This window comes from uncultured Nostoc sp., from assembly GCF_937863485.1.
Classification (GTDB): Bacteria; Cyanobacteriota; Cyanobacteriia; order Cyanobacteriales; family Nostocaceae; genus Nostoc.
The window spans coordinates 1-42,189 of record NZ_CALMFY010000204.1 but is presented as its reverse complement, the minus strand read 5'-3'; the positions used below and the strand labels follow the sequence as shown (position 1 = coordinate 42,189).

Annotated in this window: 35 protein-coding genes and 4 pseudogenes; 20 read left to right on the top strand and 19 right to left on the bottom strand. The window is 40.9% G+C overall.

All coding sequences use genetic code 11. From position 1 onward, the window contains the following. Positions 1 to 14: 14 nt before the first annotated feature. A complete protein-coding gene (gene lipA, locus Q0541_RS27905; protein ID WP_298918927.1) occupies positions 15 to 935 on the bottom strand; it encodes a lipoyl synthase in 921 nt (306 codons plus the stop codon). 351 nt (positions 936 to 1,286) lie between these two features. Between lipA and Q0541_RS27900 the strand changes: the two genes are divergently transcribed. From Q0541_RS27900 to Q0541_RS27885, 4 genes are all read left to right on the top strand, one after another. Continuing rightward, positions 1,287 to 1,988, top strand: coding sequence for a response regulator (locus Q0541_RS27900; protein WP_298918935.1), 702 nt, complete (start codon positions 1,287 to 1,289; stop codon positions 1,986 to 1,988). A gap of 1,076 nt (positions 1,989 to 3,064) precedes the next feature. After that, the gene (locus Q0541_RS27895; protein WP_298918924.1) at positions 3,065 to 4,360 is read left to right on the top strand and encodes a response regulator; all 1,296 of its coding nucleotides are present in this window, start codon (positions 3,065 to 3,067) and stop codon (positions 4,358 to 4,360) included. Positions 4,361 to 4,402: 42 nt separating this feature from the next. Further along, complete coding sequence (locus tag Q0541_RS27890; RefSeq protein WP_298918921.1) at positions 4,403 to 5,554, top strand: FIST N-terminal domain-containing protein; 1,152 nt, start codon at positions 4,403 to 4,405, stop codon at positions 5,552 to 5,554. Positions 5,555 to 5,560: 6 nt separating this feature from the next. Further along, positions 5,561 to 6,604: an ATP-binding protein gene (locus Q0541_RS27885; RefSeq protein ID WP_298918917.1), complete on the top strand. Its 1,044-nt coding sequence runs from the start codon at positions 5,561 to 5,563 to the stop codon at positions 6,602 to 6,604. Between the two features lie 540 nt (positions 6,605 to 7,144). Here the strand turns inward: Q0541_RS27885 and Q0541_RS27880 are convergent. Further along, entirely contained in the window at positions 7,145 to 8,548 is a 1,404-nt protein-coding gene (locus Q0541_RS27880) for an oligosaccharide flippase family protein (protein ID WP_298918933.1), read from the bottom strand. Between the two features lie 1,658 nt (positions 8,549 to 10,206). Between Q0541_RS27880 and Q0541_RS27875 the strand changes: the two are divergent. Then, a pseudogene (locus Q0541_RS27875) lies at positions 10,207 to 10,391 on the top strand (transposase); the annotation flags it as partial. 316 nt (positions 10,392 to 10,707) lie between these two features. Here the strand turns inward: Q0541_RS27875 and Q0541_RS27870 are convergent. Continuing rightward, positions 10,708 to 11,379: pseudogene (locus Q0541_RS27870) on the bottom strand (IS1 family transposase). 154 nt (positions 11,380 to 11,533) lie between these two features. Between Q0541_RS27870 and Q0541_RS27865 the strand changes: the two are divergent. After that, on the top strand, positions 11,534 to 12,397 hold the full coding sequence (locus tag Q0541_RS27865) for a glycosyltransferase family 2 protein (protein WP_298918914.1): 864 nt from the start codon (positions 11,534 to 11,536) through the stop codon (positions 12,395 to 12,397). 149 nt (positions 12,398 to 12,546) lie between these two features. On the opposite strand, the gene Q0541_RS27860 is transcribed toward Q0541_RS27865, so the two are convergent. From Q0541_RS27860 to Q0541_RS27830, 7 genes are all read right to left on the bottom strand, one after another. After that, positions 12,547 to 14,151: an NAD(P)H-quinone oxidoreductase subunit N gene (locus Q0541_RS27860; RefSeq protein ID WP_298918911.1), complete on the bottom strand. Its 1,605-nt coding sequence runs from the start codon at positions 14,149 to 14,151 to the stop codon at positions 12,547 to 12,549. Positions 14,152 to 14,479: 328 nt separating this feature from the next. After that, positions 14,480 to 14,752, bottom strand: a complete 273-nt coding sequence (locus Q0541_RS27855) for a hypothetical protein (RefSeq protein ID WP_298918908.1) — start codon at positions 14,750 to 14,752, stop codon at positions 14,480 to 14,482. Positions 14,753 to 14,833: 81 nt separating this feature from the next. Then, complete coding sequence (locus Q0541_RS27850) at positions 14,834 to 15,892, bottom strand: hypothetical protein (RefSeq protein WP_298918905.1); 1,059 nt, start codon at positions 15,890 to 15,892, stop codon at positions 14,834 to 14,836. Between the two features lie 71 nt (positions 15,893 to 15,963). Next, entirely contained in the window at positions 15,964 to 16,935 is a 972-nt protein-coding gene (locus tag Q0541_RS27845; protein WP_298918902.1) for a GTP-binding protein, read from the bottom strand. Positions 16,936 to 17,323: 388 nt separating this feature from the next. After that, on the bottom strand, positions 17,324 to 18,154 hold the full coding sequence (locus tag Q0541_RS27840; protein WP_298918899.1) for a hypothetical protein: 831 nt from the start codon (positions 18,152 to 18,154) through the stop codon (positions 17,324 to 17,326). Between the two features lie 260 nt (positions 18,155 to 18,414). Continuing rightward, complete coding sequence (locus Q0541_RS27835; protein ID WP_298918895.1) at positions 18,415 to 19,326, bottom strand: alpha/beta hydrolase; 912 nt, start codon at positions 19,324 to 19,326, stop codon at positions 18,415 to 18,417. 152 nt (positions 19,327 to 19,478) lie between these two features. Continuing rightward, positions 19,479 to 19,919 carry a SufE family protein gene (locus Q0541_RS27830; protein ID WP_298918892.1) on the bottom strand — a complete coding sequence of 147 codons (441 nt, stop codon included), beginning with the start codon at positions 19,917 to 19,919 and terminating at the stop codon, positions 19,479 to 19,481. Positions 19,920 to 19,933: 14 nt separating this feature from the next. Between Q0541_RS27830 and Q0541_RS27825 the strand changes: the two genes are divergently transcribed. Beyond that, positions 19,934 to 20,110, top strand: coding sequence for a hypothetical protein (locus Q0541_RS27825; protein WP_298918889.1), 177 nt, complete (start codon positions 19,934 to 19,936; stop codon positions 20,108 to 20,110). Positions 20,111 to 20,372: 262 nt separating this feature from the next. On the opposite strand, the gene Q0541_RS27820 is transcribed toward Q0541_RS27825, so the two are convergent. The 3 genes from Q0541_RS27820 to prfC form a co-directional block, all read right to left on the bottom strand. Further along, on the bottom strand, positions 20,373 to 20,888 hold the full coding sequence (locus Q0541_RS27820; RefSeq protein ID WP_298918886.1) for an RNA-binding protein: 516 nt from the start codon (positions 20,886 to 20,888) through the stop codon (positions 20,373 to 20,375). Positions 20,889 to 21,521: 633 nt separating this feature from the next. Beyond that, positions 21,522 to 23,786: a M48 family metalloprotease gene (locus Q0541_RS27815; protein ID WP_298918882.1), complete on the bottom strand. Its 2,265-nt coding sequence runs from the start codon at positions 23,784 to 23,786 to the stop codon at positions 21,522 to 21,524. A 372-nt stretch (positions 23,787 to 24,158) separates the two neighbouring features. Further along, complete coding sequence (gene prfC, locus Q0541_RS27810; protein ID WP_298918879.1) at positions 24,159 to 25,808, bottom strand: peptide chain release factor 3; 1,650 nt, start codon at positions 25,806 to 25,808, stop codon at positions 24,159 to 24,161. 124 nt (positions 25,809 to 25,932) lie between these two features. On the opposite strand from prfC, the gene Q0541_RS27805 reads away from it, so the two are divergent. The 3 genes from Q0541_RS27805 to Q0541_RS27795 all read left to right on the top strand — a co-directional run bounded on the left by Q0541_RS27805 (position 25,933) and on the right by Q0541_RS27795 (position 28,398). Next, positions 25,933 to 26,292, top strand: a complete 360-nt coding sequence (locus Q0541_RS27805) for a DUF4870 domain-containing protein (RefSeq protein WP_298918876.1) — start codon at positions 25,933 to 25,935, stop codon at positions 26,290 to 26,292. 371 nt (positions 26,293 to 26,663) lie between these two features. Further along, on the top strand, positions 26,664 to 27,644 hold the full coding sequence (gene hemB / locus Q0541_RS27800) for a porphobilinogen synthase (RefSeq protein ID WP_273763867.1): 981 nt from the start codon (positions 26,664 to 26,666) through the stop codon (positions 27,642 to 27,644). 400 nt (positions 27,645 to 28,044) lie between these two features. Continuing rightward, positions 28,045 to 28,398: a putative toxin-antitoxin system toxin component, PIN family gene (locus Q0541_RS27795; protein ID WP_298918871.1), complete on the top strand. Its 354-nt coding sequence runs from the start codon at positions 28,045 to 28,047 to the stop codon at positions 28,396 to 28,398. Between the two features lie 21 nt (positions 28,399 to 28,419). Here Q0541_RS27795 and Q0541_RS27790 read toward each other — a convergent pair. Next, positions 28,420 to 29,750: pseudogene (locus Q0541_RS27790) on the bottom strand (IS701 family transposase). A 314-nt stretch (positions 29,751 to 30,064) separates the two neighbouring features. Between Q0541_RS27790 and Q0541_RS27785 the strand changes: the two are divergent. Together Q0541_RS27785 and Q0541_RS27780 are read left to right on the top strand one after the other, a co-directional pair. After that, a pseudogene (locus Q0541_RS27785) lies at positions 30,065 to 30,163 on the top strand (ABC transporter ATP-binding protein); the annotation flags it as partial. A 40-nt stretch (positions 30,164 to 30,203) separates the two neighbouring features. Next, positions 30,204 to 30,917, top strand: coding sequence for a Uma2 family endonuclease (locus Q0541_RS27780; RefSeq protein WP_298918868.1), 714 nt, complete (start codon positions 30,204 to 30,206; stop codon positions 30,915 to 30,917). A gap of 14 nt (positions 30,918 to 30,931) precedes the next feature. Here the strand turns inward: Q0541_RS27780 and Q0541_RS27775 are convergent, their stop codons facing one another. The 3 genes from Q0541_RS27775 to glpX all read right to left on the bottom strand — a co-directional run bounded on the left by Q0541_RS27775 (position 30,932) and on the right by glpX (position 34,158). Beyond that, positions 30,932 to 31,492 (bottom strand): metalloregulator ArsR/SmtB family transcription factor, encoded by a 561-nt coding sequence (locus Q0541_RS27775; RefSeq protein ID WP_298918865.1) that lies wholly within the window; start codon positions 31,490 to 31,492, stop codon positions 30,932 to 30,934. A gap of 101 nt (positions 31,493 to 31,593) precedes the next feature. Beyond that, positions 31,594 to 32,880, bottom strand: coding sequence for a glutamyl-tRNA reductase (locus Q0541_RS27770; protein ID WP_298918862.1), 1,287 nt, complete (start codon positions 32,878 to 32,880; stop codon positions 31,594 to 31,596). Positions 32,881 to 33,120: 240 nt separating this feature from the next. Beyond that, the gene (gene glpX / locus Q0541_RS27765) at positions 33,121 to 34,158 is read right to left on the bottom strand and encodes a class II fructose-bisphosphatase (protein ID WP_298918859.1); all 1,038 of its coding nucleotides are present in this window, start codon (positions 34,156 to 34,158) and stop codon (positions 33,121 to 33,123) included. A 353-nt stretch (positions 34,159 to 34,511) separates the two neighbouring features. Here glpX and Q0541_RS27760 point away from each other — a divergent pair, with 353 nt between their 5' ends. From Q0541_RS27760 to grxD, 7 genes are all read left to right on the top strand, one after another. After that, positions 34,512 to 35,084, top strand: coding sequence for a DUF981 family protein (locus Q0541_RS27760; RefSeq protein ID WP_298918856.1), 573 nt, complete (start codon positions 34,512 to 34,514; stop codon positions 35,082 to 35,084). A 56-nt stretch (positions 35,085 to 35,140) separates the two neighbouring features. Next, positions 35,141 to 35,455, top strand: coding sequence for a glutaredoxin 3 (gene grxC / locus Q0541_RS27755; protein WP_298918853.1), 315 nt, complete (start codon positions 35,141 to 35,143; stop codon positions 35,453 to 35,455). Positions 35,456 to 35,619: 164 nt separating this feature from the next. Further along, positions 35,620 to 36,117: a tRNA adenosine(34) deaminase TadA gene (gene tadA / locus Q0541_RS27750; protein ID WP_298918850.1), complete on the top strand. Its 498-nt coding sequence runs from the start codon at positions 35,620 to 35,622 to the stop codon at positions 36,115 to 36,117. Positions 36,118 to 36,219: 102 nt separating this feature from the next. Next, on the top strand, positions 36,220 to 36,975 hold the full coding sequence (locus tag Q0541_RS27745) for a 1-acyl-sn-glycerol-3-phosphate acyltransferase (RefSeq protein WP_298918847.1): 756 nt from the start codon (positions 36,220 to 36,222) through the stop codon (positions 36,973 to 36,975). Positions 36,976 to 37,816: 841 nt separating this feature from the next. Continuing rightward, a complete protein-coding gene (locus tag Q0541_RS27740; protein ID WP_298918844.1) occupies positions 37,817 to 38,425 on the top strand; it encodes a hypothetical protein in 609 nt (202 codons plus the stop codon). 237 nt (positions 38,426 to 38,662) lie between these two features. Beyond that, entirely contained in the window at positions 38,663 to 38,920 is a 258-nt protein-coding gene (locus Q0541_RS27735) for a BolA family protein (RefSeq protein WP_298918841.1), read from the top strand. A gap of 89 nt (positions 38,921 to 39,009) precedes the next feature. Then, complete coding sequence (gene grxD / locus Q0541_RS27730; RefSeq protein ID WP_298918833.1) at positions 39,010 to 39,333, top strand: Grx4 family monothiol glutaredoxin; 324 nt, start codon at positions 39,010 to 39,012, stop codon at positions 39,331 to 39,333. Positions 39,334 to 39,679: 346 nt separating this feature from the next. On the opposite strand, the gene Q0541_RS27725 is transcribed toward grxD, so the two are convergent. Further along, positions 39,680 to 39,928, bottom strand: coding sequence for a DUF6761 family protein (locus Q0541_RS27725; protein WP_298918830.1), 249 nt, complete (start codon positions 39,926 to 39,928; stop codon positions 39,680 to 39,682). Positions 39,929 to 40,509: 581 nt separating this feature from the next. Here Q0541_RS27725 and Q0541_RS27720 point away from each other — a divergent pair. Then, the gene (locus Q0541_RS27720; protein WP_298918827.1) at positions 40,510 to 41,283 is read left to right on the top strand and encodes a response regulator transcription factor; all 774 of its coding nucleotides are present in this window, start codon (positions 40,510 to 40,512) and stop codon (positions 41,281 to 41,283) included. Between the two features lie 86 nt (positions 41,284 to 41,369). Here the strand turns inward: Q0541_RS27720 and Q0541_RS27715 are convergent, their stop codons facing one another. Further along, positions 41,370 to 42,143: an ATP-binding cassette domain-containing protein gene (locus Q0541_RS27715; RefSeq protein WP_298918930.1), complete on the bottom strand. Its 774-nt coding sequence runs from the start codon at positions 42,141 to 42,143 to the stop codon at positions 41,370 to 41,372. Positions 42,144 to 42,189: the final 46 nt, after the last annotated feature.

The window sequence follows — 42,189 nt, the reverse complement described above, 5'->3', positions numbered from 1 at the left end:
CCCCTGCTTCATCCCTACTCCCCACTCCCTACTCCCTCCTCTCCAGCATGATAGGAACTGCGAACCAGAGGCCCAGACCGAACGTGGTTGAATCCCATTTCCCATGCTAATCTGCCGAGTTGATCAAATTCCTCTGGAGTCCAATATTTTTGGACTGGCAGATGTTCTAGAGAAGGACGCATATACTGCCCAATAGTCAAGCGATCGCACCCCACAGCCCTTAGATCAGCCATTGCTTCGACGACTTCATCAGTAGTTTCTCCGTGTCCCAGCATCAAACCTGATTTGGTGGGAATTGTCGGATCAATTTCTTTGACCACAGCCAGTACCAAAAGCGAGCGATCGTACTTGGCTCCCCGGCGCACTGGCCCAGTTAACCGTTGCACTGTCTCGATATTGTGATTGAAACAAGCTGGTTTGGCTTTTACAATCATGGCTATCCGCTGGCGTTGACCTGACTCCCCAACACCAGCACCACCCCAAAAATCTGGGGTCAGCACTTCAATTTGAGTCTCTGGGTTCAACTGGCGGATAGTCGCCATCGTCTTCACAAAGTGGACTGCGCCCTGATCGGGCAAGTCATCACGCGCTACAGAAGTCAGCACCACATAACGCAATCCCAAAAGCTGCACCGCCTGTGCTACCTTTTGGGGTTCCTCTAAATCAACAGGCATTGGTGCATGACCTTTATCTACTTGACAAAAAGCACAAGAGCGTGTACATATAGGCCCCATTAGTAAGAAAGTTGCAGTTTTTTGGGCATAGCACTCTCCCCGGTTGGGACAGCGTCCTTCTTCACAAATCGTGTGAATTTGGCGCTGCTTAATAATGCGTTGTACGGTAGAGATTTCACTAGCTTTGCCAATAGGGCGACGTAACCAGCTAGGCATTGCCGTAATTTCAGACTTTAGTTCGGCTTGTTGTGACGAAATCATAGACATCCAAGCAAGATGCGGATATAGAGTAGTGGTTTGTCAATTAACAAATTGATAGATAAGAATAGACGCAGGGAGCAGGAGAGGCGGGAATGCTCTTAACGAAGTCACCGTGCCTCCATGTCCTCATGTCCCTTATGCCCTAGATCAAAGCTAAAGCCTTAAATATCACCATGACACAAATTGAAAACAGCGCAAGCAAAAGTTTTGCAAAACACCTCTAGCAATGTCATTTATACCGAAATATACTATCCCCCAATTCATAGAAATTTTGTATATAGTGGGAGAATTCTCAAGGACAATCGGCAAGGCCGCTATTTACACTTAAAGTTTCTGTTAGAGCAAACAGTCGTGGCAAGCAACAAGATTTTAGTTATCGATGACACTACAGTTGTCAGGGTAAAAGTACGAGAAATGTTGCCTCCGGGCAATTTTGAGGTATTGGAAGCAAAAGACGGTTTGGAAGGACTAAATTTCATCCTTCAGGAAAAACTCAGCCTGATTATGCTGGATTTCCTGTTGCCTAAAATGAGTGGCTGGGAGGTATTCCAGAAAGTTCAAGCCGATCCGGAGTTAAGGAAAATTCCTTTGGTGATCATGTCTGGTCGCAAGGAAGAGGTGACCGAGAAAATCACAGAACCTTTTGAATATTTTGAATTTCTAGGTAAGCCTTTTGATCAGAAGCAACTAATTAGTGCGATTAAGTTAGCTATGACCAAGGCGAAACAGCCACGCCCAGAACTAGTCCCAGTAGCAGCAAAAATTGCTGTAAAAAATGGCACAAATGCAACTTCTGGTGTCACCAATGGTACGGTAGCAGCCCCTAGCGTCGTAAATACTGCGATGCCTACGGCGGCAAGCAACGCAACTCCTACTGCTGCAAATACTGCGATGCCTACGGCGGCAAGCAACGCAACTCCTAGCGCTGGAGGAGTCTCTGACACAGAAATTAATGCGTTGAACGAGAAAATTGTCAAAATGCAAGCAGAAATTGATGGTTTGAAGAAACAGCTAACTCAGGTTGTGACTTTTATTAAACAAAAAATCAAGTAGCATTTGTGCTCGTTATTATTATCACAGCCAAAATACACCGTCTCTAATAACGGGTGTCCCATTAAAAGCGGGTAAAAATGGTTAGTTCAAAAACACTTATCTTGAGAAATCATGGTTGACAACAAAATTCAAAAACAGGGAAAAGATAATTAGTACACTGTGGCGGAAGTTTGACTACCTTTAACAAGGGGCAAAATCCCTTGTTAAGCTCCAAGTATTGTTAATTGAGATAATAGGTGGATTTACGCCATATTGTACTAGCAATTATCTGCGCCTCTATAAATTTTGAATTTTGAATTCCCCGTTTATGCAGCGTCTTCGCAGGAGAAGAGGTTGACAGTTTAGCAAAGACAGTTCTAAACCCACTAAACCTGCCGCAGTTTGCTCTTAAGCTAAGGAGAACGGCAGGCTTTTTTGTTGTTTAGTCTTTTGCATCCAAAATTTGCATCAAAACTTGATAGCTAGTCCACAGATCGAAAGCAGCAAAAGCAAATATTTATCAGATAAATTTAGTAGTAATAGTTCATTTCAATCCCGCGTTTTTAAACATAGGTCACTGTAGCAGAATTGCCTGTTGTCCTTTCCCTTTGAACTACTTGTGGTTAAACTTTTTTAGAAAAATAACCGAAATTATCCGGAATTATAATTTGTTTTGAAAAATAGTTATGGTTGTATGAACTCATAATAAATACTCTTGATTAACTGAAAAAGTTAACTTGTGTCATCAACAATATTATTCTGGAATAGCACTACTTTTATAAAAAGACAAGGGTAATAATCACTAATATCAGAGCGATCGCCTTCATGAAAGAGGATCTTGAACTTCGATGAAAGCGCAGATTGCTGGTTAATTTCCACCCTGTAGCGATCGCCTCCGTGGTTGCATAGGGCAATTTAGTGTGAGAATGTTGCTGTTATCAGAGTTTTTGGGAACTATAGGATTGTCAGACTAGAAATTTATCAATCAGTCTGCCAATAAAATAGAGGTGACTTAGCTGCGATCGCAGGGTGAATAGTGAACAAGTAACAAGGAGTTAAATTAATTTCAATACATGAATTATAAGAGAGTTATAAAAATGCCGAATGTACCAGAAGATAGTTTAATTTTAGTGGTAGATGATACTACTACTAATTTAGAAATGGTCTTTGAGATATTGACTTATGTAGGCTTTGAAGTTGCTACAGAGATGGATGGGAAAAGAGCACTTAAAAAGGCTGAATCTATGCAACCTGATTTGATTTTATTAGATGTGATGATGCCGGGAATAGATGGATTTGAAACCTGTAAAAAGTTGAAACAAAATTCAGCAACTTGTGATATTCCAGTAATTTTTATGACAGCCAATTCTGATACAGATAGTAAGGTAACGGGTCTAAGTATCGGGGCAGTTGATTACATTACAAAACCCTTTCATGAAGAAGAGTTATTAGCTAGAATTAAAACCCATCTTCAATTACGAAATCTTACAAAAACTTTAGAAAAACGAGTTGCAGAAAGGACAGCAGCGTTGTCTAGGGCATTAAAAGACCTACAAGAGTCTCAACTTCAGCTTGTACAGACGGAAAAAATGTCTGCCCTTGGTCAATTAGTAGCAGGAGTTGCTCATGAAATTAATAATCCCGTTGGTTTCATTCATGGCAATCTCAGACACGCTTCAGTATATTTCCAAGACATGATTAACCTCATTGATCTCTATCAGCTGCACTATCCGAATCCGGTTCCAGAAATTCAAGAGGAAATTGCAGCAATAGATTTGAAGTACATGCTTTCTGATCTACCTAATTTAATTTCCTCAATGAAAGAGGGTGTTCAGCGTATTCGCAACATTAGTACTAGTCTGAGAACCTTTTCTCGAGCAGATAGCGATCGCAAAGTTTCTTGCAACATTCATGATGGCATAGACAGCACAATCATGATCCTCAAATACCGCTTAAAAGCATCTAAGGATCGACCCGATATTCAAGTAATTAAAGATTACGATAATTTGCCAGAATTAGAATGCTTTCTCGGACAACTAAATCAGGTATTTATGAATTTGTTAGCTAATGCTATTGATGCTTTAGAGGAGTCTAATGTAGGACGCACCTATATTGAAATTGAAGCAAATCCCAACCAAGTTTTGATTCAGACTACCCTCAATGAAAACAAAAATCATATTTTGATTCGCATTAAAGATAATGGCATGGGAATGTCTGCTGATGTCCAGCAAAAAATATTTGACCATTTATTCACCACCAAGCCTGTGGGTCAAGGTACAGGATTAGGATTATCAATTGCCCGTCAAATTGTTGTCGAAAAACATGGAGGAACTATAGAGGTAAATTCAGCAATAGGACAAGGTTCAGAGTTTATTATCAAGCTTCCCCTTTAAGAATCATAGCAAATCACGTTCATCAATATAATAGATAAACTTATGTTCAAAGCAATAGTAGGTCACAGTAACGATCCAGATTCTCTATCAGCAGTTGAAGAAGTTCTTCAGCAATGTACCAATTTTCTTGCAGGAAATATACCAAAAGCTGGGATTATTTTTGCTGCAATTGACTTTGAACATTCCCTCATTTTGCAGCAAATTCATCAGGCTTTTCCGGGGATTGAGTTGATTGGTGGAACAACAGATGGAGAAATTTCTTCCGTCTTAGAGTTTCAGCAGGACTCAATCACCTTAATGTTATTTTGCTCAGACGAAGTTGAAATTCATGCAGGAGTTGGACGCAAAGTTTCAGGTGATCCAGTTACTGTAACTAAACAAGCTGTGGAGCAAGCTAAAGCAAAAAGTACCGCAGCCCCAAAGCTATGCTTAACTCATCCAGAGAGTCTTACAACTAGTGGTGTCTCTATATTGAATGGCTTAAAACTAGCTCTTGGGCAACATGTGCCGATATTTGGTGGTTTGGCAGCCGATCAGTCAAGATATCAAAATACATATCAATTTTTTCAAACAGAAGTATTAAGTGATTCTGTACCAATTCTACTTTTTTCAGACACAATATTGTTTTCCCACGGTGTTACAAGTGGTTGGCATCCCATCGGTCAAATAAGCAAAGTGACTAAGGTAGATAAGAACATAGTCTATGAAATAGATGGTAAGCCAGCTTTAGATTTTTATCATCATTATTTAGGTTTGCTTCCTCCTTCAATTGAATATCCACTAGCAGTGTTTGATCAAAATGGAGACAATTTTTATATCAGAGCACCTATTGCTTACAATCAGGAATCTGGTAGCATTACCTTTTTTGGAGATATTCCCGATCAAGCAGTTATTAAAATTGCGGAAGCGGGTTATGAAGATATTCTGGCAGCTTCTAAAACATCATTCATGAATGCCTTAGATAACTATCCAGGTGCAGAACCAAGTGCTATTTTGTTTTTTTCATGTGTAGCTCGTCGGCAAATACTTGGTACAAGAGCAAAAGAAGAGTACCAGAATATAAAACTTTGTCTGACTGACTATTTACCTGCCTGTGGATTTTATTCTTATGGAGAGATTGCTCCTATAGAGGGAATTAGCCAGATGCAATTTCATAATGAAACTTTTGTCACTTTAATTCTGGGAAATCGGTAATATCTGATGGAAAGTGTGGATTATCAACAAGAAATTAAGGAACTAAAAAAAGCGAATAGAATTATCCAAAAACAATTGGAGCGCTCTGAATCAGACCGGACAAAACTCGAAGAAACAAATAAAAAAAAAGAATGTTTGCTTAGGAAAGTAATTGATGAATTAAAGGAATATCAAAATAAGTTAGAAGAAAGAAGCCATGAACTAGAAATTATGCTTCTTAATCTTCAGATAATGCAAAATAAAATGTCTACTTTAGGAAGTCTTGTCGCAGATGTAGCTCACGAAATTAACAATCCAGTTGGGTTTATAGCAGGTAATCTCACTCCTGCTCAAGAGTATATTCAGAATTTATTACATCTCATCGACCTCTATCAGCAAACTTATCCCAAAGCATCTCAGGAAATTCAAGAAAGAATCCAAGTAATTGACCTGGAGTATGTGCGCGAGGATCTACCTAAACTCATTTCCTCGATGAAAGAAGGTACAGATCGCATTTGTAATATTAGTAACAGCTTGCGAACTTTCTCTAGAGGAGATACAGAACAAAAAGTTCTCTTTAACCTTCATGAAGGTATTAACAGCACTCTCCTAATTCTTAAGCATCGTCTGAAAGCTAATAAGATTCGTCCTGATATTCAAGTAGTTAAAGATTATGGTAAATTTCCTCTAGTAGAATGCTTCCCAGGACAACTGAATCAGGTATTTATGAATCTATTGGCAAATGCCATTGATGCTGTAGAAGAGTCTAACTCTGGAGTGAGTTTTAATGAAATTAAGCAAAATCCCAATAAAATTACAATTCATACTGCCCTAATTAAGGATACAAATCACGCATTGATTCGGATTCAAGATAATGGTGTAGGAATATCGGGTGATGTTCGGCAAAAAATGTTTAACCATTTATTCACAACCAAACCTGTGGGAAAAGGAACAGGATTAGGATTATCAATTGCCTATCAAATAATTGTTCAAAAACATCAGGGAACTCTAGAAGTAAATTCTGTGCTAGGACAAGGTTCAGAATTTATAATCACCATTCCAATTTTTTAGACTAGTAGGTTTACTAATTATTTCAAATGATTGTAGAAAAAATTAATGTTCACTGTGGTAAGCTAATCGTCATTCATTTTTGTAGAATGATTCGCTTGTAGTAAGCGGCTTCAGCCTTGCTTTTATACAATTTAAATACTCATTAGCTTATGAGGTCATAGTGACTGAATAGTTAGTAATTCGTAATTAATTACGGTTTCAGAGTTACTAAGTTTATTTATGGAAAACAGGGATTTTTTATCTTTATTGTGAGTAGCGGATTTATCCGTCAGGGTAAACGCAGGTGATTTATGAAATGCTTACTGGATAAAAATATTGATGAAAAAATAGTGTTTGATGCTCCAGCCTGGAACTCTTGCAGAAAAATGATTTTTATACTTTTAGATGCGTTTGCCCTAGATTGTTCGATTAGTTTCATTTACCGTTGCTAATTTTTTGGTTGTTGCTTTTTCTGGTTTGAGATATTCAATATTCATTGCTTTAGTTACTTTAAGATTTTGCAAATTTGCTATTTTCTAAGCAGGAGCAAGTGTTGAAACTTCATCCCTTTTTTACCTTTTTTACAAACTTTTCCCAGATAATATGAATTCCACCTAAAACATGAATACTCATCAAAATAACAAATAAAATATAAAAGGAAGTCGCAATAATCAGAGTTAATAAAAAGTCTAAATTAATATTTTTTAAAATTAAAAATACAACTAGCATCAAAGTGCCGATTATAACTGGACGGCGAATAATTCGCCAAAAGTTTAATGGAAATAAAAGAGTATACGTAAAGTAAACATACTGGCTAAAGCCAAGAACAGTCATTACCAATGTCATTATAGCTGCACCTAGTAAATGATATTGCGGAACTAATGCCACACCTACCAAGCTTGCTAATACAGTTGTAATAAACACTTCACGCAGGTTCACTATCTCAAAATGATTGGCTACAAGTAGATTGCACAGTGTGCGTATGAAAGGCAATAAAAGCAGTGATACAGCAGTTATACTCAGAGCTAAACTTCCTTGAGCAAAACTAGGGGTATAGATAAAAACCAGTAAATCTTTACCAAAAAATAACAATCCAAGGAATAAGGGTAATCCCATAGTTAGTATAATTTCAATAAAGTTTTCAGCGATCTGCTGCTGCTTTTCCTGCCCTTGATTTGCTGCTTTTGAGAGTGTCGGAAACATTCCTACACTGATACTGTTGGCAATAATCAAAAAGGGTTGTAGCACTTGTCCTATCCCACCAAAAAGACCAACTAAAAATTCATTTCCTAACAATGAAAGAATCAAAATTTGCATTCTGCTACTGACTACAGCCATTGCTTCAATAGCAACAAATGTCCGTACATTTTTAATTGTATCCCGTACAAAAATTCTATCAATCTGCCATTGGATTTTGACTGATTGTGTGATAAAAATCCATTCAATTACCAGAATTAGTGTTTCTGAAAAAAATAGGATTGCCCCCACAGATTCAATTCCATATTTCAGTCGCATCGCCCAAATCATTATGATTACGCGTCCAATGTACACTGGCACTGTAGCGATGGCAATCAGATGCATCTTTTCTTGAGCTTGAAAAATTGCCTCAGTGATATTGGAAAGTGCAAAAGGAATGATCGTGAAGCCCATGATGTAGCAAATAGTCGAGGTTTTAGAACTATAGGGAAGTAAAAACACTACAATCACTAAAGCCCCATAACTGAAAAAACTAAATATTAATTGCAACCAGCTACCACTTATTAAACAAACAGATGTTTTTTCTGGTTCACGGGCTAGTTCTCTGGTAAACAATACTTTTAGCCCTTGTGAAGCAATGCCCATAAACATATAGTAGAAGCTATACGCTAGTAGATACTGCCCTAAAGCCTCAACTCCTAGAGTCTTAGCAATAGCAGCGGTTAATACAAAGGCTGTAATGCTTTGTGCTAACCGATTGACCATCATTGAGAGGGAATTACTTATAGCAGTAAACATTTGGATCAGATACGAACGTGTGTTCTATGAAGTTAATTTGCTGAAATTAAAAGTTATATATAATACTCGCTTACTGGCTCTAAATATTCTGTAAGGCACTGTTCCGTTGCCCCCAGAATAGCTGTCGAAGCAATAACACCTCGCAATGCGTAGTTTACCGCCGTAGGCATCGCACCTATATAGTAGTGTGCAGTTGAGTGAGATACAAAAACTTTGCTGAAATGATTTGACAGCAAGGATTTTGGTGTTATCATCCAATCGATAACCGCTATAAGACTCACATTCTTACCTCGTTGTTGAGGACGTGTTCCATAAGCTCTTTATCCTGATAATGCCCGTCCAAATTGACGAGTCATTCCTAAATTGACTACAGCTTCATCACAAATACCAAATCCTCTACTCTAGGGTGGTTATTTGTTTACTGTAATCTCTTCGTAAGTTTTGAACTCGCTCTGTCTGCCTTTAAGTGGCATGGAATGTTTTTTTCGGGTTAATCCCAAACGTTTCAGTACACGACTAATAGTGGAGCTACTCACCTCAGCCAGGGTTTGTTTTCTCGAATACTATTTCTCCCAAAACTATCAAGCATAAAAGTATTCTATTTTTTAGAGTATCCCAAGGTATAAAAACTTCTGTTACAGCTAATTGATTAAGTTGATTCAAGATTTGCTGACGTTGATATCTGTCTAATAAATTAGCATTCGCCGTTCCAGATACAATATAATGCTTTTCTTTTTTTATAAAGCTAGCAATCTGCTCATGATCTTAAGGTTCACAAATAATGAATACAGAAGAACGAACTATTTTTTCTGCTTGCGCAGATATTCAAGAGTAATATTTACAGCATATCTACCAGTATAAATAAATAACATACTTAGCACCCAAGATAATAATATTAATCTGGGACGTGTAACATAAACAAGCAAGAAGTATTAATCCATGAGCAAAAGTTAGTGATTTGATAATATTGAAATAGTCATAGCGTTTTTGACCTTCTCGATAAATACCTTGGACAGCTAGTGATTCCTATTTGAATCCCAACTTTAGCATGTTTAGCTAGACTAATTCAGTCTTGCTTAGAAGTTCTTTGTTTATTTACGCATAATTACTGATTAACAAAACTTGCAAATATATAATATAATAAAATGCATCAAAAGTTTAATTATCGTTACAAAAATTTATATATAGTGTTTCCCGATCCAGTGAGGTACAGATAGAGAATAGCTCAATCGTATTTCCTTCAGTAGAAATGAAAGCATACTCACTTGACCTACGCCAGAAAATTGTTGAGACATACGCTGAAGCGAAGATTTCTCAAAGGCTGCTAGCCAAGCAATTTTGAGTCGCGTTAAGTTTTATTGAAAAATTACTCAAACAACATCGACAGATGGGAAGTATCGTAACTAGCGCTCTTTTATGTCTCTGGCGAGAGAAAAAAGATGCTGACCTTGAATCTTGTTCAAAGCCTTATTTTATCAAACCAAAAAAAATCTTTGCCCGTAACCAAGCATGGAAAAACAAGGCTTATAATATTCTCTAACGAGAGTAATAAAACAGCGCTAGGGCGTGTCATCAATTACGTAAACTGAAATCAGAACTGCTAAACAAGAATAGACAACAAAAAAACGATGACGCGCCGATACGCACTACGAGATGACCAGTGGGAGAGAATCAAAGACTTGCTACCTGGGCGAGAGGGCGATGTGGGAGTTACCGCTAAAGACAATCGATTGTTTATCGAAGCAGCTTTATATCTTCACCCTTGCAGGTATCCCCTGCGTGACTTGCTCTTTCCCGATTCGGGGATTTTCGGGTGTGAATCGCCCGTTTCAGTCGATTAATATTTAATTTCTCAAGATGTCAGTGAATGTCTGACAATGTGCTAAGTTTATTTTATAAGTAAAAAAGACGACCGTATAAGAGGATATTTGAAAAGTCCTCTTGTCGGTATCAAAAGTTCTAGTTCTCTCTAAATCCCCCTTTTTAAGGTGGATTATTAGGGGGTTTAAAAGTGCCTAAAGTTACAGCAAAACACTTTTCAAACAACCTCTAACAATCCGAATCACATCAGGATTTGGACTGTGGAAGTACTAAACAAGTAATGATGTATTGTAGTAATGAATGAAATACTAAATGGCAGCAATGTGATTCTCTAATGACGTAAGAATTGGACAGAGTTATTTGGACTAATTGGGACACAGATTATCTCAATGTTGTATTATTAAATGGCTCAATATAGCTCGTTTTTCCCGTCTTTTTTCTCACTGTTCGATACCGCTTGCTCGGTAACACTGCCGCATACACAGGACAAAAATCGATGTAAGAGCGCACACTGGCGATAGACCGTATTGTAAGGTATTCCATAACTGACGGGCAGAGGCTTGATCCCGCGCCAATATAAATATCAACAATTTCGCACGTGTCTGCATCGAGCGCTAACCAAACCCATTGCTTGTTACTCAAATTGTCCACAAATGACCGCAATTCATCGCATTAAATCATTAAACCCCCCTTTTTTTTGGATGTCACTTGTACGCTTCGGGGCATTAACGCATATTTCTCATTCACGTAGTTTTCTGCCCTGGCTCAGAAACCTGCGTGGCACGAGCAATTCTTGCAAGTGAGATGCGTGAGAGCAGCAGTTGGTCAATCAATTCTCGTGTCCCCAAATCAATCACTTTCTTTGGCAAATGCTCAACGAATTGCCGTCCGCATTCACGACACTTGAATCGTTGTTTCCCGTTGTGGATGCGACCATTTTTAACCGTTTTATAAGAAGCACAGTTTAGACAGACAGGCATGGGTAAAGAGTAATTAGCAATCACCTCTACTCTATCTATTATTACATCTTGATCACTACCCAAAAAATTAGCAATGGTAAATGAAACTAACCAAATAATAGTCAGCGTCGTGATTCCTACACGCAATAGACCACAAATTGTTGCAAAGAGTGTCATGACTGCATTAACTCAAACGCTAGAATCAATTGAAGTGATTGTGATCATAGACGGTCCCGATCAGGAAACAGTCAATGGACTATCTCAGATAGCTGATCCAAGATTGAGAGTAATAGAACTACCAAAAAATGTTGGACCATCAGGGGCTAGAAATACTGGTGTGAGAGAGGCTAAAGGCACTTGGATAGCTTTTTTAGATGACGATGATGAATGGCTTCCAGAAAAATTGGAGCGTCAACTTGAAGTAGCAAATAATTCCCATTATGATTTTCCAGTTGTCGCCAGTCGTTTCATTTCCCATACTCACAAAGGTAAGTTTATTTGTCCGAGAAGGCTACCTAACCTCTCGGAACATTTAAGTGAATATCTTTTTGCGCGTAACTCCTTTTTTAAAGGAGAGGGCTGCATACAAACCTCAACTCTTTTCATGAAAAAAGAGTTAATGCAAAAAATGCCTCTAGAAGAAAAATTTTACAGACATGAGGATTGGGAGTGGTTGCTTCGAGTTAGTGCTATGGAAGGTGTAGGAATAGAGTTTGTGCCTGAGCCTATGTCAATCTGGCATTCAGAAATGGGAATCAAGCGCTTAAGCAACATCAAGGACTGGCAATATTCCTTGGATTGGATTCGTCACAACCGCAATTTAGTAACACCAAAGGCTTATTCAGGCTTCATTGCAACAATTATCGCTCCTTCTGCATCCTTTGTAGGTGATTGGAAAGCCTTCTTTCCTTTGTTGGGGGAAGCTATACGATGGGGCAAGCTCCGACCGATTGACATATACTTGTACTTAAGTATGTGGCTATTCCCTCAGCAGTTACGGCAGCAAGTTCGCTCTATTTTAGCCAAGAAAACAACTTAGATGTTTTTCTACTCCAGGAATATGAATTAACGAAAATTGGTCGTTTCAAGCTTTTCTGAATATTAAGTTAAAAGATATAACAAACGCCTGTCTGCTAATTAGCAAACAGGCGTGTCCTATAGCACAAAGTTCTATTGAGTGAGACTCGGTTAAATCTTAGTAGTAGAATCAACTGAGGGTTGAGACTGACTAACCGAATCTAACTTTGGTAAAAGCAGTAGATTTTGTGCTTTTAGATTACTGTTGATTGTTGCTTGCAAAATTGGGGTATGGGAGATGGAATTGTTAGCCAATGTAAACAGTGGATTGGACAAAATTCCTGCTATGGAAGTAGCAATTAATGTTACTACCAACCCAACTTGCAAAGGTCTCAGCCCAGGCAAGTCCCAACGCACTTGTGGATAATTCTTCACCGCGTCGGACATTTCATGGGGTTCTTTGACTACCATCATCTTGACTACGCGAATGTAGTAGTAGATGGAGACGACGCTGGTAACTAAGCCCAGTAAGACTAACCAATAAAGTCCTGCTTGCCAACCAGCCCAGAATAAGTAAATCTTGCCGAAAAACCCAGCCAATGGTGGAATACCACCCAAGGAAAGCAGAGCGATACTCAACCCCAATGTTAGGAGTGGGTCTTTTTGGTATAAACCAGAGTATTCGGCAATCTGGTCGGTTCCTGTCCGTAGTGAGAACAGAATGATGCAGGTAAAGCCGCATAGGTTCATGAACAGGTAAACCAGTAGGTAAAATATCATACTGGCATACCCTGCCTGTGTACTAGCAATCAAGCCAATCATCACAAACCCAGCTTGGGCAATGGATGAATAAGCTAGCATCCGTTTCATGCTGGTTTGAGCTAGGGCGACTACGTTACCCAAGATCATGCTGAGAACGGCCAGAGCAGTGAAGACAAACCTCCACTCGTCAGCAACAAGGGGGAATGCTGTTGTCAGTAAGCGGATGGCTAGGGCAAATCCAGCTGCTTTGGAACCAACTGATAAAAAGGCGATTACTGGGGTGGGAGCGCCTTCGTAAACGTCTGGTGTCCACTGGTGGAAGGGTGCAGCGGAGATTTTGAAGCCAATACCTGCGATCGCAAAAACCAGGGCAATCACTAAAGCTAAAGATTGACCGACTTTAGCTGTGGCAATACCATTAGCGATCGCACTCAGTTCCGTTTGTCCTCCAGATAGTCCATACAGCAGTGATACGCCATACAAAAATATTGCTGTACTGGAAGCTCCAATTAACAAGTATTTCAGCGCCGCTTCATTGGAGCGAGGGTCACGCTTAGTATAACCTGTCAATAAATAAGAGGAGATACTCAGGGTTTCTAGGGAGATGAAAATCATCACCAACTCACTAGCCCCGGATAAAAACATCCCTCCTAGAGTAGCGCTCAACAAAATAGCGATGAATTCTGCTAAAGCAGCGCCACTCTGTTCAATGTAGCTAATTGACATCAGTATAGTGGTAGCGGCAGACAAAGCAATGATGCCGCGAAAGACAATACTGAGGTCATCACCAATGAAAGCACCAGTAAAGGAGATGGGATTTGGCGCATCCCATTGGAAGTATAGGGCGATGATCGAAGTCAGCAAACCTGCGATCGCTAGATATCCAATCCAGCGCGCGGATGTACGCCCCAAAATCAAATCAACAATCAAAACCCCCAAGAGGGTGAGAATAACAATCCCCTCTGGCAAAATCGTTCCAGCATTTAACTGGGATGCAATATTAGCAAAATCCATGAGATGTATAGGTTTTGGCGATTAGACATTAAGGCTAACTCTGTTCACTCTAGCAAGTTTTCCAATTCCGGGACTAGCTCTTTTGTTCAAGAGCTTAACTGCTTGGGTACAGATAGCGATTGTACCAACTTCAGTGGCTTTCTCAGTATCTAGGAATTCACTGAACAGCTTTCCTACTTCTTTTTTAAGGCGTGACCTTCAGCGAATATCTTGATTACATAAATAATTATGCCGCAGCCAGCGCAATCGCCACGGACAAAAAGCTGATTAAAATTAATCAGGGCACAGCATTGCTGTGCCCCTACAGTATTCATAACTCCTAACTTTATTAAAAATCGACAGATGGCAGTTTGCCTTGTAGCGACTGAAATTTAGCTTGAACACAGTTGGCACAATTGCAACCAAGTTGATCAATAATCGGATTAGATATTTGAGTCAACTTTGGTGTTGCTAAATCAGGAATTTGTTGTGTAGATGCTATCGTAATAATTTGTGTAGCATATGCAGATTTCAGGCTGGATGCGTGTGCTGGATTGACTACCAGCAACATAAATGCTAGAAGGGCAGGACAGGCAAGTAAAATCAGTTTGACTATTTTCATAATTCTCACAAAGATACCTTTGCTGATACAGGATAGCTAATAAATTGCCGGGGTTCAACTTCAACAAGTAGTGAGTATTGCTTAACTACGCCCAAATCCTTGACCCCGCAAAACCTTTGACCAAACAACTAATTCGCCCTGATCACCACCTGCGGCTAGTAACTTGCCTTGGGGATGCCAAGCTAGGCTAGAAAAGCCTCCTGAGACACCTGTGATAATTTGGGATACTTCCTTGGCTTGGTTCCACAAACACAACCAGCCATCAGCAGCAGCAGAAGCGAGAAGGAAGCTTTTGGGTGCAAAGGCGATCGCATTGATCACATCTACATGATTAGTTAAGACTCGTGCTTCCCAACCTAAGGAATCATCCTCTAGCTTTTCCCAGACCACAATACCTTCAACGCTAGAAGATGCCAGTATCGGCGCACCCACTTTAGTTGTAGCTTCTGACCATGCCAATTGGCGAATTTTACCAGGGAAGCCACGCATTACCCAAGGGTCAGGGTTGTTCCATTCCAAAACAGTGACACTACGATCCATGTTGCCAGAAGCCAGGAATTTGCCATCGGGCGACCAAGCCATCGCTAGACTGACAGTAGTCGTATCCAGGCTGTACGGTTCTTCATCCCAGTTTTGACTATGCCAAATCTTGACTCCCTTATAACCACTAATGGCTAAATATTGTCCGTCAATGCGCCAATCTATACCCAATACTGAAGAGTTGTCGAAATTCAGCGTCACGACAATTTCATCAGTATCTGCATCCCAGACTTGGACGTAACGCCCTAAACTAAAAGCCAGTTGGTTACTAGTGTAATTCCAAGCTAGCTTGTCAACCCATGCGGGGGCATTTTCTAAAGTGGCGATTAATTCAGTATTCTGCCAAATTTTTACTTGTCCATTCTGTCCACCAACAGCTAAAAATTTTCCATCTGGCGAAAAGGCAAGACAGTCTACCGATTTACCGTTACCAGTTTGTAAGGTTGTGAGTTCGCCATCATTCCACAGAACTACTTCTCCGGCGGCGGAAGTTGCTGCTAAAGTTTTACCTTGTGGCGACCAAGCGATCGCAGTTACATAATCTGAAAGTGTCCCCGAATAATGTTGTTCAAATTCCTTAGATTTGGTTGTGGAGTTCATATTTTCTACAGGAGTTAAAAGTTAGAAGTTAGGAGTTTTGAATTTTTAACTGATAACTCCTAACTCCCTTTTTATACCAGACAGGCGAGAAAATCTTGCTTGAGTTGGGCTGCATCAAGATTGCGACCGATGAAGACCAGTTCGTTTTTAGGAGTTTCACTTGATTTCCAGGGGCGATCGGGTTTGCCATCAAATATCATATGTACTCCTTGAAACACAAATCGATTATCTTCTCCAGCAATATTTAAAATGCCTTTCATCCGAAAGATATCTGGCCCTTGGGTACGCAGTAACTCGGAAATCCAAGCGTTTAATTTTTCTCCATCGACTGCGCCTGCTTCTACTAAAGCCACAGAAAAGACAGTTTCATCGTGTACATGAGCATCTTCGCCTAAAAAATCTGGATCAATTTCTAATGCCCGGTCTAAATCAAAGGCTTTCACACCTAATAAAGCATCCATTCCTAATTCAGAATTTTGGGTACGGTAGATTTTTGCGATCGCATTCATCGCCCGAATCCGTTTTTCTAATTCATCCAACTCTTCTGGCGCTACTAAATCAGTTTTATTAAGTAAAATTACATCGGCAAAGGCAATCTGTTCTTGTGCTTCGTCTGCATCCCAATGCTGCAAAATATGCTTGGCATCTACGACTGTCACCACCGCATCTAGAGACAGTTGGCTTTGCAAATCTTCATCAACAAAAAATGTCTGAATCACTGGTGCTGGATCGGCTAATCCAGTCGTTTCAATTACTAAATGGTCAAATTTATCGCGCCGCTTCATCAAATTGCCGATGATCCGAATTAAGTCGCCGCGTACTGTACAACAGATACAGCCATTGTTCATTTCAAAAATTTCTTCATCTGCATCGATAATCAATTGATTATCAATACCCACTTCCCCAAATTCATTGACAATCACAGCAACTTTCTTGCCGTGTTCGTAGGTGAGGATGTGATTAAGTAGAGTCGTTTTACCTGCTCCCAAGTAGCCTGTAAGAACAGTAACGGGAACTGAATTGTTAATTACGTCAGCCACCATACTCTAAATTCCCCTTGTCTCCCTTTGTGGATAATCATTATCGCCTATGATAAATCTTTTTATATTTTTGTGCTAGCTTGCCTTCTTTTAGGCTTCAGCAAAATCATCACATAATTTAATTAAGAAAGATTCTATTTCTCTGCATCTATAATAAGTAATAAATATTCCCAAATTGGGGTAGCCTGATAGGAATATTGTATACAACCACTAATCGGTTTTCAGTGATTAGTTTTCAGTTATCAGTTAACGCCGATATAATGGGGGACTCTGACTCCCAATTGACTTACAATTTTAACTGACAACTGATAATTATTAAAAAGCTTACTTTATATTAGTTTCAGCCTTAGTGTATAATTTTCCGGTTTTGGCACGGTGATACCACATTCAGCTATGCTGTTTGTTCTTTAGAATTTCTATAAAAGATAAAAGCGGCAAAACTAATAAAGGCAATAGCTATAAATATTGAAGAATATTTCCCTCTACTGCGGTTACTCAGATTAACTTTAGGGATAATAGTCCAGTAACTATCGGCAATGGCAACTCCTTGCTTCTCTAACCACGTTCTCACTTCTCCTTCTCCACCCTCAGTCACAAATCCACTCACCATTACTATTTCACTTTTTGGATCTTTGTGAACATACTCTTCAATATCACCCTTGTTTAATGAAATAATCAAATGAACCGGGGTGTTCGACTGAGAATTCTCTCTCAATGCAATATAGACTTGAGGTATACTAGTTCCCTTTCGTATTGCTAACACATTGGGATCTGGATAGCCTGAAATATTGGCATAAAAACTATGATCAGCAATTTTGCCAGAAGTTAGTTGAGCGATGTTAATCGTACCGATATCTTTGCCGAATGATTGCGCTAATGTAATATTTAGTACAATAAGCCCGATAATTAAAATAATTATCGGCATGAGCGCATTTTTTAGAAGTCGGTTACTTGTCAAATCATCAATTACATTCCACTTAGCAGAAAATTCTTTATCTGGATTTTGGCTTTGAACTCGATTGCGTAAATAAGTCACTAACGATATAACTGGAAGATTAACGATCATTAAACTTACAGCTTGCCACTGCTTACCAAACAAACTCATCTGCATTTCTCCCAAAAATTTAACTGGGCCAGTGTAGTGAAAGTCCCAATATATTGTCAGTGCAAGATACGCACAATACGCTAGAGATAAATATTTTAATTTCTGATTGTTACTCATGTTTAAAATTTTGATTTACGCTCATTTTTTAACCTAAAAAAGATTAAATTGAGATCCGTACTCAAACGGAAATAGGGGCAGATATAGCAGTGCAATGTAGCGATCGCTAATTTCACACCATTTACTACATCACCCTGTAAAATTTAAAGCCTCTCTCCTTTTAAGAGAGAGGTCAGAGTATATTGCATACAAACGAGAAGCGCTATGTGATAATAATGAGCGCAAACAATAAAATTATACTTTGAGGGATAAGTGAGGATTTAATTTTCTGAAGAGAACAAAAAATCTTGAACTGCTTCTAAAACAACTGCTGGGTATTCTTCATGTAGTCCCAGAGAACCAGGAACGACGACGCTTTTTACTCCTGGTAAGGCTACCAAAGCGTTCATTTCTTCTCGTGATTTAGGGGGACTGGATTCCCCAATTACTACCATGAGCGGTACGGTTAAAGACTGCACAAGTTCCAGAAAATCAGATTGTTCATGTACAGCATCGAGATTACCAGTTACAAAAGCAGCAGATGCAAATCGCGCTCCTGGTTGTTGAGTCGTTTGCCATTTCTTCTCAATGAAACTGGGTGTAATTTTAGCCGCGTCAGTAAACACATGGCGGCGGTACATAAAACTTAAGAAAGATTGGGTAGTGTTGAGTTTGTAGAGAGCTTGACCAAGTATAGGCGATCGCACTAATTCTCTCACCATGCCAGCTATCTGTTGACTTGCTCCCATTGTCGGCAAAGGCCCACGCCAAGTAGGAGCTAACAACACAATCCGTGAGAAAGCAGCCCGCTTCACAGCTAATTGTAAAACGTAAGTAGCAGCATGACCAGCCGCTACCACAGTAATTGGGGTATTAAAAATAGTTTTGACAAAATCTTCCAGAAATTGCTGATATATTTCCGGTCGGTAATTCAAACTAGGGCGAGAAGATTGTCCAAATCCAGGCCAGTCTATGGCTACAACTTGAAAATGGGGAGCTAGTAACCTGGCTAGTTCGCCCATTTCCAAACGCGTCGAAACAGTGCTGAAAGCTGGTAGTAGCAATAGCGGTGAACCTTTACCGAGGGTTTCATAAACAACGCGCAATTGCTGATTTTCCCAATTCCAGAGATATTCTTGAACTACTCCACCAAAGCCAATAGCAGCAGAGGTAGATAATAAATTTGTTGACATTTGACTAAATTTATTATTCAGAGTTAGGAATGAGGAGTTAGAAGTAGAGACGCGATTCAATCGCGTCTGTATATATAAGAGTTAGGAATTCAAAACTCATCACTCTTAACTTATAACTCCTCACTTTTGAGATTTATTTGCACTTATCTAGTTTAGCTAGGCAAATCTAACTTACATTCCAATGCTTTTTTTTGCATGGTTTTAAAAATGTTGTAAAACCCATTAGCACGGGAAGGTGTCAGACTAACGTTTAAACCTGTTGCTTGAATAAAATCTGGAGTAAGTTGGACAATCTCAGTTGGCGTTAGTCCATCCAATCCTTCAACCAGAAGCCCTACTAATCCTTTGGTTAACTGGGAATCGGAATCGCCCTGAAACACAACTTTCCCGTCATCCAAGGCTGCGGTGATATAAACTTGAGACACGCAACCAGGAACTTTATTTTCGGCTAATTTTTCAGCTTCTGGGAACTCATTGAGCTTCTGAGCATACCAGATTAGCTGTTCATAGCGTCGCTTCGGTTCGGAAGCGCGTTGAAAGCGCTGGACAATTTTAGCGAGCGCAGGTGGCAAAGAATCTAGAGTTGAGGACATAACAGAAGCTGCAAATGATCGGTATCACTTTGAGTGTAAATTATCTTTCGAGCGATTGCGCCGACCGTTCACTTGGCAGTATGAAACTAGCCATTACTGACTATAACCTGTCAAATCCAGATAATTACTGCGTAGGCGCAGCCCGCCGTAGGCATCGCATTCACTTCGGTCAGGTTTTTGAATACGTCTAATCACAAAAACTTAATTTTTTTATAAGCAGGTTTTGACAGTAACTCTATAGAAGTTACTGTTGTATCAGTATAGACTTATTGCTATTACGTAAGTATGGGAAATAAGTGAAATTTATGTGTCGTTTGATTTGACTATGCGATCATACTTACAAAATTAGCTGCAAGTAACTTTTAACTAAGCAGCTAGGTAATAATGGATAATTAAAAATTAAAAATCAAAAAAAATTCTGATTTTTAATTTTTAATTTCTCTCCCTTAGGGATTAATTTGTAGTTTGTGCAGCTAGCATTTGCTTCAGCTTTTCTAATTCTGAAGCCCAACGAGGATCTGGACGAATAGCGTCTGAATCTGTAGTTGTAGTGGTACTTTCACGAGAAGCTCCGCCACCGCCGCCACGACGAGGCTTCTTAGAACCTTTCTCACGACGGCTACCTTCTCTACCTTCTCTATTAACACTAGGAATCGGGGTACTCGTAGTAGGAAGAGTAACTGCTTTAGGAGCTTGCTCCTCGCCCTCCTCACCCTTTGTCCGAGGTAATGCCTTCTCTAGCTTAATGGGAGTGTCTTTGAACATCTGACCATTGTACTTTTCAATGATTTCGTCAGCTTGTTCGTCGTTGTTGACGGTAAGAAAACCGAAACCACGGCATTTGCCAGTTTTGCGGTCTTTAATTAATTTAGTAGTTACAGCATCACCTTCTGCTGCAAAAACTGCTTGCAGATCTTGACGATCTATTTCTTCTTTAGGCAAATTACCTATATATAGGCGAACGGGCATGAACTATACCTCCAGAGTTAAATGAACATGGCAAGGGGAGAAAACAATCACTTGGCTTTGGCTTTGAAATAGATGCTATTGACAAAGACTGCCATCAACCAATTTTTTTGCTCAAAACTGTCAACCTATACAATACAGTTTTTCGTCGGGATCAAGCTTGTTTAATCCAAAGGCTCACACTATTGTGAGCTAATAACACCTTAATTCTAAGAATTGTAAATTTAATAGCGTAGTGCCTGCTAAAGTACACGCTTTCTTCCATGCCTTTTTCGCAGAATCAAATACCATTCCTTACATTACCACGGTATTTTCTACGTAGCTAGTTTAGCGCATACTTTTGCGACGTTAGTATTATTGCATCGTAACATAACATAAAACCCATTTTTTTATTTAAGGGAGAATATTTTGAAACAAAAACCAGCCAGTGGCTGGTTAATTTCCTGCTGTGTTGGGAGGATAAAAAGGTATGGAGTGGGGGAAAAGCATCCGAGTTCATAACTAAGCTGTAATGCTGAGTTATGTCGGTTGCTATTGTTTGTGTAAATAAATGTAACACTTTTCCAGAAAACCTGCAATTTTTGTTTACATTTCGGTTTGTCCTTTGTCAGTTGTTTATTTTCTTCTGACCAATGACTAACCACTGAGAAAAACGTATGCGCCCCAAGCCTGTGCTGCAACTGCCAAAAAAATAGACCAAATGGGATGAGGGCTATGAATAGTTTTACCACTTTGAGTTTCCAGAGTTTGGATATCGATCCAAGGTGTTGCTCCTCGTCGGAACCAACCTGTGACGATAATTTGCCGACCGATCAGATCCTGGTGATTGACTGACTGTCCTAGCCAAGAAACGTGGTGTAATTTCACTAAACCTGCACTGGATTGGAGAATTAAATCTTGCGCTAGGGAGTTGCTAGTGCCTTGACGACCTAATAGTTTACCCACAATCCGCACGCTGATACTGTCAATCGGTAAGGCACAAGGGTCAGCTAACAGGTTGGGTAGGCAGTCAGTTTGCACAGTGGCAGGTTTAATATCGGGGAAGAAAGAATTAATCCGCATCACTGTACCGATGCTAAAACCAATTAGAAGGCAGCCTGTAATGAAAGACCAATCTTCATATATCCACTTTAGATTTAAAAACTTAAGTGCGAATGCTAGTTGCCACGTTAGCCAGACCAAAGCTGCAAACACAACCCCTAGAGGAATTCCTAACCAGGGAGCGATTTGTAATAAGAAAGACTGACGCTTAACCTTTGATGGTTCACTAGGAAAATGTAGTTCGGTGTCTAGATGCCAGTGACGGGCTATTTGGCAGAGGCGTTCGATGCGATCGCCCATCAGCGGATGGCTATTGTTAATTGTAAACCATTGGCGATAGGGATTGGCAGTATCCCACTTCAAAAAGGATTCAAAAGATAGATTGCTGGCAATAGTGCCCAAAGACAGGCTTTGTTGGTGACTCACTGGTGTCAAGAGATTTAAGCTTTCCAGTTGCCAACTGGTGTGTTCTTGTTTTTCGATATCAGCTGCAATTCCAATGGCAATTTTAAGTAAGGCGCGAATCAGGGCATTGGGATTACCAGTAATTTCAGCGGCGACGCGATCACTATAATAAAGCCGCAACCGCGACAACCATAATGCAGTCCCAGTCAGCAAACACCAAACTCCATAAATTAGACTAGCCAGAATTGTCACCGGCCAGCGCCAAATTTTCCCTGATATTTTGTCTCCCCACTGCGACATTTGCTGATATAGCTTATGAGTTGGTAGTGTCACCAGCAGCAACAAAGACATCACAGCAAAATCCCAATGAGCAATATGCCCTAGCTGCGTGGCGTAGATAGTGGCAATTTCATCATCTGCCAGTTGCTGTAATAGCCCTTGACTGACAACAATCCTGGCATTACGTGGTAAACTACCATAGGTCAGGATAATTGGTGCAGCCATTGGTAAAATCCGCAGTTTGGGTAACGGCCAGTGCCGCTGTTGGCAACAACGTTGTAGCACCCGAACGGCTTCGCGGCTATGGGCATTCAATACATCCTTGGGAAATTCTCGCTGACCATACAAGTTCGCCAGTAGCAGATCCAGCAACCAAGGTGATACTCCGATCAAAATCACCAATACTACTAGCAACAATTGAGTAGGGTCGCGGTATAAAAGCTGTACAGGCTCCACATAGGGCAGTTTGACTAAAGTTAGGTTGATGAATCCCATTGCTAACTTGAGGATTTCTCGCATTACCCAAAACAGGGCGATGAATGTTCCTGCTGCCAGCAACCGCAAGGGTATTAATTTCGGTTTACGTAGGGGTTGCCATGCTCTGGCGCGTTGGGCTTGCCGCCAATAAATAACGCCGAATAATTTGGCTTGGGTGCGGGTTACAGAACCCATGAAACCGTTTAGGGGTGCAGTTGGTGGAGGTAGTGGTGTCGCTACTGTAGCTTTGAGTCTACCTAGTGCCACCATTGGCGGGGTGTCGTCACTCTTGGTTTCGATTACTTGATCTTCTGGCTTTTCCTCAAATGTAGAAGTTACCGGGGGGGTAACTGGAGGAGAATCTGGGGTTGAATTCTCAAAGGCAACAAATCCAGTTTCGACATTTTTTGATTCTTGATCAGGTTTTTTACGTTTTGTCAGGTGTTCGAGAGCGCGTGTTGCCCACTCTTGAACTTGCGGATTGTTACTCTCAATGAGATTCTGGGAAATAGCGATCGCTTTGGGAACTTCGCCACAGCGAGCATAAGCCATCACTAAACCAACCTGGGCTTGTAAGCTAGCAGTCGCATGATTTTGGCTGCTAGCAATAGGTTCTAGTTGAGCGATCGCTGTTTGATAATTTCCCTGCTTGAGGGCAACTAAACCAGCCTCCAAAGACGATTTGGCATGTGAAGGCATACAAATTCTGGCACTCCAATCTCTTCTAAGTGATCCACGTTTGTGCAAAAGCGCGAACCTCGGATGCCGTGGAACTCAACCGCGCCAAGTTTTACTTGTCAACCAATTTTGAATTTTGGATTTTGGATTGACCCCGTGCCTCTTGGGTACGAGGCTTGAGGATTTTAAATTGAGCATTTTGGATTTGTTCAGTCCACTAGGGGAGCCACTGCGGTAGACGGGTTCTCCGGCATAAAGGAGGCAGTGCGCCCAAGCGGTTTCCCGACTTGTCCCTTGCGCGTCTCCCTTAAAAGAAGCAACTGCCGTCAAATGGCATTGAGACATAAACCAAAAAATCTAAAATCTAAAATCTAAAATTCGTAGTTAAGTGAATTATTCCTCCACTGGTTGTTGACTAGAAAATACTGGAGCGATGCCTACGGCGGGCTTTGCCAACGCGCTTAATTTTAACTCTGGATGGTCGCCAAGTAACTGTTGACAATTCCATTCATTCCGGAATAGCAACACTGGGCGTCCCATGCTGTCTTTAACTGTAGTGGTATTGAATATCCGTCCCACCTGTTCTAATGCTTCCCAACCACCCTCAACCCAACGGGCGACACTGTAGGGCAATAACTCTAGTAAGGTTTCTACACCATACTCGTTTTGTAAGCGAAACTGTACCACCTCGAATTGCAACTGACCCACCGCCGCCAAAATTGGATCGCGCTTGGCTTCATCAGTTGAATACATAATCTGCACAGCACCTTCTTCTCGCAATTCCGCAACGCCTTTTTGGAATTGTTTAGACTTCGAGGGGTTGGGATTCCTGAGAGTCGCAAACAGTTCCGGCGAGAAATACGGAATCCCCTCATATTCGAGCTTTTGTCCCGTGTAAATTGTATCCCCGATCGCAAAAACACCGGGATTGTTCAAACCGATCACATCGCCAGGATAAGCCACATCAATCGATTCCCGCTCTTGGGCAAAGAGTTTTTGCGGGCGAGACAGACGGATGAGTTTACCAATGCGGGCGTGATTCACCATCATATCTTTTTCAAACTTACCAGTGCATACCCGGATAAATGCGACGCGATCGCGGTGCTTCGGGTCCATATTCGCTTGTAGTTTGAAGACAAACCCCGAAAACTCCGGGTATGTAGGAGGAACTTCGCCAACACTGCTGTAGTGAGAACCGGGTTTAAGGGCATAGTCGAGGAAGTACTTGAGGAATAACTCTACCCCGAAGTTAGTCATGGCGCTACCAAAGAACACTGGCGTCATTTTGCCTTGGTGTACCAACTGCAAATCTAGCTCTGGTCCAACTCCTTCTAACAGTTCTAAATCATTTTTCAGTTGGTAGTAGAGGTCTTGTTCTAGCTGCTCTTCTATTCTCGGATCACCTAATTCTATGATCGTATCACGGGCTTCTCGGCTGCCGTGGGCGCTGCGTTCAAACAGATGAATTTGTTGCTTGTGTCGATCAAAAACACCTTTAAAGCGATCGCCCATACCAATCGGCCAGTTTACTGCATAGGTTTGCAATCCCAATTCTTGTTCAATTTCATCCAACAGTTCTAGAGGTTCCCTTCCTGGACGGTCGAGCTTGTTGATAAATGTAAAGATCGGGATACCCCGCAACTTACAAACTTCAAACAATTTGCGGGTTTGGGTTTCCAAACCTTTTGCCGCATCAACCAACATCACTGCATTATCGGCGGCGGCAAGGGTACGATAAGTATCTTCACTGAAGTCTTGGTGTCCAGGGGTGTCTAATAAATTGATTTGACAGTCCTGATATTCAAATTGCAACACTGTGGAGGTAATGGAAATGCCCCGTTGTTGTTCCATTGCCATCCAGTCAGAGGTCGCCTTACGCTGTGCCCGTCGCGCTTTGACCGCGCCAGCTTCATGAATTGCACCTCCGTACAGGAGTAGCTTTTCTGTTAGTGTAGTTTTACCTGCATCCGGGTGAGATATAATCGCAAAGTTGCGGCGAAGTTCAACCGCTTGAAGAAGTTCAGACTGAAGTTCAATTGACATAACTGTATTTGTTTGTAACTTAACTTAATTTTTTTCGACTCTGGCAAGTCTTTTAATCTTAAGACAACGATGCTCGTGATAGGGTCGTAATATAATCAACAAGCTAACTAAATAGGAGAAAGGAATGTACGACACAGACAAGCGAAAGCTTCTATCTGCCTTGTCTCATGGAGCGATTTTTTTCAGCACAACGTTGGTATCTGTAGGTATACCTATTGCCATATTGCTGGTATCTGATGATCCTGTTGTTAAAGAAAACGCCAAAGAATCCATCAATTTCCACTTTAATGTCTGGTTTTATGGAGCAATTCTGGCAGTACTGTTTTTTCTATTCGGTTGGTTGGTGTTACCTCTATTATTGCTGGGGCCACTAGCCGGTCTGGGATATCTATTGCACTGGGGATTAACAATTTGGGCGCTCGTCGGAGTTTTCAGCAATCCTGATATACCCTTCCGTTATCCCTACATTTTCCGATTTATTTAGCAGAAATTAACATTGGGCATTGGCCAAACAGGGCATGGGGCATTGGTAATTGTGAGTTATTTTCTATTAAGCTGTTGTGCCTTGAGTTTGCTCTAGACCAGATAGCCAGGATTTTTACCAACAGAGGGTCTTACCATTTTGAATGCGTGAATTTTGAATGCGTGAATTGCTTAGTATGTTGTTTTTTTTCTAGTCCGTCGGATAAATGCAAGCAAGCTGTAAAATACAAAATTGCCCCACAGCTTGATTAAGAGTAGGGCAAAAGACAGTTAAGCACTGTTTGTAGTCTGTCTGACGGCAGGAAAGTTTTAGCCTGCTTTTGTGACGCTTTGTTTTGTGTCCATTTGCGTTGTTTTTCATCATAAAATTTTATGTTTCCTATACATCGCCCCCGTCGTCTGCGTACCCATCCCCAACTGCGCCGGATGGTTCGTGAAACTGTTTTGACAACAAGCGATTTAATTTACCCACTATTTGCCGTACCAGGTGAGGGAATCGCTAATGAAGTGAAATCGATGCCCGGAGTCTACCAACTTTCGGTAGATAAAATTGTCGAAGAAGCAAAAGAAGTTTACGACTTAGGAATTCCTTCGATTATTCTATTTGGTATTCCAGCTGATAAAGATGTGGATGCCACTGGCGCTTGGCATGATTGCGGTATCGTCCAAAAAGCAGCGACGGCGGTAAAAGCAGCAGTGCCAGATTTGATTGTAATTGCTGATACTTGTTTGTGTGAGTACACCAGTCATGGTCATTGTGGTTATCTGCAAGTTGGTGATTTAACAGGACGAGTTTTAAATGACCCAACTCTGGAATTGTTGAAGAAAACAGCAGTTTCTCAAGCGAAAGCCGGTGCCGATATCATCGCGCCTTCGGGAATGATGGATGGCTTCGTCCAGGCAATTCGTGTGGGTTTGGATGAAGCCGGATTTCAAGATACGCCGATTTTGTCTTATGCTGCTAAGTATGCGTCGGGTTATTATGGCCCATTTCGGGATGCAGCAGACTCGACACCGCAATTTGGGGACAGAAGAACTTATCAAATGGACCCAGGTAACGCCAGGGAAGCAATTAAAGAGATTGAATTGGATATCGCTGAAGGTGCTGATATGCTCATGGTTAAGCCAGCTTTGGCATACATGGACATTATCTGGCGGGTGAAGGAAGCGAGTAACTTGCCAGTTGCAGCTTACAATGTTTCTGGTGAGTATGCGATGGTGAAAGCTGCGGCTCTCAACGGTTGGATTGATGAGGAGCGGGTGGTTATGGAAACTTTAACTGGGTTTAAACGGGCTGGCGCAGACTTGATTTTGACTTATCATGCCAAAGATGCGGCGCGATGGTTAAAGTAAGGTGGGCGATTGAAGGGTAAGAATTTAATGAATCTCACGCAAAGGCGCGAAGGCGCAAAGTTTTTTTCTGTGTTTTGGTGTCTGGGCGTGAGATTGTTGTATTTTGGCTAGTATTGAAACAACTCTGTCATTAATCGAACTATTATGGATTTTGTGATCAAAGTAATGCCAAAAGGTGAAATAGAACTGCCAGATGAAATAAAAGCACAACTTCGTCCTGGCGATGAATATCAGGTTTTCTGATACAAAACTCTATTGTTTTAAAAAAAATACAGAAAGAGTTAGACATAAAAGAATGGTTTCGCCGAATTGAGGAATTAGGCCCTGACCCCAATCAACCTACTCTTGAAGAAATTGGCAAGATAGTAAAGGAAGTGCGACGGGAAAAAACGTTTAAAGAGTGAGGGTTGTACTGGATACCAATGTCTGGGTTTCAGGATGGTTATGGGGAGGTATTCCCGGACAGCTAATAATCATGGCAGCAAATCAACAAATTACCATCTTTGCTTCTGAAGATTTATTGAGTGAACTAGAAAGCTCATTGGCAAGAAGTAAGCTTCAGTCTAAAATCCAGTTTCTAGGAGCAACGGTGCAGATTTTAGTTTCTAGGACACGACAATTAGTACAATTAAGTCCAGTTACTCCTGTAGATGTACCACAATTGCGTGACCAAGATGATGTGAAAATTATCGCTGTGGCTTTAGCTGCTAATGCTGATTTTATTGTATCCCTCTTCTGTCACTCTCCGGAGTAAGCAAGTAGTAAATAAGCTAAATCATCCAGAAGCATAAGAGGGTTTAAATTGATTCATTGCAGCAATTAAATGATTGAATCCCAGCAATAAATGTGAATTAGGGAAAATACTTAACCAGGGATAAATTAACCAAAATAATAATAGTGGTTGAATAATGAGACGCAGATTATTTAAAGTATTTTTCCATCCAGATTTATGGTTCCATTGCGGATGATTAGAAAAATCCACATTACTATTTTCTTGTACCTCAGTTTCAAGTGGAGGAGATTGATTTAAGCTTAAGAAGACTGGAGAATTTAAACTAATCATCGTGTAAACACAAAAAATAATCTTCCACCACCTCTCAATATGTTGGAAATTAGTAAAACGGTAATCTGTCCAACCTAGTTCCTGTTTACACTGTCGAAACCCATATTCTACCCAGGTTCTTAATCCATATAAGTCACCTAAGATTTTCTTGAGATTACCTTGCAGATTCGTCATCACGAAGGAGGTAGAATTTTCCGGCATGGTCTCTGGCTCAGTAGTTATTTCCCAGTAAGTTATGGCTCTTTTTTTACCATAAATTATTTCCCTAATATATCTTATCTCCGATTTTTGATTGCTAAATATTCTCTCAAATTTACACCACTTATTTGCCCTAACGCTTTGTCCTGCTGGTAGCCAGACTCCATGATTACTTCTAATCGACACCACATAACCTAAGTTATATTCAGCTAGTTTTTTAATAAATTGGCTACTTTCACCATATAAACTATCAGCCAGTACTAATTCAATATTGAACCCTGATTCAATTAGCTCTGTAATAATTTCTGATGCTAATTATATTTTACTTTTATATTTATCTTCTTCTTTTAGCGTCCCTTTTGGTTTGAATATTTTTACACTTAAAGGAAAAGTTATATTAGAGTAAAGTCCATAAGCATTGACTGCAAACGTTTCCATTATCTATTTTTCCCACGCTTCCTAAATATTGTCTAGCACTTGCCCCAGTTTTTTTACCTTTTTTTCTATCTCCGGTTTCATCTATTACTACTGTAATTGCCTGACCCTTCAATGCAATCTTTACGTTTATTTAATCTTCGTTGTTCTAATTCATCTACTGACCAATTTGAATTCGCTAGAAAATGATGTAATGACTGGGCTGAGTTTATACTTACTACCTTCGCTATCTCTGGTAATGATTTTCTTTTTATCGTTGATACGATTCCCAAGTGTAAATATTTGAAGCACTCATAATTTCTTACTTCCTTGAATAGGTCTTTATACTCTGCACAATATTCATCTATGATGGCAACTGTTGGGTGAGCATCTCTTGCTAAATGTTTCAGGATTTGTAACTCTACATCCATTGCTCCACTTACCTTTCAGGGTTTTCTTTTTTTCTTCTTTTATTCAGAATACCCGGAAAGTGACAGAAGAGGGATAAAGTTGCAGACTCATGTTTTAGTTCAGTAAATGACCATTGACTTTCCGCAGTTTTTAGATACTGCATCACATGATAGTGATATTGGTCAATTAAAATATATTCCTTTTTAGAAAATGGTGAGATTTTAACTATACCAGAACTTTTTCCCGGTTGGGAATTGCCCGTTACTGAATTGTGGCCTCCTATCTTCACCGAGGAAGAAACACAAATTTAGTGAAGAACTTTGGTAGCTACTCGCTAAACAATTCCAAGCTAATTTTGTTGGATAAATCAGCCGCTGGGGTGAATCCGAGACTAATTGATCATATTTGCGATCGCATTATCACTTGGAACCGTCCTAAACTATGAGAAAGCCCAAGAGTGGAGGCGTAACATTATGGTAATCACTCCCAACACCGCATCTGAGGTCATCTACCCCGAAAGCGACGGACAACCAATGGCGGATAATACCAAGCAATTTCGCTGGATAGTAACTATTAAAGAAAATTTAGAAATTTTATTTGCATCGCAATCAGATGTATTCATTGCTGGAGATTTATTTTGGTATCCAGTTGAAGGCAATCCTAACATCAAACAAGCACCTGATACTTTGATAGTGTTTGGTAGACCCAAGGTAGATAGGGGTTCTTACAAGCAATTTGAAGAAGAGAACATTCCGCCACAGGTGGTATTTGAAATATTATCTCCTGGTAATACAACTAAAGAAATGGCAAAGAAACTCCTGTTTTATCAACGCTATGGAGTTGAAGAATATTATATTTACGACCCAGACCGAAATGAATTAACTGGGTTTGTGCGCTCAGAAGATTGGTTGCAAGAAATTAACCAGATTCATGGGTGGATAAGTCCCCGTCTGGGAATCCGCTTTGAACTTACTCCACAAACTCTAGAAATATATCGCCTTGATGGATATAAATTTCTTACACCCGTTGAGCTTGACCAAATACGTACACAAGAACGCCAACGTGCTGAACAAGAACGTCAAGCCAAAGAAATAGCTCTCCAACAACTGGAGGAAGAACGCCAACGATATCAAGATTTATTGACACGACTGCAAGAACGGGGAATTAACCCAGAACAACTCTTGTGAAACATCTTTCATATCTATGTTGTCCGCCAATAAACCCCATTCTCTCGCTGCATTAACTGGGAAGCAATCAGCTCTCGTCGTAGGGTAGCGCAATCAGGATGGTAGCGTTTGAGAATGTCATTTACCAGGCGTTCAGGGTAGTTTACTCCCACTTCAAACTGGTTTGCTAACCACTTGAGAATAACTAGACGCTTTTTGCGGCTAGCGGGGATTTCTTTGAGACATTCGCCCTCAAAATAGTTTTTCAATACTTTGCTTTCCCAAGCCTCAGTATCCACATCCTCAATCAAAGATCCTATTTTCTCAAGTGTGAAAATTTCCTTACTGATGCTTTGCAAAGCCTCGCTATCCAATTGGTACAGACGGCTATTACCCTCAGGGCGCACAGTTACCAAATTTAGCTCCTTAAGTTTCGCTAAATGATGGGATATCGTCGGTTCCTTGAGTTGCAGTAGCACCGCCAATTCTTCGACGCTACACTCCTGATTCGCCAAAATACCTACAATCTTCAAACGACTATCGTCTGCTAATGCCTTGAAAAAGCGCAATAAGATGTTAAATTGCTCTGGTTGCATAACTCACTTTTAATTAGACATCTATCTAATTAGAAGTATATCTAATTAAAAAGCTCAGATCCCCAACTTCGTAAAAGTTGTCGGGGATTTTGTTGTTCAGTTTAACTAAACTGCTCCCCTGCATCCAGGTTGAACAGCATTTGCAGAGTTTGCATACAGTGCCGTCTAGCTTCAACATCTTGCTGCGATCGCAACTGTACCATCGGGTCATGTAAAATTTTATTGACAATTCCCCGTGTTAATGCTTCAATCACTTCTTGATGTTTTTCAGCGAATTCGGAACCTAATCTCGACAAAGCTTTTTCTAATTCTTGTTCACGGATGGTTTCGATTTTATTCCGCAGACAGCTAATAGTGGTAACAGTTTCTAGACTACGCCACCAAATATCAAAGGCTTCCACTTCTTCTTCTAAAAGTCGCTCTGCTTCCTGTGCAATCTTCCGACGGCTTTCGTAGTTTTGTGCTACTACTGCCTTCAAATCATCCACATTAAACGCCTGCACATTTGCCAGTTCATTCACATCCGCATGAACATTACGCGGCACAGAAATATCAAATAACATCAGAGAGCGCTGAACTTCTAAAACCATTTCCAATTTCGCTCGGTCAAGTATCGGCTCTGTTGCCGAAGTACTTGTAAACACTAAATCGCTATCGGCAATTACTGCCATCATTTCCGATAGTGGATGAATTTGGATAGGTTGTTGAGGGAACTGCTTCGCTAATTCTTGGGCACGTTCACGAGAGCGATTTACAATACTAATTTGCACAGCACCTTTAGAAAGTAGGTGTTGCACGAGCAGCCGCGACATTTTACCAGCACCCAGAATTACTACTCGACAAGCAGCAAAATTTGCCACTTTTATCTGCGCTAATTCTACAGCTGCCGAACTAATAGAGACAGCGCCAGTACCAATACTAGTTTCAGTGCGAACCCGCTTACCAGCTGTCAACGCTTGTTTAAATAATCGATTCAAAATGGTTTTTATACCGTTATATTGCTGCCCCAGTTTGTGAGTAGTCTTCACCTGAGCCAGAATTTGACCTTCTCCAAGTACCAGACTATCTAAACCACCCGCTACTCGCATGACATGCATTACTGCATCACCATGCAGCAGCATAAACAGGTGTCGTCGCAGAGAAAGCGCGGGCAATTTGCTGTATTCTGCAAGAAACTGAGTTACTTCTCGAATACCTTGGTCTGCTTCACTGGTAACAATGTAGATTTCTAAACGGTTACAAGTGCTAAGAATTGCAACTTCATCAATATGGGGATAGCTGACCAGATGAGCGATCGCACTTTCAATTTGTGGTTCTGGAATGCTTAGTTTTTCCCGGACTTCTACTGGGGCTGTTTTATGGCTTAACCCCACCACTGCTATATTCATTTGCTAAATCGTAGTTACTAATTGGTAGTTGGCAATCGGGCATTGAGTGAGAAATAGGGAATGGGAAATTTTTGTTTATTGGTTGATAGTTTTTCCAATCAATAAACAATAACTAATCACTAAATACTAACTACTAACTAGTGTAAGGATGAAGCATTTGGGTGAATATTTTTCCGTTTTATAGAAAGATTTATTTCCAAATGCTTTATCTTTACTTTTACATTCCCCATTCCCTAAAAATTAGTTCAGTTGGAGAACTTTTGGTTCACCAAACAAGTGAATTGTGTCAACAAATCGAGCAGTTTTCGACTGGTTGGAAATAACCAAGCTTTGAGTTCTCGCCCCGTCCTTGAAGAAACGTACACCTTGCATGAGATTACCACTGGTAATGCCGCTAGCAGCAAACAGAATAGTTTTACCAGATGCTAGTTCATGAGCATCATAGACCTTATCGGGGTCATTGATATTCATAGACTTTAAGCGATCAAGGTTAGCTTCTTTGCTTTCTCCAATCAGACCTGTTTTTACGACTGCTGGATCGTAAATCAGTTGACCTTGGAAGTGTCCGCCCAAAGCACGCATTGCTGCTGCCGAGATTACACCTTCAGGAGCCGCACCGATACCCATCAGTGCGTGGATATTAGTTCCAGCAAAACCACAGCTTATAGCTGCACCCACATCACCATCTGAAATTAGGGCGACTCTCGCTCCAGCCTCACGGATTTCTTTAATTAAATCGTTATGGCGTTCGCGCTTCATGACTACTACTACAAGTTCATCAATACCCCGGTCTAAAACCTCAGAGAGAATCTTCAGGTTTTCCGTGGCTGACTTGTTGATGTCTACCTTGCCCTTAGCTGCGGGAGGTGCTGCTAACTTCTTCATGTAAAAGTCAGGAGCAGCAAATAATCCACCCTTTTCAGAAATCGCCAACACAGCCATCGAACCAGGTTGTCCATAAGCTACCAAGTTCGTACCTTCACAGGGGTCAACGGCGATGTCAATTTCAATTAGTTCATCGGGGTTACAGAGAGCTTCGGCATTTGGTTGAGTACAAATACCAACTTCTTCCCCGATGTATAACATCGGCGCGTCGTCGCGTTCACCTTCCCCAATCACAATGCGACCGCGCATATAGATTTTATTCATCCGCTCCCGCATAGCTTCCACTGCTACTTGGTCAGCAATGTTTTTTTCGCCTTTACCCATCCACTTTGCGGATGCGATCGCGGCTTGCTCTACTACTTCAATAATCTCTAACCCAAGTGTATTTTCCACAGAGTTTGCCCTCTCAGCTGCTTGAATTTACGTCGTTTTATGTAGCTATTTCAGTCTTCAAGTCTACCAAAGGGCGGATACACGTGGAAGAAAGTTAAGTTTTACTTCTAACTTGTTAGAAAAGTACCATTTAAGACATCCTGCTTTTTCATTTATCCTACTCCAGTATAAAACGTGTTCAAAATTAACTAAATCAAGAACTGGTACAAATTTGTAGCAGTGTATATCTAAAACATTTTTTTCTTCTGTATCTCTCTTCAGGTATAAAATAATAAAGAAAAAAGCTAGTGAATTCATTAAAAACTTAAAAATGAGGCGCAGAGTAAAGAGCTTGTCAAATTAAGGGGTGAATCGTGTTTATCGACTACATCACACTAATGTTGATCAATATGGTAGCTGGGTTATTTCTACTGGCTTACTATGTATATAGTGGTATAGATAGTTCTAATCAAAGACAGTGGATTCCTGGGTTTGGAATTACGGGTGCGATCGCCCTAACAACTGGTTTACACATGAGCCTCACCTGGCCAGTAATCGGTAGCTTTAATATTGCCTTCGGTGAAACAAGTGTCTTATTTGGAATCTTGTTTATTGCAGCTGCGATCGCCCTTGCTCAAGGTTGGGATTTATTCACAATAGCAATTTACGGGTTCTTTGCTGGTGTAGTTGCGATCGTAGTGGGTATCCGCATCATCAACTTGAATTTGACAAAGCAACCGCTTTTATCGGGAATCGGCTTTATTTTAACTGGATTAGGTGGTATTTTTGCAGCCCCAACTCTCTATTGGAAAACCAACCGAACTTGGCGGTTAATTGGCGTAGCTGTGCTGATAGTAGCCGCTCTAATTTGGGCATTGACTGGATATTTGGCTTACTGGAGTCATTTAGAGGGTTTCCAAAAGTGGGTTCCAGCCCCAAGGCAGTAGGCAATGCCAGCAATGATCTAGGCTAGAGATATAGTTAAAATCTTGCTTAAGAAAATATGCTGGACTTTCTTAATCCTCTCTTAAATCGCCATCCAGAGCGAGTCAAAGCCAACGTCGAACTTTACACATGGCAAACTTGTCCTTACTGCATTCGTGCCAAAATGCTGCTGTGGTGGAAAGGTGTAAATTTTACTGAATATAAAATCGACGGCGACGAAGCAGCCAGAGCTAAAATGGCAGAACGCGCTAACGGACGCCGTAGTGTACCGCAAATTTTTATCAATAACCAGCACATTGGCGGCTGTGATGACCTCTATCAACTAGACACACAAAGTCAACTAGATTCCCTTCTAGCCCAGTCCGTTATTTAAAAATAGGATTAGCCCCCAACGCTTGCCTTGGTGATGCTATGTTGGGCAATTTTTGATTTTGAGAAGACTGCGCTGGTTCCCCAACGCAGTGCCTCCTCCTTTTAAGAGAGAGGAATGGAAGTGAGGTCAGAATATTAAGTTGCACATCACCTATTGATAAGAATATGCTAACTAAGTATACGGAATATCTTATACATCAACAATGGATGAGTTATGCACTAGAATTAGCAAAAGCAGCAGGTAATGCAGGTGAAATCCCTGTCGGTGCTGTTATCATTGATCCAGCTGGCAAATTGCTGGCACAAGGAGAAAACAGAAAAGAGCGCGACAAAGATCCTACCGCTCATGCGGAAATTCTCGCTCTGAAGACAGCTGCAATAACTTTAAAAAATTGGCATCTTAATGAATGCACCCTTTACGTAACTCTCGAACCTTGCCCGATGTGTGCAGGTGCTATTCTGCAAGCACGTCTAGGATTGCTTGTATATGGAGTAGACGATACAAAAACTGGCGCAATTCGTACAGTTATTAACATACCCGATAGCGCTGCTTCTAATCACCGTCTCCAAATAATCGGAGGCATTCTAGAGTCAGCTTGTCGTCAGCAATTACAGGCTTGGTTTGCCACTAGGCGGCGTAGGGTAAACTACGGACAGAGGTAAAACTGTCCATCTAGTAGGACACAACTCACGCAAGAGAATCTACGGTGTAACTAATCAATTTTTCGTTAAATTTTTACCCGTCAATCAGCTGCATCCGTCATCATGGAATTTTACTCTTCATCCGAAACCTGTCAGCGCCCACCAGCAAATTCTGAGGTGGCTGGTACTACCTCAAGGGTTTCTCCTTGGTTAAGTCCTCTGGCATATTTATTAGGGCGTCACTGCCTATTACCATTATTCTTTGGGCAAATTAGAATAACCGGACAAAAAAATATCCCTACAACTGGGCCTGTGATCCTCGCGCCTACCCATCGGGCGCGTTGGGATGCATTACTTGTACCCTACGCTACGGCTGATTGTCTGAAAGAACAAGACTTGCGGTTCATGGTGACTATTGACGAATGCCAAGGTTTGCAAGGCTGGTTTGTCCGACGTTTGGGGGGGTTTCCTGTAAATTCTAAGCATCCGTCAATCCGCACGCTGCGACATGGAGTTGAGCTACTTCAACAGAAAAAAACCCTGGTCATCTTTCCAGAAGGTAACATTTTTCGTGATGGCCAAGTTCACCAGTTGAAGCCGGGAATTGCTCGTCTTGCTTTAAGTGCTGAATCTAGTGATTCCGGGCTGGGAGTGAAAATCATACCTATAGGCATTAATTACAGCCAACCTTATCCAAATTGGGGTACAGATGTGAGTATTCACATTGGCTCCCCAATCAGAGTAGCGGATTACATGCATGGCTCTATAAAACAAGATGCCAAAAACATGACTGCTGATTTAGCAAAGGCACTGCAACAATTAAGCCATCAAGAAACAAAAATCACTAATCACGCATTTGCAGAAATTACTAATTCTTAATCTAGTCAAAAGTCCCAAGACTAGCTCTTAACCATTGACCATTAACCGTACATAATTCAGAAACTGTACGTTTTCAAAATTTGGCACTAATTGCTAACTGCTATATCCATCCTGAAGAAATCACAAAAGATTAGTGGTATTTTGCAACCTTTGAGGATGTACACATATATAGATTACCTTTTTTTGACAGGATATTCAGCCAAATTGGCATTTTTTTAAGCAAACAGCTAATAATTGTCTGCACACTGAATTGGTTGATAAGAAATATTCTTACTATTTGGTCAGACAGTTAAATGAAAGTCTTTAGATTTTACTTGATTTTGTAAACATGACTGTTAAAAACAAAATTTTGGGAAGCGCGGACTAGGGACATCGCCATATTTAAGTGGTTTGGTGCGATGCCTATGGCGGGCTACGCCTTTGTGAATTAGTTCAAGCAGTGCTTTGGGAAGATTTTTCTGCCAAATATCCCAGTTAACCTAAGATAATTATTGGCGAGGAAAGTCGGTAGTCAGACAGATGCTGAAGCAGTCTAAATTCTTTTCTCAAATCAACTGCTTCGTCACCGCCTTGTGAAACTACTCCCAAGCTGCTTGCCAGTAAACCGATGATTGAAAAATCAAAGGAATTAACACGTTAACGCAGTCCAGTGTTGGTATCACTGATTACGACGATTTAAGTTAATTACTATACAAGGGTAATGGGAACTCTATTAAACCGATTTTCAGTCCTAAATCAGAGATACTTAGGATGTGTCTTTGCTTTGTCCAAGGCCAAAACAGAGTTAAGATACCCGAAGTTTCCATAACTTTTTTATATAGTTGTCGCACTAATTGATCCCATGAACACTGCTGCCGCTGTTACCTTGATGCACCGTACTGTTTTATCAGTTATAGCAGTCCTCAGCCTGCTATCACCTGTGAATGCTCAGGTATCACAGTCACCAGGCACTACCAGCCAACCACAACCCATTGACCCCAATGATCCCAATAACCTTCGCCCCATAACCCAAAGTAGCAGCCTTTTGAGCATTGAAGGGGGCGATCGCCTCATGAAAGAGGCAGAAAAAGCCGTTTCTGCTCAAAACTACCCCTTAGCTGCTAAGAAACTGCTAGAAGCACGACAGGTTTATAATCAGCTATCTAATTTTTATCAAGAGTTAAACGCTAGCTTTTCGGGAATTGACAATAGAGTTTCTGATTCTCAGCGTCAAAAAGCTCTAGTAACAGCCCAAAAGCGAGATGAAGCGACCTTTCAGCTAGCATTGGTACATCGGGCACAAAATCAGCCAGAATTAGCTGTACCGTTGTTGATTCAAATAATTAAAAGTCAAAATCCGACGCGGGATTTAGGCAAGAAAGCCTATAAGCAGTTGTTTGAATTAGGTTTTGTAGATTCTCCCTATCCCAGAGAAAGTAGTGGTTCATCTTCCCCACCCCCAAAAAAATAAATTAAATTGGCGTTGCCTGTTTTTCCTCATCTCCCCCATCTTTCACATCCTGCTCTCCCTGAGCAGCACCTTGGAACGCCTCAGTGCTAAGATAGGATTATCTGCCGTTTGACCCAGCGTTCTCAAAAATATACCTCAGAGGCAGTTTATCCCCAGCTGTGCTAAAACCTGAACTTGGCACAGGCATTTGCTCTATATCTGTTAATAATAGAAAAGTAAGTTTTTTCAGGAATAGCGATGATTAGTCCGCAGCAGGTTGAGGCAATGATCAAGGCGGAACTGCCAGACGCCCAGGTTCAGGTGCAAGACTTGACTGGTGGCGGTGACCACTATCAGGTAACAGTAGTTTCATCGCACTTTGCAGGTAAGGGACTCGTGCAGCAGCACCAGTTAGTTTATGGTGCTTTGGGGCAAGCTATGTCAACTGAAGCGATTCATGCCTTGGCAGTAAAAACATATACTCCCGAAACTTGGCAAGCAATACCAGCTTCGTAAACATAGAGTTAGGAATTAGGAGTTAGGAGTTATGAATTTTTAACTTCTCACTCGTCATCGTTGAATGCAACATAGGAAACACAAATACCATGACGCCAGAACTCAAAGAGAAAATTGATAACTTGCTACAACAGAACAAGATTTTAGTTTTCATGAAGGGAAACAAGTTAATGCCCCAATGTGGTTTCTCCAACAACGTTGTGCAGATTCTCAATACCTTGGGAGTTCCCTTCGAGACAGTTGATGTTCTATCAGACTCTGAAATCCGTCAAGGAATTAAAGAATACTCTAACTGGCCGACAATTCCCCAAGTGTATATCAATGGTGAATTCCTTGGCGGTTCTGACATCTTGATTGAACTGTACCAAAAAGGTGAATTGCAGGAAAAGGTAGAAGTAGCACTAGCCTCGTAATTTTACGCAAACCAGAGGGTATGCTGCTGAATTTGCACTTCGCAATCAAGGCAATGTGCCGTTTTTAATGTCCTTGAAAGGGGAGATACTATTTCTCTCCCCTTTCAAGGGTTTTTTAATAGGTTTTTTACAAAAATACTTGATCTATCTTGGAATTGATTTCAGAGCTAGTCAAAAATCCCCTCAGTCGAATTGGCAAGACCAAGTTTAGGACTGAGGGGATGCGTTTTCTCAATACAATATCTCCAAAATCTCACACCACAGCAACCCATTGACGAATACAGATAATATGCTATAATTATCTGCGGTAATTAACGGTTACTATCAATGGCCAGGTAAATGGTACTTAGTAGTAATCGGGTAGTGGCTGTGGTTGCGGCACTACAAAATTTGATCCATCGTACAAGTAGCGGCTGGCTTCCTCTTCTAAGCGATGAATCAGAAAAGGTTCAATGATGTTGCCATGTCGCAGTGCGGCTAGATATCCATCCAAATACATCCGCATATCATCCGTGCGATAACCGCGATTCCATAACTCGACGAAGGCGTCGGTGAGTCTTTGGTAATAGCGGATGGTTTGTGTGTCTTGGAGCATAACTGCTGTATTAATCTCTTTGGAATGAGAATTGTAAATTATTCACGCTCAAATGTGAACTGTAATTTCACTTGGGCATCAACTCAAAGTCAACACATCTACTTTGGGCAGTACCCTCATAGCAGCTACAAGCTACTTTAATCCTATTCCAGAAAACATCGATTCTGGTTATCTGCTAAGTTATTTTTCTGATTTTCACACTTAACAGCCCAATTATATTGGTGTTATGTTCGTGGATGTGGTCACTAAATTTTTGCGAAAAAATCTTCCACCATCAGGTTAAAAAGCTGTTGTAGTAACGGCTAGCTGTTTGGGTTATAGATATTTGCCACATTCCACCCATCTGAAAGCAGAATATTAAGCTAAAAGAACTTTTAATAAATTTTATAACACTTTTGATAAACTTAATAAAAATTTAATAATATTTCTAATTGCCTTTTGACAAGGCATAAATTAAAGATATTGCCACGCTTTTTATGAGGAAATGTAAAGCTAATAGCAATTGAAGTAACAAAGGCTACAAAACCTTAGAGATGGGCTTGTTACTTTGAAAGGCATCGACGCTAAGGGATCTTGCCACCGTGGGTTCGGTTTGTATAGAAATCATTGAGGGGAATCCCCATCTGAGGTCGTTGTTGGGTTGGCACTTGCAACAACTGGAATACCGTGTCCATCAAGCTGCCAGTATTTATCAAGCAAGGGAAGTATTTTTAAGCCATCAACCAACACTGGTAGTCTTGGATGCAGACCTGCCTGATGGTGACGGGATTGAGTTTTGTCGTTGGTTGCATCGTCAGCAGCAACCTCTTATTTTAATGCTATCTGCCCGTAATAGTGAAGGTGATATCGTCGCAGGTTTAAAGGCGGGTGCGGATGATTATCTGAGCAAACCTTTTGGGATGCAAGAGTTTTTGGCACGGGTAGAGGCACTGATTCGCCGGAAGCGTACACCTAGTGCACCAGCTTATTTGGATTATGGCACTTTGCAAATCGATTTAGTTCAGCGCCGCGTCCGCTTCCAGGGGGAGTTCATCGACTTAACGCCCCAAGAATTCAGTTTGCTGTACGTTTTGGCACAAGCTGGGGGAGTGCCTTTGAGTAGGTCGGAATTGCTGCGTCGTGCTTGGCCTGACGCTATCGATAACCCTCGGACCATTGATACTCACGTTTTGTCGCTGCGGAAAAAGGTTGAACTTGATCCCCGGCAACCCAACTTGATTCAAACTATCCGCAATGTAGGATACCGTTTTAACATGGAAATTTTGAATATCAATATTTCACAGTCACAAACAACAAAGTTAGCTAGAGAGAGATTTAGTAATCAACGTTCAACACTTACTAGTAGTCAAGTGTGAATGGGCCAAACAGGGCAAACAGGGCATTGGGGTGAGGGGGAGCAAGAAAACGACTCCTGATTCCTGTTTCCTGACTCATCCAAAATTTAAAATCCAAAATAGTCTTGAGCTTTTGCTTTAATTAAGCTTTCTCGTAATTCAACCCAGTTTATCTCAGAAACTCTTTGATTTGCGAATAAATGACCTTGTTGCAGGTGTAATAACCGAGTGCAAAACATTTGGGTTAGTTCCAGTTGGTGATTTACCATCAGAATCGTGGTTTGATGAGTTTGACTAAACTGGGTTAAGACTTGCATTAGATGAGAGGCTGTACCAGCATCTAGGGCAGAGGTTGGCTCGTCTAATAATAATATTTTAGGCTGGATGACTAAGGCACGAGCGATCGCTATTAGTTGTCGTTGTCCAGCAGAAAGTTGTACCTCTGTTCGCCCTAACCATTCACTGGGAATGTGCAATTGTTCTATCCAGTGATTGACTCGTTGCTGAATTGTCTGTTTGGGTAAACCACGCAAAACTAAAGGATAAGCCAAAGCTTGCTGAACTGTCATCCCCAACAGCTTGGATTCTTGCAATACAAGTACAAGTATCTGGCGTAGCTGAATGACAGGAATTTGGCGATATTCTTGATTTTCTAGATACAGTTTACCATTCGTGGGTTCAATTAGGCGGTTGAGGAGGTACAGTAACGAAGTTTTACCAGCGCCAACTGGGCCTACAATGGCAATGCGATCGCCCTGGAATGCTTCTAAGGAAATATCCTGCAATATAGGGTATCCCTGCTGATTACCGGGAAGTTGGGTTTTCAGCTTTGTAAACAGATTAACTTGCTCTAGCCTAAGTGTGGCTTTTGCTGTATCCAAGGGGAGTGGGGATTGGGGAACACGTGGCGCTCTCTGGGGATAAGGG

Bases quoted from the DNA above. Each gene is read 5' to 3' on its own strand.
- lipA (WP_298918927.1), bottom strand. From the start codon at position 935: ATGATTTCGTCACAACAAGCCGAACTAAAGTCTGAAATTACGGCAATG.
- Q0541_RS27895 (WP_298918924.1), top strand. From the start codon at position 3,065: ATGCCGAATGTACCAGAAGATAGTTTAATTTTAGTGGTAGATGATACT.
- Q0541_RS27890 (WP_298918921.1), top strand. From the start codon at position 4,403: ATGTTCAAAGCAATAGTAGGTCACAGTAACGATCCAGATTCTCTATCA.
- Q0541_RS27885 (WP_298918917.1), top strand. From the start codon at position 5,561: ATGGAAAGTGTGGATTATCAACAAGAAATTAAGGAACTAAAAAAAGCG.
- Q0541_RS27880 (WP_298918933.1), bottom strand. From the start codon at position 8,548: ATGATGGTCAATCGGTTAGCACAAAGCATTACAGCCTTTGTATTAACC.
- Q0541_RS27865 (WP_298918914.1), top strand. From the start codon at position 11,534: ATGACTGCATTAACTCAAACGCTAGAATCAATTGAAGTGATTGTGATC.
- Q0541_RS27860 (WP_298918911.1), bottom strand. From the start codon at position 14,151: ATGGATTTTGCTAATATTGCATCCCAGTTAAATGCTGGAACGATTTTG.
- Q0541_RS27855 (WP_298918908.1), bottom strand. From the start codon at position 14,752: ATGAAAATAGTCAAACTGATTTTACTTGCCTGTCCTGCCCTTCTAGCA.
- Q0541_RS27850 (WP_298918905.1), bottom strand. From the start codon at position 15,892: ATGAACTCCACAACCAAATCTAAGGAATTTGAACAACATTATTCGGGG.
- Q0541_RS27845 (WP_298918902.1), bottom strand. From the start codon at position 16,935: ATGGTGGCTGACGTAATTAACAATTCAGTTCCCGTTACTGTTCTTACA.
- Q0541_RS27840 (WP_298918899.1), bottom strand. From the start codon at position 18,154: ATGAGTAACAATCAGAAATTAAAATATTTATCTCTAGCGTATTGTGCG.
- Q0541_RS27835 (WP_298918895.1), bottom strand. From the start codon at position 19,326: ATGTCAACAAATTTATTATCTACCTCTGCTGCTATTGGCTTTGGTGGA.
- Q0541_RS27830 (WP_298918892.1), bottom strand. From the start codon at position 19,919: ATGTCCTCAACTCTAGATTCTTTGCCACCTGCGCTCGCTAAAATTGTC.
- Q0541_RS27825 (WP_298918889.1), top strand. From the start codon at position 19,934: ATGATCGGTATCACTTTGAGTGTAAATTATCTTTCGAGCGATTGCGCC.
- Q0541_RS27820 (WP_298918886.1), bottom strand. From the start codon at position 20,888: ATGCCCGTTCGCCTATATATAGGTAATTTGCCTAAAGAAGAAATAGAT.
- Q0541_RS27815 (WP_298918882.1), bottom strand. From the start codon at position 23,786: ATGCCTTCACATGCCAAATCGTCTTTGGAGGCTGGTTTAGTTGCCCTC.
- prfC (WP_298918879.1), bottom strand. From the start codon at position 25,808: ATGTCAATTGAACTTCAGTCTGAACTTCTTCAAGCGGTTGAACTTCGC.
- Q0541_RS27805 (WP_298918876.1), top strand. From the start codon at position 25,933: ATGTACGACACAGACAAGCGAAAGCTTCTATCTGCCTTGTCTCATGGA.
- hemB (WP_273763867.1), top strand. From the start codon at position 26,664: ATGTTTCCTATACATCGCCCCCGTCGTCTGCGTACCCATCCCCAACTG.
- Q0541_RS27780 (WP_298918868.1), top strand. From the start codon at position 30,204: ATGGTAATCACTCCCAACACCGCATCTGAGGTCATCTACCCCGAAAGC.
- Q0541_RS27775 (WP_298918865.1), bottom strand. From the start codon at position 31,492: ATGCAACCAGAGCAATTTAACATCTTATTGCGCTTTTTCAAGGCATTA.
- Q0541_RS27770 (WP_298918862.1), bottom strand. From the start codon at position 32,880: ATGAATATAGCAGTGGTGGGGTTAAGCCATAAAACAGCCCCAGTAGAA.
- grxC (WP_298918853.1), top strand. From the start codon at position 35,141: ATGCTGGACTTTCTTAATCCTCTCTTAAATCGCCATCCAGAGCGAGTC.
- tadA (WP_298918850.1), top strand. From the start codon at position 35,620: ATGCTAACTAAGTATACGGAATATCTTATACATCAACAATGGATGAGT.
- Q0541_RS27745 (WP_298918847.1), top strand. From the start codon at position 36,220: ATGGAATTTTACTCTTCATCCGAAACCTGTCAGCGCCCACCAGCAAAT.
- Q0541_RS27740 (WP_298918844.1), top strand. From the start codon at position 37,817: ATGAACACTGCTGCCGCTGTTACCTTGATGCACCGTACTGTTTTATCA.
- Q0541_RS27735 (WP_298918841.1), top strand. From the start codon at position 38,663: ATGATTAGTCCGCAGCAGGTTGAGGCAATGATCAAGGCGGAACTGCCA.
- grxD (WP_298918833.1), top strand. From the start codon at position 39,010: ATGACGCCAGAACTCAAAGAGAAAATTGATAACTTGCTACAACAGAAC.
- Q0541_RS27725 (WP_298918830.1), bottom strand. From the start codon at position 39,928: ATGCTCCAAGACACACAAACCATCCGCTATTACCAAAGACTCACCGAC.